Raw genomic sequence first — 57671 nt, forward strand, 5'->3', positions numbered from 1 at the left:
ACAAGATACCTGCGCATACTTTCAAAGATCGTGGGAGTCGGCCTCAGCGCCTGTCCCGTCTGCTGCGAAGTTTCCTTCGTAGCGAAGCCGCCCATTATAGCCGGCAAATCCGCTTCGTCAACACCTTTTTTCAAGGCCATCACACCGAAGTGGACGTTGTTGTCGATGCTGCTTCGAGGTCGGCCCCGAGAGGCTTTCGTCGCTGCGAGCCGCCTATTATGCCGGACTTTTCCAGTCCGTCAACACCTTCGTTCGATCATCTCGTCCGGCGGTGGAGGCGTCTGCGCAGCGCGGGATTCCGGGGAATCGTCGCGTTGCGGCAAGGGGGCGAATTGTAGAGATCTGGCGGGATTCGTCAACTTCTTTTTTTCAGGAGGATGACGATACGACTCAAGGACGATGACGGGTCCGGCCTCATGCACGTTGCAACGATCGCGGCAGGCCCCTGCAGGGCAGGCTGCGCGTTGCGCAGCCTGCCCTGCAGCAGGTATCAATGCCGCTTGTCTGCAAGGAGTGATGGCAATGGAGGTAGCAGCAAGACGGGCCTGGTGGCGGGATATCTCCGCGCCTGCAGTGGTGGCCGGCTTCATCACGGTGCTGGTGGGCTTTGCCAGCTCGGCGGTCATCGTCTTCCAGGCCGCACAGGCCGTAGGTGCCGATCAACAGGAGATCGCGTCCTGGGTGTGGGCGCTGGGCATCGGCATGGGCGTCACCTGCATCGGGCTGTCGCTGCGCTACCGGATGCCCGTGGTCACGGCCTGGTCCACCCCGGGTGCCGCCATGCTGGTCGTGGGTGCGGGCGGCGTCCCGCTGCCCGAGGCCATCGGCGCCTTCCTGCTTGCCGCGGTGCTGGGCATGCTGGTGGGGTTCTCTGGCGTGTTCGCCCGCCTGATGCAGCGGGTGCCCATGGCCTTGGCTGCCGGCATGCTGGCCGGCGTGCTGCTGCGTTTCGGTCTGGACGTGTTCGTTTCGATGGGCACCCGGCCGATCATGGCGCTGGCCATGTTCGCCACCTGGCTGGTCGGGCGCCGCCTGTTCCCCCGCTATGCAGTGGTCGCCACGCTGCTGGTCGGCATCGCCGTGGCAGCCGGTCATGGCCAGCTGCAATGGGAAGGCGTGCACCTGCAGATGGCGGTACCGGTGTGGACCACGCCTGCATTGTCCTGGCCGGCGGTGATCGGCGTGGCGCTGCCGCTGTTCGCGGTCACCATGGCCTCGCAGAACATCCCCGGGGTCGCGGTGATGCGCGCCTCCGGCTACACCGCGCCAATCTCACCGCTGATTGGCTGGATCGGGGTGGTCAACACGGCGCTGGCGCCTTTTGGTGCCTTTGCACTGAACCTGGCGGCGATCACGGCGGCCATCTGCATGGGCCGCGAGGCCCATGAGGATCCAGCCCGGCGCTACACCGCTGCGGTTGCCGCTGGAGGCTTCTACCTGCTGATGGGCCTGTTCGGTGCCACGGTGGCCGCGCTGTTTGCGGCCTTCCCCAAGGAACTGGTGGCCTGCGTGGCCGGTATTGCACTGTTCGGCACCATCGGCAACAGCCTGGCCAGTGCGCTGGCGGTAGAGCGGGACCGCGAGGCCGCCCTGGTGACCTTCCTGGTGACCGCCTCGGGGCTGTCGCTGGGCGGCATCGGCTCGGCGTTCTGGGGTCTGGTCGCCGGCGGCCTGTGCCTGCTGGTGCTGCGCCCGCGCGCGACACCGTGAGCTGCAGGCGGCGTCCTTGCCCTACAGCGGTGTGCTGGACAGGGTCTGGGCCAGCACGTGGCGGCCACCCGGCTTGATCGTCACCACGTCCGGCCCCGCATTGGCAGCCTCAAGGCAGACGTAGTTGCGCCACCCTGCCCCGACGTCGGCCATCTTCGCTGCAGCCTGCTCACCCGGGTTCCATGCCACCAGTGAGCGGCTGCCTTCGGTCTGCAGGGTGATGCGCCGCTTGAGCTGGGGGTCACGCAGCACATAGCGGCCGCCGGCCTGGGTGTAGATCCGGTCGCTGCGGCCGGGGTCGCGCGGGTCGCGCAGGGTCCACGGACCCTGCTGGCGGCGCGGCCGGGCGTAGTTCTCGTACTTGTCCAGGTAGTCCAGACCGTCCACCCCGTCAACCTCGACCGTGGTGGCATCGCCGACGCGGAAGTAATTGTGCAGCGCCTGGCTGATCGTGGCCGGTTCGCGTCCGGTGTTCTCGGTGATCAGTTCCTGGCGCAGCTGGGTACCGATGCGCACCAGCATGCGCAGGCGCAGGTCGAGGGAGTCCAGCGTGGGCGGCGCGAGGTCGAGCTCGATGCTGCCGTCGGCCAGCTGCCGCGCCCCCTGCAACTGCCACGGCACGGTGCGCACGAAACCATGTGAGGGCACGTCGTTGCTCTGCCCCTGCCGCCCGAAGTACGGCCAGCACACCGGGCTGCCGCCACGGATCGGGGTTGGCAGGGCGGCGCGCGTGGGCGAAAGCCACATCACGTCCGGCTGTCCCTTGGGAACAAAGGACAGCAGCTGGCCACCGAAGATGCTGATGGCGGCCGTGGCCTGTGGGGTTTCCACCAACCAGGCGTCCAACCCCTGGAACTGACCGCTGCTGACACCGGGAATCTGCTGCACGTTGGGACTGCTCCGAAGCGCCGGCGACTGCAGCGCGTTGTAGTTGCCGGGAAGGGTAAAGCGGGTAACGGCGCTGGCGGCGGGCGCCGACACCGGCGCACCCGACTCCTGCTGCAGCGCCTGCAGGATGCGCCGGCCGGCGCGGCCGTCCGGCCTGGCCCAACCCAGACGTTGCTGCTCGGCCTGGATGGCGCGGCGGCTGGCGGTGCCGATCATGCCGTCGATGGCACCGATATCGTGGCCACGTGCCGCCAGCAGGGTCTGGAGCGCGCGCCGCTCGGCGCGGCCCAGGCCAGGGTCATCGGTCGGCCACGCGGTGGCCAGGCCGCTGCCGCCGCGCAGACGATCGGCCAGCGTGGCGATTGCCAGCGCGTAGCTCTCGGCGGCGTTGTAGCTGTAGATCGCATCGTAGTTGCGGAACACCAGCAGGGCCGGGCCCTTGGCACCGGCCGGCAGCAGCAGCGCCGCGCTGCTGTCGTCGCTGATCGCCGGCGCCGCCAGGCGGCTGCCGTCCAGCGGGGTGATCCCCAGGGCACGCCAGGCCGACAGTGGCTTGCGCTTGGTGCGGCCCGCCTGACTCGCATCGAAACCGTAGGGGAGGCGGACTTCGATGCCCCACGGCTGGCCGGTGCGCCAGCCGGCGCGCTTGAGATAGTTGGCCGTGGACGCGAGCGCGTCGGGGATGCTGCCCACCAGGTCACGGCGGCCATCGCCATCGCCGTCCACCGCAATGCGGGCATAGGTGCTGGGCATGAACTGGGTATGCCCGAACGCGCCCGCCCACGAGCCGACCAGACCGTCCGCCTGCAGGTCACCGCCATCGATCAGCTTGAGCAGGGCCAGCAGTTCACCGCGGAAAAAGGCCTGCCGACGACCGGCACAGGACAGCGTGGCCAGTGACTGCAGCAGCGGACGCTTGCCGAACACACGGCCGTAGTCGCTCTCCACGCCCCAGACGGCGACGATGGTCGCAGCGTCTACGCCGTACTGCGCTGATACGCGCTCGAGCAGCGCACGGTGGGTGGCCAGCATGGCCTTGCCGTCGTCGACCCGCTCGGCGTCGACCAGCGCAGCGAGGTAATCCCAGATCGGTGTGCTGAACTCCGGCTGCGCGTCGAGCAGGCCGAGCACGCTGGGGTCCGGGACCAGGTCGGCGGTCAGCCGGGAAAAACCTGCGGCACTGATGCCCTGCTTCACCGCCTGCGGCTGCAGGGTGCTGATGCAGCTGCGGAAGGCCGCCTGCTCGGGCGCGACCGGTGCGTTCTGCGCGCTGGCGGCGGTACTGGTCATTGCCAGCAGGCCGGCCAGGGCCAGCGGATGGGTCAGGGACATGGGCGTCCTCCGTGCTGCCGAATGCACGGCATGGTAGGGCAAGCGCCGGACCGGCGGAAAGACCCGGCCAGGCGCGCGATCAACGCGCGCGCAGCAGACGCAGGCCGAAGGCCGGGTGCGGGGCGTTCCAGCTGGCCGCCACCTGCAGCCCGGAGCGCTGCAGCAGCGCGTCGAAGCTGTCATCAGTGTATTTGTGGCTGTACTCCACCCGGATCGGCTCGTTCGTCGCGAAGTGGAACGGCTTGCCGTCCACGTGGACTACCTGTTCGTGCTGGCTGACCAGGTCGGTTTCGATGCGCAGGCGCTCGCGGCTGTAGCGTGCCTGGTGGCGGAAGCCCTGCAGATCGAAGTCGGCACCGATCTCGCGGTTGAGCCGTTCCAGCAGGTTCAAGGTAAAGGCTGCGGTGATGCCGGCGGCGTCGTTGTAGGCGGCTTCGATCATGGCCGTGTCCTTGTGCAGGTCGATACCGACCAGCGCCAGGCCATCCTCGCCCATGGTGCTGCGCATGGCCTGCAGCAGGGCTACCGCCTCCTCCTCGGCGAAGTTGCCCAGCGTGGAACCCGGGAAGAACAGCAGACGTCGGGAGGCCGCCTGCTCGGGCTCGGGCACCTGCACCGGCCGGGTGAAGTCCGCGCAGACCGGCAGCATCTGCACCTGCGGCAACGCCGGGGCCAATCGTTCGATGCTCGACAACAGGGCGGCCCGCGATATTTCTATCGGTGTGTAGGCCACCGGCGACTGCAGCGCCGCCAACAGCAGCGCGGTCTTGCGGCCGCTGCCACTGCCCAGTTCGACCACGTGCGCATTGGGCCCCACCCGCCGCGCGACATCCGGAAGACAGTTCTGCAGCAGCGCCAGTTCGGTGCGCGTCGGGTAGTACTCGGGTGTGCGGGTGATCTGCTCGAACAGCTGCGACCCTCTGGCGTCGTAGAAATACTTGGACGGCAGGCGGCGTGGCGTGCTCTGCAGCCCTTCAAGGGCATCGGCAAGCACCTGCTCGCGGTTCGGGGTGAGGTCAGTCAGCGCCTGCAGCGCGTCGGCAACGGTACTCATGCGATATCCCTGGCCAGGCGCAGGCCGGCAAACTGCCATCGTGCTGATGGATCGAAGAAATTACGGTAGCTGGCCCGTACATGACCGTGCGGGGTCGCGCAGGAACCGCCGCGCAGCACCCATTGCCCACACATGAACTTGCCGTTGTACTCGCCGAGGTTGCCCTCGAAAGTGCGGAATCCGGGGTAAGCGCCATAGGCGCTGCTGGTCCATTCCCAGACATCGCCGAACAGCTGCAGCATGCCGCTGCCCTGTCCCGCACCGGGGTGCAGGCGCTCGTCATCGGCGAAGTTGCCCTCCACCGCGCGGCCGGCGGCAGCGGCTTCCCATTCAAACTCGGTCGGCAGCCGCGCGCCGGCCCAGCGTGCGTAGGCGTCTGCTTCGTAGTAGCTGAGATGGCACACGGCGGCGTGCGGATCGAGGTCGCGCCAGCCGGCCAAGGTGTACTCACGCTGCAGCGCATCGTCCCAGTACAGCGGATGCTGCCAGCCTTCGTCTTCGCAGCGTGCCCAGCCCTCGCTCATCCACCAGCGTGCCTCCCGGTAGCCACCCGCATCGATGAACTGCCAGTACTCGGCATTGGTGACCGGCCGGTTGGCCAAGGCGTGCGCGGCGACCAGCACCCGATGGCGCGGTGATTCGTTGTCGTAGGCGAACGTGCCGGCCGCTGGCCAGGCGGCGGCACCGATTTCGACGATCTGCTCAGCCCGCTCCTGCCACTGCAGCACGGCTGCCGCCGCAGTGCCGGCGGTGGAGCGCAGGTCCTCACGGTAGGCCGATTGCAGCGGGTTGCTCCACAGGGCGTGCTTGATGTCGGTGAGCAGCAGCTCCTGATGCTGCTGCTCGTGCTGCAGGCCAAGCAGCAGATGCAGACATCCCGCCTCGCTGAGGTCACCGTCGACCAGCCGCTGCTGCACCATGCGATCGACCTCTGCGCGGTAGTCGAGGATTTCCTGCAGGCTGGGCCGCGACAGCAGCCCACGCTGGTGGCGCGCATGCGCTGGACCAATGCCCTTGTAGTAACTGTTGAACAGGTAGTTCCACTGCGGCTGACGGCTCTGGTAATCCGCCATGTCGGCGAGCACGAAACGCTCAAAGAACCATGTGGTGTGGGCCAGGTGCCATTTGGTCGGACTGGCGTCGGGCATGCTCTGCACCATCGCGTCCTCGGCACTGAGCGGCGCAGCCAGGTGCAGGCTGCGCGCACGAACCGCCGCGAAGCGGTCGCGCTGCGCGTGCAGTACGGGGGCCGGTGCTACAACGGATTCACGTGACATGGACGCAGCATCGTCGAGCGGGGGTGAGCATTGCGTCATGGCCACGCGCTGAAGCATGCGCCGCCGCCTGTTCAAGTTGGCGACGGTCTCGCCGTTAAAGGCTGTGCTGCGGCCTCGTCGTTCCGCGCTGGAATCCCGATTGTTCTTGCACCCGCTTCGCCAGCCAGGCCATTACCTGTTCATCGTGCCTGCCGCGGCAGCCGCACTGGTGCTCTGGCAGGCAACGCCGGGCAGCGACGTCGGCCGCAGCAGCCAGGCGGTGCTGCCCTGGCTGCTGGCCAGCCTGGGTTGCGGCCTGGCCCTGGCCTATCACCGTGTGCGTGCGCTATGCCTGTTGCTGCTGGTGGTCACCGCGTTTTCGTTGCTTCACAGCGAGGTCGGCAGCTGGCTGCGCAGCGGTCGCATCGACCCGCTGACACCCCTGCGCTTCCATGCTCTCAGCGCCTGGCTGCCGCTCCTGTTCGCACTGCATGCGCTATGGCCCGAGCGCGGGCGGACACGCCGCGAACTGCTGCTGCGGGCGACGGTTACCAGCGCCGGGCCGGCGTTGTTCGTGCTGCTCGCTGCGCAGTCGCCACAGGCGATGCATGATCTGCTGTCCGACCGCCACTGGGGTTGGCTGCCCGCGCACTGGAGCCGGCTGGCCCAGCTGCCGACCCTGCTGTTCGTCATCGCCGCGTTGGCGCTGGGCTGGCAGGCCTGGACGCGGCCCCGCCCACTACACAGCGCCATGCTGCTGGGCCTGCTTGCGCTGTGGTGGATGCTGCCACGGGTATTTCTGCAGCCTGCCCTGCTGCCGGCGCTGAGCAGCGCAGCCCTGCTGCTGCTGATTGCTGCCGTGCTGCAGGAAGGCTTCCATATGGCCTTCCGCGATGAGCTGACCGGCTTGCCCGGACGGCGCGCCTTCAATGAATACGTACAGCGCGCCGGTGCGCAGTACAGCATCGCGATGGTCGATGTGGATCACTTCAAGATCTTCAACGATACGCACGGCCACGACACCGGCGACGATGTGCTGCGGCTGGTGGCCGCGCGTCTTGCCGCCGTGGCCGAGGACGGACGCGCATTCCGCTACGGCGGCGAGGAGTTCGCACTGGTGTTCCTCGACCGCAGCGCGGCCGAGTGCCTGGATGCCGTTGCGGCGGTACGCGAGGACATCGCAGGCAGCCGCATGCAGCTGCGTGATCGCAGCACCCGCAGCCGCGACGACGCGACAGGCCGACAACGGCGTGGCACCGGGGGCTGCGGCCCGATGGTGCAGGTGACGGTGAGCATCGGCCTGGCTGACAGCGACGTCGGCCCCGCGCGTCAGGTCGTCAAGGCCGCCGACCAGGCGCTGTACGCTGCCAAGGGCGACGGCCGCAACTGCGTGCGCTGCCATCGGGCGCCTGTCGCAGCGACCCAGGCGCGAGCCTAGACCGCGTCGAGGTAGTACCAGCGGCCATCGATACGCTCGAAGCGGCTGTGCTCGGTCATCTTGACCGCACTGCCGCCGCCGATCCGGTAGCGCGCGGTGAACCGTACCTCGGCCCGGTCGCCGTCAACGCGGTGCTCGTGCACGCTCAGCCCCAGCCATCGCGTCCGCTGACCGGGAGCATCCTGCAGCGACAGCTCGACCGGACGCGTGCGCGGGTGCCAGGTGGCCAGAAGATAGTCCGCCTGCTGGCGGACATAGGCGCTGTAGCGCGAGCGCATCAGCTGCTCGGCGTTGCCAGCCGGCGCGCCGGCGTGGCAGCGGCCACAGCAGTCGGCATACGAGGCAGGCAGGCCACAGGGGCAGGGATCGCTGGACGGATTGCTCATGCGCCCATTCTCCCCTGTCCGTATGCCTGCCGTCAGCCATAAGCACGCCACAGGCGTATGCTGGCGCCCCCTGCAACCACGTGACCGGCCGTGCTGGACCTGATTCCACCCGAACTCTTCTGGCTGGTAGCCATCGCCTTCATTGCCGGCCTGGTAGATGCCGCCGTCGGTGGCGGCGGGCTGGTGCAGCTGCCCGGCCTGTTCACCGTGCTGCCGCAGCACACGCCCGCGATGCTGTTTGGTACCAACAAGTTCAGCTCGGCCTTCGGCACAGCGGCAGCCGCGTGGCGCTACGCGCGCAATGTGCGCTTTCCCTGGCGCCCGGTGCTGTTCGCGGCGGCCACGGCTTTCGTGTTCTCCTTCGCCGGTGCCACAGCGGTGAGCCTGCTACCCAAAGATGCGGTGCGCCCCCTGGTGCTGGTGCTGCTGGTGGCCATGCTCGCCTACACCCTGTGGAAGAAGGACTTCGGCGCGCTGCATCGGCCTCGGGAGATCGGGCGTCGCGAGCTGGCCATCGCGCTGGCGATCGGCGCAGCGATCGGCTTTTACGATGGTTTCTTCGGCCCAGGTACCGGCAGCTTCCTGATCTTCCTGTTCGTGCGCTTCTTCGGGTTGGATTTCCTGCGTGCGTCGGCTGCCTCGAAGGTGGTCAACCTGGCGACCAACGTGGCCGCGCTCACCTTTTTTGCGCCCACCGGCAACATCCTGTGGCTGTTCGCGCTGCCGATGGCGGCGGCCAACATCACCGGCTCGGTGGTCGGCACCCGGTTGGCGCTGCGCGGCGGCACGCCATTCATCCGCAAGCTGTTCGTCGGACTGGTCGTGGTGCTGATCGCGCGGATGGGCTGGGATACCTTCGCCGGCGGGTAGAGCCGACCCCACGGTCGGCTGTTGTCCGGTCTGAGCGCGGCGCCCGCACCGCGCTGAGCGTGCCTTGCTCCGGTCGGTGACGACCGTTGATCGTCACGCGCGTGATCCGACGCACCGCGCTGCGCGCGGTGCGCAGACCGTGGGGTCGGCTACAGCTGCAACGTCGCCGCGCGGGCCTTGCTCCGGTAGGTGACGACCGTTGGTCGTCACGCGCTTGATCCGCCGTGCCGCGCTTCGCGCGGTGAGCCGACCATGGGTCGGCTCTACGGGTCGTCAGGCGCTGGCTTCTTCCGGTTCGGCGGCCTGCTGACGGCTGCGCTCGGGCAGCTTCAGGCGCTTTCCTTCTTCGTCGTACTCGATCAGCAGCACACCCGAATCGTGGCGCCCGCTGATCTCGACAAAGCAGGCACCGCCGATGAAGGGCTCCAGCGTCATCACCGACTTCAGTGGCGTGGCCACCACCATCTGGAAACCGAAGTTGTCGAAGATGTTCATCGCCAGCGCGGTGAACTCGTTGTCGGCCTTGTCAAAGGCCTCGTCGAGCACGACCGCGGCATAGCTGGGGAGCTGGCTGTCGGCACCGCCGAGCTGGTAACGCAGCGCGGCCGCCAGACAGGTCGTGGCAAGCTTCTGCCGCTGACCGCCGGATTTACCGGCACCGCTGCGGTAGATCTCCACCTGCTGGCGGGTGGCAGCGTCCAGCTCGACGCCGATGAACTCGACGTGCATGCGCACGTCCAGCACCAGCTCGCGCCAACGCTTGTCTTCGCCTTCCTGTGAGCCCAGGCGGTTGACCAGGGTACGCAGCACGGCGAACTGCGATTCGGCCACGTCGCGCTGTTCGGTCTGCTGCTGCGACAGCACCTCGCGCAGCTGCTGGTGGAACTCCAGCACCTCGGGCAGGCGGCGGTCGCTGAGCTCGATGGTCAACAGGGTGCCGCGGTTGAACGGCACCTGCTCCAGGCTGGCATTGACCTCGTCCAGACGCTGGCCGATCGACTTGCGCGCTTCGGCGCTGTGTCGCTGCAGGGCCAGCAGGTTGTTCTTGCTCTGGTTCTGCAGCAGGTCGAAGAAACGCTCTTCGTGCTGCGGCAGGCCATCACGCTCCAGGCGCTGCAGACGGGCCAGGAAATCGTCGGCCGATGCCACCGAGACGGTGAAGTCACCCGATTCTTCCGGCCAGGCCTGCACAAAGCGGCGGAAGCAGCCGACCAGCTGGTTCTCGATCCGGTTCAGTTCCTGCTGCGAGCTCGACAGCGCCTCGTTGATGGCATTGCCGACCTGGCGCATGTGCGCTTCCAGCGTCTCCAGGCTCAGCGTGCCCAGCGCGTCCAGCCGCTGCTGCAGCCCGGCTTCCTGATGCTCGCCCAGCGCCGGCAGCACCAGCGCACGGCTCTGCTGACGCGCGCGGTCGAGGCGGTCGCGCTCCTTGACCAGCTGGCCACGCTCTACCCGGGTGTCTTCGTAGGTGCGCCGTGCCTGTTCGATGTCGGCGCGCACCGCGTCGATCTGGCTGGCCAGGCGGGCCAGGTCGGCATTGCCTTCGCGCAGCTCGCGCAGGTTCTGCTCGATGTCCGCCAGGCGATGCAGCGGAGCGGCCACGTCGATCTCGTTCCAGCTGATGTTGACCAGCTGGCTGCAGGCCAGACGGCGCTGGTTGTCGCTCTCGCGCTGACTGCGCAGACGTGCCACGTCGCTGTCACAGCCGGCCAGGCGCTCGGCCAGCTCCTGCGCTTCCTTCTCGTACACCGCAAGCTTGTCGCGGTTGTTGAAGCCCAGCAGCCATCGCCGCCGGTCGGTGACCGCACTGCGGTCGTCCTTCTCGAACCGGTCGCCGGGATGCTTGACCTGGCCTTCGCGGGTGATGCCGCGGTCGACGTTGCGCAGCTGCCGGGCGTCGACGCACTCATAGTCGAAGCGCTTGCCGAGCTCGCGGCGCAGCCAGCCTTCAAAGACGTGCTCGCGCAGCTCCAGCTTGTGCAGCAGCGAACGTGCCGACGGTTCGCGGGCAAAGGCCTCGTCGTTGCGGCGCACGCGGTAGTAGGTGAACCGCATGCCGAGGTGGGTCCGGTTCACCCAGTCGGCTACTTCGTTGTAATGCTTGTCGTCGACCAGCAGGGACTGGGCGAAACCGAACAGCACGCGCTCGATCGCGCCCTGCCAGGGCAGGTCGTCCTGACGGACCTGGATCAGCTCGCCAACGAACGGCAGCGCGGCCTCCGGCAGGCCGGTTTCCTCGGCCAGCCGCGCGCGCAGCTTCTGCAGTGGCGCAGGGATGCTCGACGGCGTGCGCTGCATGGCCTCCAGCTCGGCGCGCACCTCGGCGAAGCGGCGTTCGTCATCGCGCTTGCCACCGAGCCGCTCGCTGATCGCATCGTCCAGCGCTGCCGAAGCCCGCTCGCGGTCGGTCAACTCGTTCTGCGCACGGTCGACCAGTTCGGCAAACCCATGCGCGTTGTCCGGCAACACCGCCTGCAGCTGCTGCGCCGCGTGCTGCGCCTGCTCACGCTTGGCCTGGCGGCGGTCCCGCTCGGCTTCGGCCCGGCCCTGCTCGCGCTCCAGTTCCTCGATGCGCTCGCCGCCCTGCTGGCGGCGCTGCAGCTCCAGCTCACCCAGACGCGCGGTGTGGTTGTCCAACGCGGAGCGGCGCTGGGCTTCTTCACCGAGGAGTCCGCGGTCGCGCACGTCCAGCTCGCGCAGGCGCGCTTCCAGCAGCTGCTGGCGCCGCGACTCGCGGAAGCTGTCGATACCCAGCTTGAGCGTTTCATCGCTGCTGCGGCGACGGTTCATCGCCTTCAGCTCGTCATGCAGCGCGCGTGCCGGTTGCAGGGTTTCGACCTGCCGGCGTGCGGTCACCACCGCCTGGTGGGCTGCATCAAGCTCGGCGAAGTCACTGACCAGCCGTTCGGAAGCGTCGAAAGTGCGCGGCGTATCCAGCATGAAGTCGCGCAGGAAGACGTTGAGGTCGCCGAGGTTCTTGGCCGACTGCGTTTTGTGCAGCAGGCGCAGCGCCATGTCGTTCTCGATCCCCAGCAGGTGGCGGAAGCGCTCGGCGTAGCCCGTGAAGCTGTCGAAATGGTGGACGTCGGCGAGCTTCTGCTTGAGCTTGCGCAGGTCCAGGTCGAATCCACCCAGATCCCTGGCGATGTCGAACGGCCGCTCGGCGATCAGGTAATGCTTGCGCACGTCGGCCGCCGCCGCGCCGTTGCCGGCGATCCAGAACAGGCGGACCAGACTGACCACACGGCCATCGCCGCTGCGGTACTCCAGCACCAGCGCCGTCCAGGTCGCCCCCTTGCGCAGGTACTGCGTGGCGATCTCGCCGGTGCCACGGTCCTGCTGGTCGGCCCAGGCGCCACGCACGTAGGAGACCAGATTGCGGTCGCGGCCGCTGCGTTCAGCTTCGCGCGCGGCGGCGTTGAAGTCGACGATGGCCGGCGGCACGAGCAGCGCGGACATGGCATCGAGCAGGGTCGACTTGCCCGAGCCGGAGCGGCCGACGAACAGGAAGCCGCGCTCGGCGATCGGCACCTCGGTCAGGCCGTTGAACGTGCCCCAGTTGTGCACCTGCAGCCGACGCATGCGGAACTGCTGCTGGCGCGGGTCCGGCAGACCTTCGGTGAACAGGGCGGGAGTGTGCTTGGAAATGGCCATGCGTTCTGTTTCGTTCCGGTCAGGCTTCGGCAGCCGGGGTTTCGCGCAGCTGGCGATAGACCGCCGACAGCGCCGAGACGTCTTCGGCGGAGAACAGCAGCTTCAACGCCGGCGACACCTCGTGACGGTCATCCTGACCGGCGAGGCGGGTCAGGATGTGGTTGTCCTTCATCTTCTGCACCGCCGAGGCGACACGGCGGTTGAAGCCGGCGCGGTCGGTGGAGAGGTTCTTCTCGTAGATCGCCAGCGCCTCGGCCATCTCGGTGTCAGCCACCACGGCGCGGTTGCCACGTGCATCGGCCTCGGCCAGCTGCTGGCGCAGGTACAGCAGCAGCACCGAGTCGATGAAGGTCAGCGGCGAGCTGCGCAGCAGCACCGGTGCCTCGACGTCTTCGGTGTCAGCCTGGCGGGTGAACGCCACGCCGCTGTCGCGGTCCAGCACCAGTTCGAGGAACAGGTCGGACAGTGCGGAGCGGATGTTGGCTTCGCTGCGCAGCAGCGCCGGCCACAGCCGGGCGTGGCGCAGCTGGTCGATGCTCGGGCCGATCAGCAGCTGGCACAGCGCGCGGCGCGCATCCAGCGGCAGGCGGCCGGTGTCGCCCATGTAGAAGACATCGTTGCCCCGCCGCGGCAGCGGCGTCACCACCACCGGTTCGGCTTCGCTGGCGTCGTCAGCCTCGTCCACACGTGCGGCTTCGATGGGATCTTCATGCCAGCTCATGGCGTTTCTCCTGGGTAAACCAAACCAGCGGGATGCGGGCACGTCGCCACTGCCCGTCACCGCCGCGCCAATGGGCAAGTTCCTGCTCGCCCTCCACCACGGTGCCAAAGCGCGTGCCCAGCGACAGGTAACCGATCACGCTGCCCAGCCCCTGCGGTGCCGCACGCTGCGACAGCGCCTGGGCGATGCTCAGACGGGGCTGCGTACCCAGCAGGTCGTGCAGGTCATGGCGCAGCGTACGGAAATCGATCTCGGACGAGGCAACCAGATCCCCCACACTCTCCAGACTGATCGCGGCCACGTCGTTGCGCGTCACGCTGCCGTCGACCTGCGCGCTGCGCGGATCGTGCAGCTTCCACTGCGACCACGAGCGCAGGCGGCTGGTGGTCAGCTGCAGGTCGCGGCCGATCGGGCGCTGGGCGGCGAAATCATCACGCAGGGCCAGCGCTTCGGACTGGGCCTGCTTGAGCAGCTGGTTGAGCCTGCGCTGTTCCAGATACCCGCGGCTCTGCACAAAGCCACGCAGACTGCGCGCGAAGTGCTGCAGCACGTCGTGCACCTGGCCGCCGCGCTCGAGCATGGTGCTGGTGAAGCCACGCAGGAAGTTGCGTTCGTTGCGGTCCAGGCGGCGGGCAAACCCCCGCGCCAGCACCGTTTCCAGCGCGGCATCGAGCTGCGCGCTCTGTTCGGCGTCGTTCAACAGCCGCCAGAACGCCTGGAAGCTGCGTCCTGCGTCACTCTCGCCGATCACATCCACGCCCTCGAACAGCTTGGACAGCACGTCGCCGCGCTCGCCCTCGTCGTCGATGATGCGTTCGCGGAAGTCGCGGTTGAGTTTCTCGAAGTCGTCGCGCACGCGGCGGAAATCCTCGGTCAGTTCATCGGCCAGGCCGATGATCTGACGGGCGCGCTCCAGCGCGCGCTTGCCGTCCAGTGCAGCAACCCGCCCCGCCCCGACACGCTCGATTTCGGCGTCGATGCGGTCGCGCTCGTCGCGCAGGGCCGACAGCCGTGCGTCGGGGTCGGCCTCGGTCTGCGCCGCCAGCTGCGCGAGCTGCTCGATCACCAGCGCCAGCCGGCTTTCGGTCGCCGCCACGCGTGCCTGCTCGAGGCTGTCGGCGAAGCGGATCGCCTGCAGTGCCTGGGTGGAAAGCTCGTACTGCTCCTGGTCTGCCCCCTCGGGCAGCCGGCGCTCCAGCCAGCCCTGTGCCAGCCAGTGGGCCATGTAGGCCTGCGCGGTACGCGGCAGCTCGCGCGAAAGCTCCTCGCCGTTGAGCTGGTCCAGGGCACGTTGCAGACGCTCGTGCAGCACAGCGGCCGGCAGGGTGCGCTCGCCGTCCATCAGCAGGCCCTGCAGCAGGCCGATGATTTCCGGGGCATGATCGGCCGCCAGCAGCTTCCACTGCGGCTGCTCGCGCAGATGGCGATAACGGGTAATGCGTTCGCGGTGCTTCATGCAGCGAAAGGTCTGTCCGGATGGGCGCGGCGCGGCCACCGGCCGCGCACGGGGTGCGGTACCGGCCTGTGCGGCCGGCAGCCACGGGAAGGCGCGTTCAGCGCTTGCCGCCTACTTCGATGAAGCGCAGGAATTCGGCGCGGGTCCGCGCGTCCTCGCGGAAGCTGCCCAGCATCTTGGAGGTGACCATGCTGACGCCACGCTTGTGGATGCCGCGGGTGGTCATGCACTCGTGCGCGCCTTCCACCACCACGCCCACGCCGATCGGCTGCAGCACGTCCTGGATGCACTGGGCGATCTGCGCGGTCATCTTTTCCTGCACCTGGAAACGGCGGGCATAGGCCTCGACCACGCGCGCCAGCTTGCTGATGCCTACCACCTTGCCGGCAGGCAGGTAACCCACGTGCACCCGGCCGATGATCGGTGCCATGTGATGCTCGCAGTGGCTTTCATACTCGATGTCGCGCAGCACGATCAGCTCGTCGTAGCCGGCCACTTCCTCGAAGGTGCGCTCCATGTAGGCGCGCGGGTCATCGCGGTAGCCGCTGAACCAGTCGCCATAGGCTTCGGCCACGCGGCGCGGGGTATCCAGCAGGCCTTCGCGCGCGGGGTCTTCACCGGCCCAGCGCAACAGGGTGCGCACGGCGTCTTCGGCCTGCGCCTGGGTCACATCGCCCGGCTGGGCGGAGGAATTCTTGTCGTTCTTGCTCATTGCCTACAGCGTCCCGGACGGGGGCGTGCATCGTACCCGACCGGGGGCATGGCCGTCGCGCGTCGGCCGGTGCAGAGGCCGTCACCCTCTGCACGCCCGGTTCAGCCAGGGATATTGATAGTTGCGTAATTAGTAGTATCCTATCTATCTGCCATGACCACACCGCCCGACCTCGACCCGCGTACCCGGCTGCAGATGCAGCTCAGCTCCGGCCTGCTTTCCGCAGGGCGGCAATGGCAGCGGCTGGCCGACACCACGCTGGGCAGCTATGGCATCTCCACCGCGTGCACGATGCCGCTGCTGATGATCGGCCGCGCAGGCGGTGGCATCCGCCAGGTCGCACTGGCCCAGCAGCTGAACATGGAAGGCCCTTCGCTGGTGCGCCTGCTCGACAAGCTTTCGGCCAGTGGGCTGGTGCGGCGCGAGAGCGATGCCAGCGACCGCCGCGCCAACCTGCTGTGGCTTACCGGCGAGGGCCAGCGTCTGGTCAGCGAACTGGAAGCGCGGCTGATCGACCTGCGTCAGGACGTCTTCGGCGCGCTTTCGCTGGACGAGCTGCAGGCCGTGGTGAAGGTGTGGCGACTGCTGTCCGAGGCCGCCGACCGGGTCACGTGACCCTGCTCATCTGATCCGCCGTCGGCGCCGCAAGGCGCCAGCGGCGTTTTTCGTTTTTCGTTTTTCGTCCCGCATTTCCCTCTCCCATCCGCTGCCCCACGGTCCCCTGCCGATGCCCGGTGAATTCAGTATCCATGGCGTGTTCTTCCCGACCCTGCTCGGGTTGATGCTGCTGGCCTACGTGCTCAACAGCGGGCTGCATGCCCTGCTGCAACGCGCCGGTGCCTATCGCCACGTGTGGCACCCCGCCCTGTTCAACCTGGCCCTGTACGGCATCGTGCTTGGGTTGCTGTTCCATCTCCTGCGCTGGATCCAATCGTGAACAAGATCGTCAACAAAGCCCTGCCCCCGGTGCTGACCGTGCTGGCGGTGATCGTTGCCCTGCTGGTGCTGCGCCAGCTTTGGGTGCATTACATGGATGAGCCCTGGACCCGCGATGCGCACGTCGGGGCGGATGTGGTGCAGGTCGCCCCGGATGTCTCCGGTCTCGTCGAGGCGGTCAAGGTGCAGGACAACCAGATGGTGAAGCAGGGCGACCTGCTGTTCGTGGTCGACCGTGCGCGCTACCGCATCGCACTGGCGCAGGCCCGTGCCGCGCTGGCCGAACGTCAGGCCAGTGTCAGCCAGCTGCGTCGTGAGATCGGCCGCGACCGCAGCCTGCAGGATCTGGTGGCGGCCGAAGATGCCGAGGTGCGCCGCGCCAAGCTGCAGGCGGCGCAGGCCGGCCTGGCCACCGCGCAGGCGGCGGTGGACCTGGCCGAATTGAACCTGGCCCGCACCGAAGTGCGCGCGCCCAGCGATGGCCGGGTCAACGACCGTACCGTGCGCGTGGGCGACTACGTCGTCGCCGGCAAGCCGGTGTTGGCCGTACTCGATACCCGCTCGTTCCGCATCGACGGCTACTTCGAGGAAACCCGACTGCAGGGCGTGGTGCCCGGGCAGGCGGTGGACATCCGGCTGATGGGTGACGCCCGTCCCCTGCACGGGCATGTGGACAGCATCGCCGCCGGTATCGAGGACCGCTACCGCAGCCAGGGCAGCAGCCTGCTGCCCAACGTCAACCCGGCCTTTGACTGGGTGCGGCTGGCCCAGCGCATTCCGGTGCGCATCGCCATTGATGATGTGCCAGGCGACATGCAGTTGATCGCCGGGCGCACTGCCACCGTGACCGTACAGGCCCGCGCAGCAGCGCCGGGCACCAGCGCGAAGGCCGCCCCGTGAGCGGCCGTCTGCCGCGTCTGCCGCGCCTGGTGCTGCTGGCCGCACTGGCCAGCCTGGCCGCCTGCCGTACCGTAGGCCCGGACTACGCCGTGCCGGACGCTTCGGCCTTCAAGCGTCCGCAGGCCAATGCGGCCTTCCTCGACACCGGCAACCCACAGGTCACCGCCGATGCACCGCTGCCCGCCCGCTGGTGGTCGCTCTACCGCGATGCCGTACTGGACGGTCTGGTCGAACAGGCACTGGCCGGCAATGTGGAGCTGAAGGCCGCCGATGCACACCTGCGCCGTGCCGCTGCGATGTACGAACAGGCGCTGGATGCCGGGGGGTTCGAGTATGAGGCCGACGCCGGCGCCAGCCGCGCCCAGCTCTCGGCCGAGTCATTCCTGCTGGAGCACACGCTGCCGCCGATCAACCTGGCCGACGGCAGGTTCGCGGTGAGCTACCAGCTGGACCTGTTCGGCAAGCTCAAGCGCGGCGCCGAGGCCGCGCGCGCCGACGAACAGGCCGTGGCGGCAGCGCGCGACCTGGCCCGGATCACCGTGGTGGCCGAGGTCGCCGACAACTATCTGGCCATCTGCCATGCCAACCACGAGCTGCACGTGGCCAACCAGTCGCTGCAGCTGCAGCAGCGCAGTCGTGAAATCACCCAGCGGCTGATCGCCGCCGGCCGCGGCACCGCCCCGGACCTGGCCCGCGCCAATGCGCAGGTGGCCCAGCTGCAGGCCGCGCTGCCGCCGTTGCAGGCGCAGCGCCAGGCAGCCGCCCACGCGCTGGCTGCACTGCTGGGGCAGACCCCCGGCCAGCTGCCGGCCGGGGTGGTCGACTGTGCGCAGGCGCCCGCACTGGCGCAGGCGCTGCCGGTGGGCGATGGGCGTGCCCTGCTGCAGCGTCGCCCGGACGTGCGCCAGGCCGAGCGCCGGCTGGCCGCGGCCACCGCGCGGATCGGCGTGGCCACCGCCGAGCTGTACCCGGACATCCGCTTTGGCGCCTCGGTCGGCGCGGCCGGCCTGCTGGCCGACTTCGGCGAACCGCTGACCCAGCAATGGTCGTTCGGTCCGCTGGTGTCCTGGACCCTGCCCTCCTCCGGCAGCCGGGCGCGCATCCGCGCGACCGAAGCCGGTGCCGACGCCGCGCTGGCCGAGTTCGACCACACCGTGCTGCAGGCCCTGCGCGAAACCCAGACCGCGCTGGACCGCTATGCGCAGGACCTGCGCCGGCTGCAGGCGCTGCAGGTGGCGCAGCAGCAGGCAGCCCTGGCCGCCGAGCAGAACCGTCGGCTGTACCAGGGCGGGCGTACCCCGTTTCTGGCCAGCCTGGATGCCGACCGCAGCCTGGCCGGCAGTGAGGCCACGCTGGCCGCCGCGCAGGCGCAGGTCTCCCGCGACCAGATCCACCTGTTCCTGGTGCTGGGCGGCGGCTGGGAAGACGCCGGTGCCGCCAACGCACCGGCCACGGCAGGCAGGTGAACCATGCACCCCCTGCTTGACCGCCAAGGCTGGCTGTTTTCGATCAAGACCTACCTGGCGTCGATCACCGCGCTGTACATCGGCCTGGCCGGCAACCTGCCGCGCCCGTACTGGGCGATGGCCACGGTCTACATCGTCAGCCAACCGCTGCTTGGCCCGACCCGGGCCAAGGGCCTCTACCGCATTGTCGGCACGCTGCTGGCCGGTGCGGCCACCCTGCTGATGCTGCCGCATCTGGTGGAAACCCCGCTGCTGCTCAGCGCGGTGATGTCGCTGTGGCTGGCCGGCTGCCTGTTCCTGGCCCTGCTCAACCGTGGCCCACGCGGCTATGCGTTTCTGCTGGCCGGCTATACCGCCGCGTTCATCGGCTTCCCGGCGGTCACCTCACCGGAGACGATTTTCGACACCGTGGTCGCGCGCAGCGAGGAGATCATCCTCGGCACGGTGGTGGCGGTGCTGTTTGCCGCACTGCTGCTGCCGGCCTCGGTGCGGCCGATGCTCAACACCCGCATCGGCAACTGGATGCGCGATGCCGCGCAGTGGTGCCGCGGGATTCTTGAACATGGCCAGGCCCATGCACCGCGCAACCGGCTGGCCGCAGACCTGGTGCAGTTCGAAGCATTGATCGAATTCCTGCGCCGCGACGACCCGCGTCATGCTGGCGCAGCCGTGTCGATGCAGCGCCTGCGCGAGCGCATGTTGCTGCTGCTGCCGGTGCTGTCCTCCATCGCCGACCGCCTGGCGGCGTTGCGCGCCAGCGGCCAGGCCCTGCCGGAAGGTCTGCCGACGCTGATCGATGACATCGGCCAGTGGCTGGGTGGCGAACAGGCCGACGATCGACACCGGCACGCGGCGCTGCATGCCCGGCTGAGTGCGCTCAAACCCCAGCTGGACAGCACGCTGGCCCACCTGCAACTGGCCAGCCTGCTGCTGCGCCTGGAAGAGCTGCTGGACCTGTGGCAGGACTGTCTGACCCTGCACCATGCCATCGAGCAGGGCACGGCGCCGCTGCAGCCAACGCATTATCGGATCCGTGCCGGCCGCAGCAACCGCGAGCACCGGCACGTCGACTACGGCATGGCACTGTTCTCGGCGCTCAGCGCTGGTGTGGCGCTGATGAGCTACTGCGTGCTGTGGATCGGGCTCGGCTGGGAGGGCGGCGGCAACGGCGCGATGATGGCCGCGGTCGCAGCCGCGTTCTTCGCCGCGCAGGATGATCCTGCGCCCAGCATGATGTCGTTCCTGCTGTGGGCGGTGGTGGCCAGCCTGGTCGCGGCGGTCTACCAGTTCGGCATCTTCCCCGCCGTGCATGAGTTCAGCCTGCTGGTGCTGGTGCTGGCGGTGGTGTTCCTGCCGCTGGGTGTGCTGCTCCACCATCCACGGAGCATGCTGTTCGCGCTGCCACTGACAGTGAACCTGGTGGCCCTGCTGAGTGTCCAGAACACCTACAGCGGCAACATCCAGGGGTTCGTCAATTCGGCCATTGCGATGTTCATCGGTATCGGGTTTGCGGTGGTGATGACCCGGCTGTTCCGCTCGGTAGGCGCCGAATGGACGGCGCGGCGGCTGGTGCGGCAAGGCTGGAGCACGCTGGCCGAAGCCGCCGAGGGGCGCGGCCAGCAGGACCGTCAGCGCTTCGCGGCGCGCATGCTCGACCTGCTGGGGCTGCTCGCACCACGGCTGGCGGCGACACCGGAAGGCAGCGACATCGCCTCGGTGGACATGCTCACCGAGGCCCGCGTAGGGCTCAACATCCTGCAGTTGCGGCGTGCACGGCTGGAGCTGCCGGCGCGCAGCCGCGAAGCCGTTGAGCAGATCCTGCAGGCGGTGGCCGACCACTACCGCCGCCAGGTAGCGGCGCGGCGCCCCTTGGCCGGTGAGGACACCCTGCGCGAGCGGCTGGATCTGTCGCTGGGACGCGTGGGTCAGGTGACCGCCAGCAAGGCGCGCGACGAAGCGCTGATGGGCCTGGTCGGCCTGCGCTCGGCGTTGTTTCCCACCGTCCCGGGCGCGTGACGCGACGCTCGGGCAGGTGACCACCGCTGGTCGTCACACCGGCGCAGACGCGCCCAGCCGCCAGGCCAGTCCCCCCAGGCGGCTGGCATGGCGGGCCAGCGCTTTTTCCAGCACCGGGGCACTGGCGGCCAGATGCAGCCGCTGCCGCGCGCGGGTCAGGCCGGTATAGACCAGCTCGCGCGACAGCACCCGGCTGTCCTGCCGCGGCAGCTGCAGCCACACCTCATCGAACTCCGAGCCCTGCGCCTTGTGCACCGTCATCGCGAACGCACTCTCATGCGCGGGCAACGCCGCGGGATGGAAAGCACGCGGCTGGCCGGCATCCTCGCCGGCAAACCAGGCCAGCATCGCGCCCTGTCCGTCGCGCAGACAGATGCCGATATCGCCATTGAACAGCCGGTGCCGGTAACTGTTCTCGGTCACCAGCAGCAGGCGGCCCTGGAAGTAACCGGCGGTGGCACCTGCCAGCAGGCCTTCGATGCGGCTGTTCAGGCCACGCGCGCCCTGCGGCCCCTCGCGCAGGGCAGTGAGCACACGCAGGCGTCCGGCCTGCTGCAGCGCCTGGGCCGGATCGTCGGCCTCGGCCAGCGCGCGCCAGTGGGCGAGCAGGTACTCACGATGGCTGCCGAGCGGGTCGGCCTGGTTTTCGTGGAAGCTGACACCGGCCAGCGTACCGTCCCGCAGCAGATGCAGCGCGCACGCCTGGTCGCCTGCGCGCACTGCCTCGGCCAGCGGGGCCAGCGCCAGTGCATCGCTTTGCCGGTAGCCCTTCTGCAGCTGCACGCGGCGGCCGGCAAAAGCGGTGGGCGGCGCCGCAGGCTGCAGGGCCGCTGCAGCCAGCACGCCCTGCAGCGCGTGTGCATCATCGCTGCGGGTGCCCTCGCCGTCGCCACTCGCGCGCAGGATCGCCGAGAGCACGTCGCCGGCCTCCACCGAGGGCAGCTGGTCCGGGTCGCCCAGCAGGATGAGCCGGGTACCTGCAGCGATCGCATCGACCAGCTTGGCCATCAGCGGCAGGTCGATCATCGATGCCTCGTCCACTACCACCGCGTCATACGGCAGCGGGTTGTCAGCATGGTGGCGGAACCGGGGCGAATCGGGAATCACGCCGAGCAGGCGATGCAGCGTGGTGCCACTGGTGGGCAGCGCATGGGTCAGCGCCGGTTCGATGCCCTCCTGCTGCAGCCGTTGCACGGCAAGGCGCAGGCTTTCGGCCATGCGTTCGGCGGCGCGTCCGGTGGGCGCGGCCAGTGCGATACGCGGCGCCGGCCCGCCGTTCTGCGCTGCCTGCGCGACCAGCAGCAACAACAGCCGCGCGATGGTCGTCGTCTTGCCGGTGCCGGGGCCCCCGGTGACCAGCGCCAACGGGTGGCGCAGGGCGACCGCCGCAGCACGGGCCTGATGATCCACGCTGCTGGCCGCCTGCGGAAACAGCTGCGCGAACAGGGCTGCAAGCCCGGCCAGGTCGATGCCCTGCAGCGGGTGGCGACCGATGCGCTGCAGTCCTTCGGCCAGGCCGCGCTCGTATTCGCGGTAGCGACGCAGGTAGAGCAGGCCGTTTTCCAGCACCAGCGGCGCGTCCACCGCCACAGTGGCAGGGTCTTCGGGGCAGTCCACCCACGGCGAGCTGGCCAGCTGCTGCAACCATGTGCCCGGCTCTGGCCAGGCGATATCGCTTTCGATCAGGCGGCCGGGCTGCGCCGGATCAAAACCCGCATGGCCCTGTGATACCGCCAGCGATGCCAGCGCCGCACCGAGTTTCACCGCATCCGGCGTGTCCGGTCGCAGCCGACCGAGGCTGTGCGCCAGTGCGTGGTCCAGGGTGCGGACCTGGCCACCGTGCAACAGCGCGTCGAGCACGTTCATGCAGCACCTCCAAGGGCACGCTCGGCCAGCTCGGCCTGCGCCTGGCGTCCGCCGGCGAACAGCGCATCCAGTGCGTCCACCAGCGCTGCTTCGAAACGCTGCGCGTGCACGCCGTTGCCATGGCTGTCCAGTCCACGGCAGAACAGATAACGGATGCCCCCCATGTCACGCTCATAGTCGTAGGCAGCGCCGAGGCGGAAGCGCAGCCAGCGGTGCAGCGCCACGGTGTAGATCAGCGCCTGCAGGTCGTATTCGCTGTGGCGCATGGCGGCGTCCAGCAGCTCATCGCTGTACCCGGGCAAGCGGTTGGACTTGTAGTCGAGCACGTACCAGCGCCCGCCGCGCACGTAGGTCAGGTCGATCTTGCCGGTCATCAGGCCCTCCAGCTGGCGACGCAGGCCGAAGCCGCGCCGGCTGAGCGCGATGCCATGCGCATGCAGCACATCAAGCAGCGCCGGCACCGAGGTGGCGGCGATGGCGAAGTGGAACTCGATCTCCGCCCGCCGCTGCTCGGCCGGCACGCTGCACAGCGCGCCGCCCTCGGGCAATGACACGGTCAGTGTGTTGCCGACCAGCGGCACCAGCGTCGCCACCCCGTCTTCAAGGTCGACGTCGGCATAGCCTTCAGCGCGCAGCGCATCGCGCAGCACCTGCGCCTGTCCCTCCGGCGCGGGATCGCCCGGCTGCCACCCGCTCCACAGCGCAAAATCAGTGTTTTCCAGTGCCTCGTGCAGCACATTGCCGAAGCGGCTGCCCATGAAGCGCGGGTCAATGAGGCTGCGGTCTTCGGCGCCCGGCGCTGGTGCGGCCGGTTCCAGCGGCAGCTCGGCACCGGCGGGCTCATCGGCGGCCGGCGCCGGCAGCTCGGTGGCGGCAGCCTCAACGTCGTTTCCAGCATCGGCCTGGGCCAGCTGAGTGAAGCTGTAAACCCACCAGTCGTGCGCCACCCGTCGGCTCACCTGGCGCGCCGGCGGCAGCGGGCCTTCCGCTTCGGCAGGCAGAAGCGGCGGGATCGCAGCCAATGGGCCCTCCTCCACCACCACATCCGCGTTGTCGGCCCACTCATCCAATGCGCCGAGCAAGGGTGCCAGGCGCGAGCGGGTCAGTCCGGCCAGATCGCCCACGGCGATCCACAACGCGTGTTCCGCGCGGGTCAGGCCGACATAAAGCAGACGCGCATCCTCGGCGCGCTGCTCGGCCTCGCTGCAGCCGAGCACGTCTTTCCACCCGCTGTCTTCCTTGTCCAGCTTCCAGAACAGCTGGCGCTGCCCCTCGCGATGCACCGTGCAGTGCCGCGCGGTGCTCGGCGCATTGCCGTCGATGCCCACAAATGGCAGGTAGACCAGCGGGTACTCCAGGCCCTTGCTCTTGTGCAGGGTGATGATCTGCACCCGTCGCGCGTCCGATTCCAACCGCAGCAGCTGCTGTTCGTCGTTCTGATCGGCGTTGGCCATCTGCCCCTGCAGCCAGTCCAGCAGCCCATGCATGCCCAGTGCCTGGGTCGAGGCTTCCTGCAGCAGCTCGCCCAGCTGCAGGTAGTTGGTCAGGCGGCGCTCGCCGTCGAGCAGCGCCAACAGGCGTTCGGCGTGCGCCGCGCAGACTTCGGCGACCACCGCGAACGGGCCGCCGCGCTGCCAGCGTTCGCGCCAGTGCAGCAGCTGTGCCTGCAGCTGGCGCTGCAGGTCGCCCTCGCGTTCCATGCCGGCAATGCGGCTGGCCGGCTGGCCAAGCAGCACGGTGGCCATCGCCGCGCGCAGGCGGCTTTCGTCGGCAGGCTGCAGCAGCGCCAGCAGCAGGGTGCGCAGGTCGCGGGCTTCGGCGGTGGCATACAGGCTCTGCTTGCCGGCGGCCACGGCCGGGATGCCCACCGCGGCCAACGCGGCCTGCATCATCGTAGCCTCACGGTGCGAGCGCACCAGTACCGCAATGTCACCGGGTACCACCGCGCGTCCGCGCAGCACGGCCTGGCCACGGCGCGCGTCGCTGAGCACCGCGTGGATGGCCGCCACGCAGGCGCGGGTGGCCTCCAGGCGCGAACGATCGGCATTGAATGCCTTGTCGCCGTCGCTGCGCAGCACGCGCAGCGTCAGCGCCGGAGCCGGCGACCCATCACGCAGGTAGTCCTCGTCGGTACGCACGCCGCCCGGCTGCACCGGTTCAAAGCGGATGTCGCCTTCCAGGAACGCAGCGTCGCCCGCATTGGCGTACAGCGCCTCGACCGCGCGCAGCACCGCAGGGCGCGAGCGGAAGTTGGCGCCCAGCATCGGTGCCTTGTCGGCCTGCTGCTTGGCGTTGAGGTAGGTATGGATATCGCCACCACGGAATCCGTAGATGGCCTGCTTCGGATCGCCGATCAGGAACAGCGCCGGTTCCAGCCCCAGTGCACGCACGTCGTCGGAGTCGCCGAACACGGTCTGGAAGATGCCCCACTGACGATCATCGGTGTCCTGGAACTCGTCCACCAGCGCGATGCGGTACTGGGCGCGCAGCTGCTTGACCAGGGTCTGCCGGTGCTCGCCTTCCAGCGCCTGGGCCACCCCATCGATGAGGTCATCGTAGGTCTGCACGCGGCGCACCCGCTTGAGCTGCTGCAGGCGCTGCAGGGCCTGGCCCCGCAATGCGTGGAGAAATACCAGCGCACTGCCGCGCAGCCACGCCGCATGCTGCTCCAGCCGCTGCAGGTAGTCGTGCAGTGGCGCCTGCAGCGGCGAGGAGGGCGTGCGATCAACAAACTTCTTGTTGGTCCTGGCGGCCAGCGCGTCAGGCAGCAGCGCAGGCAGGTAAGCGCTCTGCAGCAGCACGTCGGCTTCGTCACGCTCTGCCCAGTCCTGCAGCTGCTGGCACAGCGGCTGCAGCCAGCCCAGCTTGTAGGACACGCCATTGAGCCAGCGTTGTTCGACGGCCTCACACAGCGCACCGAAGAACGCCTCACCGTCGCGGCGGATCGCCTGCGCCAGCGCGGTGGCGGCCTGGCGCAGTGCCGGGCGCGGGTCCTCGGGCGCGGTCGCCGGCAGCGGCGGCAGCAACGGCAACGGCTTGAGCAGCGCGCGCAGGTCGCCAGCCAGCGCGGCCGGGTCTTTCCACAGCCAGGTGAGCGGTTCCAGCGTGGCCGGGTCGTTGGCGTGCACGCGCCACAGGTCAGCGGCCAGTTCCTCCAGCAGCTCGCGGTCGCTGGCCAACAGCTCGGGGGGATCGAAGGTGTGGCCGCTCTCCAGTGCATGCTCGCGCAGCACGCGCGTGCAGAAACCGTGGATGGTGAAGATCGAAGCGAGGTCGATTTCATCGGCGGCCACCTGCAGGCGGCGCTGCAGTGCCGCGCTGCTCTCGGTGCCGGCCTGCAGATGCCGCTGCAGGATCTGCCGGGTCAGCTGCGCGTCGGCGCCTTCGTCCTCGACGGCCGTCTGGTCGAGCAGCCGCGCCGCCAGCGCCAGACGTTCGCGGATGCGCTTGCGCAGCTCCTGGGTAGCGGCATCGGTAAACGTCACCGCCAGCACCTGGCCGATGCGCAGGCCCTGCTCCACCACCAGCCGGGTGAACAAGGTGGCCAGCGTGAAGGTCTTGCCGGTACCGGCGCTGGCCTCGATCAGCCGGGTCCCGCCCAGCGGCAGATCCAGATAGGGGTTGCCAGTGCTGTTCATTGCCGTGCTCCCGAAGCGGCCGCAGGGTCCAGCGCGCGACCTTCGCGCACTGCGGTGAAGACGGCCAGGCTGGTCTGCAGCAGCTCGGCGTAGTGCCCTTCATCGGCGAAGGGGTCGGCGCCGCGCAGCACCAGCTGCCATGCCTCGCTCTGCCCTTCGCCCCAGCTGCGCTCGCTGCCATGCCAGCGCTTCCAGCCTTCGCTGCGCTGTTTTTCGCCGCTGTGGGTATACAGCGTCCAGCCGGTATACGGGGCAAAGCGCAGCGGTTGCCGCAGCCCCTGCGCGCGCAGCTGCAGCAGCAGGCGCAGCGCGGCACGCGCATCGGCCTGCGACGGCGGTGCCAGCACATGCGGCCCCACGCCATCGCCGCTCTGGTGGAACTGCACCAGCGGCAGCGCATCGCCGGCCGCGTTGGCCAGCAACCAGTCCAGGCCGTGGGTGATGGCCGCATTGCCGTTGAGTTCGCCAATGCGCAGGCGCACCAGCCCCTGCGGATGACGGTCGTGCACGCGCCCCTGCAGGCGCAGACCGTCGATGTCCACCTCGTAGCGGCGGCTCTCCAGCGCGGTGTCCCCCAGCCACTGCTGCAGCGCCTCGGCATAGGGCCTGGCCAGAGCGCGCTGGTGCTCGAACTGGCGTTCACCCAAGGCGCCGGACGGTACCAGCGCGCGTGCGCGCAGGCGCGGGTACAAGGCCTGCGTGTCGCCCTGCAGGGTGGCCTGCACCACAGCCTGCTGCACGCGACGCTGCTCGGGCCCACGCTCGCCCAGCACCAGCGGCTCAAGATCCTGGCCGGTCTCGACCGCATCGGCCAGCCGCAGGCCCAGCGCCTGGGTGAGGAACTGCCCGGCCGGATCAAGCAGGAAGCGGCGCAGCGCCTCCAGCGCCAGATCCGATGCCGGGGACGATGCGGGCTCCGGCAACACGCCGTCGAACCACGGCTGCAGCTGCGCACGCTGGCCACCGAGGCTGCCGGCCGCCGGATGCCATTGCCTGCGGTAGCTGAAGCGGCGCGCATCGCCGTCGCCAAAGGCGGCCGGCGAGAACGGCTGCAGCGCATGGCGCACGGTGAACGCCTGGCGGGCGGCCGCAGCGTCGTGGTGATAGGCGGCGGCCGCTTCAATCAGCTCGCTGACCAGCACCGACGGCTCGCGGTCGCTGCCGTCGCGCGGGTCGGCGCCCAGATAACTGAGGTAGAACACATCCTGCGCGGCGGCGAACAGCTGCAGGAACAGGAAACGGTCGTCTTCGCGCGTGGAGCGGTCACCCCGGCGGCGGCGCGGCGTATCCAGTTCGGCGGTGAGCTGGTTCAGGCCGGCAGCCGGGTCGCGACGCGGGAAATCGCCGTCATTCAGACCGAGAACGCAGATGACCCGGAACGGCAGCAGACGCATCGGCACCATGCGGCCGAAGCTGATGCCGCCGGTCAGCAGCGGCGCACGGGTATCGGCCTCGGCCAGCGCGCCGCTGAAATGCGCGCGTACCACCTCGGCCGGTACACCGTCGACAAACCCGGCGTTGGCGGCATCCTTGGCGAACTGATTGATCAGCTTTCGCAAGCGCTCAAGGGCACGCTGGCTGTTGGGCGCGCTGGGCGGTGTGGGCAGCAGGGCCTGCAGCAGACCCAGCAGGCGGCTGCGCCATTGATCCGGCGGCAGGGTCTGGCCAAGCCGCTGCTGGTACACCGCCAGTACCCGCAGCAGACGCAGCAGGCGGTCCAGCGCGTCCACCGCCCCGCCCTCCAGCCCGGTCCACGGCGCCACCCCGGCGATGTCGCCGTCGCTGCCACTGGCGTGGCCGAGCAGCAGCCGGTCCAGCGCGAACTGCCAGGTGAAGGCATCGTCGGCCGGTGCCTGATGCTGGTCGCGGTGGCTGGCATTGAGCCCCCAGCGCGCGCCGGCCTGCTGCAGCCAGGCGTGCAGGCGGTCGAAGTCGGCGGCCTCCAGGCCCGCGGCCTCGGCCAGCGGGGCGCTGGCCAGCAGGTCGAGGATCTCGTTGAGGCCAAAGCGCGACACCGGCAGGCCCAGCAGATGCACGAACACATCGGCCAGCGGCTCGCCGGCCAACGGGCTGGTATCGGCCAACGCGTAGGGAATATGGTCGGGGTCGCCGCCGCGGCCACCGAACACCGCTTCGAGGTAGGGCACGTAGGGGTCGATGTCCGGCGCCAGCACCGCGATGTCGCGCGCCTGCAGCGGCGGGTCGAAGCGCGGGTCCTGCAGCAGGCCACGCAGCTGGTCATGCAGCACCTGCAGTTCGCGCAGCCGGGTATGGCAGGCGTGCACCTGCAGACTGGGGTCGTCCGCGCGCACGGCAGCGCGCAGCGCACCGGAAGGTTGGCCACGGCGGTGGAACAGGTCGCGCTGCAGACGGTGCAGCAGGCTGTCGGAGAGCCCGCCCTGGTCCAGCGTCGGCCGCTCATCCTGCTCGGGATCGGCATAGGCTGCGATCTCACCGGCCGGGTGCACGACCTCGTAGCTGCCCAGCACCGCCATGAAGTCGCGGCCTGCCGCGCCCCAGGCTTCCAGCAGGCGGTTCTCGCCGGCCGCCGCGCCGAACGGGTCCGGTGCGCCGCTGCGCAGGCGCTCGCCCAGCGTCTGCAGGTCGCCCCAGTACGACTGCACCGGCGTGGGCAGGTAGAAATGCAGTTCGCCCACGCGCGCCTGCGTGGCCAGCACGCGCAGTACGTCCGGAGAGATGTTCAGCGTGGCAAAGGCTGACAGACGCGGCGGCAGGCCCTGCGGCAGTGGCCTGCCCGCGCCCTCGAAGCGGTCCAGGTAGTCCTGGATGCGGCGCGCACGGTAGGGCTGGTCGCGCGCCACGTAGCGCCACAGAATCGCCTGCGGATCGTTCGGGTCGGCGCCGGCGTCCCAGCGCAGCAGCCAGTCGCGGCGCCAGGCCTGGTATTTCTCGAACACCGACGCCAGCTCCGCCGCCAGCGCCCAGGGTTTGAGCGGATCGCCGCTGGACAGATAGGTGGCCAGCGCGCGCAGCGGCGGCTGGGCCATCAGCTCCGGGTCGCGCAGCGCCGCATACAGCCGCCAGCGCAGGCCTTCGGCGTCCAGATCGCGGTCCTGCCCGTCCACATTGGCGTTCAATGCGCGGGCGACGAACTCGCCGGGAGTGAGAAACTCCAGGTTGGCCGCCACGCCGTACTCGGCCGCCAGCGTCGACTGCAGCCAGCGCCGCATCGCCACCTGCGGAATCAGGATGGTCTCCGGCGCCAGCAGCGGCTGGCCGGGCATCGGGTGACGCAGGTGGCGCGCCAGCAGGGCCGCCAGCACGTCCAGCGAATTGGAATGGTAGAGGCGGAAGTCGCTGTGGGGATCGCTCATCCCGCACAGTGTGCCGCAGACACCTCCCGAATGAATGGCCGGGCACGCCGGATTGTTCCGGCGCGTATCTGCATTGTCCCGCACGCGTGTGTCAGCCGCATGCGACAATACTGCACGGTCCAGTTCGCTTTTGTTCAGCGGACAGTCCTGATCCTGCAACGTTGGAAAATCGTTAATGGTGCCCATGCCGGCTTCCGCGACCAATCTGGTGCAGTTGTCCAACGTCCGCATCGAGCGTGGCGGTCGGGCGATCCTGCGCGACGTTTCGCTGCAGGTTCCGCAGGGCAGCATCACCGCGGTACTGGGCCCCTCCGGCAGTGGCAAGTCGACCCTGCTGGCGGCGCTGACCGGGGAGCTGCGTCCGGTGGCCGGCGCGATCACCCTGTTCGGCAAACCCATTCCCACCGGCTCGGCCGAACTGCGCCAGATGCGTCGCAGTGTGGGCGTGCTGCTGCAGGGCAATGGCCTGCTGACCGACCTCACCGTTGCCGAGAACGTGGGCCTGCCGCTGCGCACCCACACGCGGCTGCCGATACCGGTGCGCGAGCGTCTGGTGCAGATGAAGCTGCACGCGGTCGGTCTGCTTGCCGCTGCCGATGCCTGGCCGCGCGAACTCTCCGGTGGCATGGCGCGGCGCGTGGCGCTGGCCCGTGCACTGGCGCTGGACCCGCCGCTGATGATCTACGACGAGCCGTTGACCGGGCTCGACCCGATCGCCTCGGGGGTGATCATGAGCCTGATCCAGCGCTTGAACCACAGCCTGGGCCTGACCAGCATCATCGTCAGCCACCACGTCCACGAGACCCTGCCGATCTGCGACCAGGTGATCGCCATCGCCAATGGCGGCATCGTCTTCCAGGGCAGCCCGCAGGCACTGCAGGACAGCACCGATCCGCTGCTGCAGCAGTTCCTGCAGGGTCAGCCTGACGGTCCGATCCCCTTCGATGCCGCGCCCCGGGCGGGGAGTGTCTGATGCCCTTCATCCAAGCCACCCGCTCGCTCGGCCGCGCCGGTCTGTTCTCGCTGACCGTGCTGCGCGGTTCGCTGCCCACCGCGGATTTTCTTGCCGAGCTGACCCGCGAGATCTACAAGATCGGCGCCCGGTCACTGCCGATCATCGCCGTCGGCGGCGCATTCGTCGGCCTGGTGCTGACGCTGCAGGGCTACCGCACGCTGACCACGTTCGGCGCCGCCGACGCGCTGTCCACGCTGCTGGGGCTGTCGCTGTACCGTGAGCTGGCCCCGGTACTGACCGCGCTGCTGTTCATCGGCCGGGCCGGCAGCTCGATCGCCGCCGAACTGGGACTGATGCGTGCCACCGACCAGATCAAGGCGCTGGAGCTGATGGCCATCGACCCGGTGGCCAAGGCGGTGGCGCCGCGCTTCTGGGCAGCGGTGCTGACCGTGCCGCTGCTGACCGGCGTGTTCTGCTCGCTGGCCATCACCGCCAGCTACTTCGAGGCCGTGCACGTGCTGGGCCTGGACAACGGCGTGTTCTGGTCGGCCTTGCGCAACAGCGTCGACTTCTGGGACGACTTCGGCGTTTCGCTGCTGAAATCGGCGATTTTCGGTGGTACCGCTGCCCTGGTGGCCTCGTACGTCGGCTTCCATGCCGAGCCGACCATCGAAGGGACCTCGGTGGCCACCACGCGTGCGGTCGTCAATGCTTCGCTGCTGGTGCTGATGTTCAATTTCGTGCTGTCGGCCCTGATGTTCCAGTAAGCACCCGCCCGCAGCGGGTGTGCATGACCGCTACGACACGTTCGTCCTGGCCTGGCCGGGACACCTGACAGAAAAAGTGAGACATCCCATGGCCATCCGCGGTCCAAGACTAGAGTTTTCCGTCGGCGCATTCCTGCTGCTGGCACTGGCGTCCCTGATGGTGCTGGCAGTGGCCTCCACCAACCAGCGCTGGGGCCTGGGCGGCGACGGCTATGAGCTGAAGGCACGTTTCAGCCAGATCGGGCAGCTGCGCAAGCAGGCGCCGGTGAAGGTCGGTGGCGTGACCATCGGCCAGGTTGCCAGCATCGATCTGGACCCGGTCAAGTTCGACTCGATCATCACCCTGCGCATCGACGGCAAGTTCAAGGACCTGCCGGCTGACACCTCCGCCGGCATATTCACCAGCGGTTTGCTTGGCGAGAGCTATATCGGGCTGCAACCGGGCGGAGATCCGGACGTGCTCAAGGCCGGTGACGAAATCGTCTTCACCCAACCGGCGGTGGACCTGATCCAGCTGGTTGGCAAATACATGTTCAGTGGCGGCGGTGCCGGCGGTGCTGCAGCCCAGCCTGAGCAATCCCACGATGGCGCCGCCGCGCCCGCAATGGAACCGCAACCATGAAAATGAAACTGCTTCCGGCCGTCCTGGCCTCGCTGATGATCGCCACCACGCCGCTGCTGGCCAACGCCCAGAGCGCACCGGCGCCCGCCGCTGCGGCGCAGGGCCAGGCCGGCAAGAGCGTGCTCGACGCCAGCACCCGCATCCTGACCACCCTGCAGCAGCGCAAGAGCGAGTTCAGCAGCAACCCGCAGGCCCTGCGCAGCTACATCGATGGCGAACTCAACCGCACCTTCGACCGTGACTACGCCGCCCGCCTGGTGCTGGGTACCCATGCCCGTGGCGCCGCCGATGCGGACATCAAGCTGTTCGCCGATGCCATGGCCGACAACCTGATGCAGCGCTACGGTTCGGCCCTGCTCACCATCCAGGGTCGCCCCAGCTTCCGCCTGAAGGGTGAAACCCCGCTGCCGGGCAACCGCGGCGTGCGCGTGAGCACCGAACTGGTCCGCTCGGGCAGCGAGTCCACGCCGGTGGATTACCTGATGCGCAACGTCGGTGGCCAGTGGAAGATCTTCGACGTCACCATCGAAGGCATTTCCTACGTGCAGACCTTCCGCAACCAGTTCGATGCGCCGCTGCGTCAGAAGGGCATCAAGCAGGTGGCCACCGAACTGCGCAGTGGCTCCATGCAGGCCGCACCGACCGGCAATGGCAAGTAACAGCTTCCGCCTGGAGCACGGCATCCTGCTGCTGCAGGGTGCCCTGGACCGCGATGCGGTCACCGCACTGTGGCCCCGGCTGCAGCCGGTGCTCGGCCAGCTGCACGGCGTGGACCTGACTGCGGTCAGCCAGGTCGACAGCGCCGGGGTGGCCCTGCTGGCCGAACTGGCGGCCCGCGCCCGATCGCAGGGACAGGCGCTGGTGGTGACCGGCGCACCGTCTGGACTGGATGAGTTGTCTGCTGCCTACCGTCTGGGTACCGACCTGGATTTCACCGCCTCAACTGCCGCGAGCTGACATGAACGTCCTACGCACCCTCCCCTTGATCGCCCTGGCGGCCATGCTCAGCGCCTGCGCGGGAAAACCCGTGCGCGATGCGGCGCCCGTCGCCAGCGCGACCGTCGTTGATACCAGCCCGGTGGTCGACATCGATCATGTGCCGCCAGCCGACGCCGCGCAGCCCGCAGCAGCTGCACCTGCACCGGCAGGCGCGGTGCCTGTGGAAGCGGCCGATGCCGCGCAGGATCCGGTGGCGGACAGCACCGAAGACGACTTCGACGCCCTCTACGGCAGCAGCACGAACACCGCTGCGGACGCAGCGATCTACGATCCGTGGGAAGGCTTCAACCGCCGCGTGCACCGCTTCAACATGGCGGTGGACACCGCCGTGGCGCGTCCGCTGGCCACCGCGTACACCAACGTCGTGCCGCGTTTCGCGCGCACCGGCGTGAGCAATTTCTTCAGCAACCTGCGTTCACCGGTGACCATCGCCAACCAGCTGCTGCAGGGCCGCCCGGACGACGCCTGGAACACCCTGGGCCGCTTCCTGATGAACAGCACGCTGGGCATCGGCGGGCTGTTCGACCCGGCCAGCAAGGCCCGGGTGGACAATCGTCGCGAAGACTTCGGGCAGACGCTCGGTGCCTGGGGCTGGCGGCAGTCGCGGTATGTGGAGCTGCCGTTCTTCGGCCCGCGCACCGTGCGCGATGTGTTCGGCCTGGCCGGCGACATCCCGCTCTCGCCGATCCGCACGATCGAGGAAGACAAGGTCCGCATCGGCCTGCAGGGCCTGCAGCTGGTGGACACGCGCGCACAGCTGATGGCGCTTGATGACATCCGCGACAGCGCGGTGGACGAGTACGCCCTGACCCGCGATGCCTGGCTGCAGCGGCGCAACTATCAGATCCAGAACGACCTGCGCGGCAAGCACGAGCGCGGTGGCGACGAGCACGACGCTCCGATCCCGGTCGACGCGATGCCGATGCCGAACTTCGGCAACTGATCGCTGTGGTTCCTGGCTGAAAAGAAACCCCGCCTTGGCGGGGTTTCTCGTTTTCCGCGAAGAGGTGGCTGGCGCAGCCTACAGCTGCTTGTCCACGCTGATCTGCACGCCATGGTCGCGGTCATCGCTGCCGACCAGGCCACGGTAGTCCACGCGCAGTCCCCACTGCCTGCGCAGCTCGAATTGCAGGCCTGCCCCGAGCAGCCAGCGGCTGCGCTCGAAGCCCTCCAGCGTCGTCCGATAGAACGGCACATCCAGCGCGTCGGCGTACTGCATGGCGGCCACGCCGGCGCCCTTGAAGTCATGCTGGTACTCCACCCGCAGCTGCGGCGTCCACCGACCCCAGTCGGCGGTCTGCCGCGTCTCCAGACGCAGGCCGGCGTTGCCGGTGGTGGTCTGCACACGCTGGTCGGCATAGCCAAGTGCGAACAGCGCGCTGCCCTGTTCGACGAAAGCGTCCAGCGTGCCGTGCGAGGCATCCAGCCGCGCATACGGGGTGAACTGCCAGCTGCCGCGGGCGAAGTCAGCGCCCAGTGCAAGTGATCCGAACCACTGCCGTCCATCGCGGCGGCCCTGTGCATAGGTGCCGTCGGCGGTGACGTAACGGCGCAGCGTGTAGTCCAGCAGCTGATGACCCAGCAGCATATCCACGAATACGCGCTGCCCCGGGCTGTAGCTGCCATACACCGCCAGCGTATAGGCCTGGCCATCACTGCGGCTGCCGAGCTGGCCGACATCGCTGCGGTCGCGGCCGTAGCCGATGCCCGCACCCACCGCGAATGCATCGCTGAGACGGTAGTCCGCACCCAGGGTAAGACCATCGGTCTGGAAATCAGCCCCGGCGGCACCTCCGCTGCGGGTGCGCCCCGAACGCAGGCTGCCGCCGGTCCACAGGCCGAGGGTGCTGCCACTGTCCTGGCTGCTGCCGGCCAGCGCCGTGTCCGCCGTGTCCTCATCGTCGAACGGCTGGCGCCGCTGCGGGTCGCAGCCCGGCCCGTTCTTCTGCCCGATACGGCTGTCGCAGCTGCGGCGGGAAGCGGCCAGTGAAAGGGTGTTGCTGAAGCCGCCGTTGCGGCTGGCCCCATGCAGGCGCTGCATGCGCTGCTGGAAGTTCTCGATCTGCGAGCTGGCAAAGCGGCGGGCCGCATCGGTCTGGGCATCGAGCAGACCCCGCACCTCGGCATCACGGGTCGGGTCCGCACGCAGCGCGATCTGCAGCTGGTAGACACGCTGACCGGTGAAGCCCAGCGCGTCGGTGGCGGTGATGGTCAGACTGAACGCACCGCCGGCTGCGGGTGTGCCGCTGAGCTGGCCACCATCGTCGAGCACCAGTCCGGTCGGCAGACTGCCAGCCGTCACCGCGTAGCGGTAAGGCGCGGTGCCCCCACGCGTGCTCAGCACCAGCTGGTAGTCCGCCCCGTACACACCGGCAGGCAATGTCGCCGGGGTGAGGACCAGTTCCGGTGCCTGCACGCTGAGCGAATAGGCCTGCGTGGCCACGCCAGGCGCACCGGTCGTGCTGTCGGTCACCGTGATGCTGAAGCTGCTGCTGCCCGCCGCCGTGGCGGTCCCGGACAGCCGGCCACTGGCCGCGTCCAGCACCAGCCCGGCAGGCAGGGCCCCGGCTGAAACCGCGTAGGTGTAGGGCGCGATGCCCCCGCTGGCGCTGAACACCTGCGTGTACGCCGTGCCTGCCGCAACCGCTGGCAGGCCACCGGCTGCGGGCGTCAGCAGCACCGCCGGTGCCGCGATCTGCAGCGTGTAGGACTGGGTAACCGTCGCGGCCGTGCCGCCGGTGCTGTCGGTGGCGGTCACGGCCAGCGTGAAACTGCCGGCCTGGGTGGGCGTACCGGACAGCACACCCGTGGTGCTTTCAAACGACAGGCCGGTCGGCAGGGTGCCCGCCGTGATCGTGTAGCGGTACGGCGCGATGCCGCCGCTGGCGGCGAACGCCTGTTCGAAAGCCACTCCCGCCGTGCCGCTGGCCAGCGTGGCCGGTGCCAGAACAATCACCGGCGCCTGCACGCTGAGCGAGTAGGCCTGGGTGGCCACGCCCGGCGTACCGGTCGTGCCGTCGGTCACCGTGATGCTGAAGCTGCTGGTGCCGGCCACCATCGACGTGCCGCTCAACTGGCCGCTGGCCGCATCCAGCACCAGGCCGGCAGGCAGCGCGCCGGCGGAAACCGCGTAGCTGTAGGGGGCAATGCCGCCGCTGGCGCTGAACACCTGCGCGTACGCCGCGCCCGCCACAACCGCTGGCAGGTCACCGGCTGCGGGCGTCAGCAGCACCGCCGGTGCCACAATCTGCAGCGTGTAGGACTGGGTAACGGTCGCGGCCGTGCCGCCGGTGCTGTCGGTGGCGGTTACCGCCAGCACGAAACTGCCGGCCTGGGTGGGCGTACCGGACAGCACGCCCGTGGTGTTTTCAAGCGACACACCCGCCGGCAAGCTGCCCGCGGTGATCGTGTAGCGGTACGGCGCGATGCCACCGCTGGCGGTGAACGCCTGTTCGAAGGCCGCGCCCGCCGTACCGCTGGCCAGCGTACCCGGTGCCAGCGCAATCGCCGGCGCGCGTACGCTGAGTGTGTAGGCCTGCGTTGCCACACCCGGTATGCCGGTGTCACTGTCGGTCACCGTGATGCTGAAACTGCTGTCGCCAGCCACCATCGACGTGCCACTCAGCTGGCCGCTGTTGGCATCCAGCACCATGCCCGCTGGCAGGCTGCCGGCCGAAACGGTGTAGCGGTACGGCGCCACGCCGCCGGCGCTGGCAAAGCCCTGCTGGTAGGCCGTACCCGCTACGGCTTCCGGCAGCGCGCCGGCCGCCGGGGTCAGCACCACGGGCTGGCTGCCTACCTGCAGCGTATAGCTCTGGTTGTGCGTTGCTGGGGAACCGGTGGTGCTGTCGGTCACCAGCAGGCCCAGCGTGAAACTGCCCGACTGGGTCGGGGTTCCCGACAGCGTACCGGCAGCCGCATCGAACACCATGCCGGTCGGCAGCGTGCCACTCAGCGCATAGCTGTAGGGCGCCACGCCGCCAGCGGTGCTGATTGCCTGCTGGTAGCTCACTCCCGCCGTGGCGTCCGGCAGCGTGGCCGGGGTCACCACCAGGGTGGGGCTGGCCACCGTAAGGGCGAAGGCCTGTGCGGTGGTGAACGGACCGGTACCCGCGCTGCTGTCGGTAGCCGAGGCGAGCAGGTTGAAGCTGCCGGCCTGGGTCGGCGTGCCACTGACGGTCACGCTGTCGGCGGTGCTGTCGGTGATTGACAGACCGGCCGGCAGGTTGCTCACCTGGAAGCCTGTGTACGGCGCGGCACCTCCGGTCCAGCGGAAGGTCTGGCTGTAGGGCGCGCCGGCCACGGCCGAGAACACCCCCGTGGCCGTCACGGTGATGGACGGGTCGCCCACCGTGATGGTGACCGTGGCCGGGGCCGAGGTGCCGGTGCTGTTGCTCGCCGTGTAGGTGAAGCTGTCGGTACCGGCAAAGCCGGTTGCCGGCTGGTAGCTGATCGCGGTCGCTCCGGTCACGGTGGCTGTGCCGTGCTGCGGGGCGGTATCGATCGCCACCGATGCGGCTGCGCCGCCGGACAGCGCCAGCGCGACCGGTGTGGCCGGCGCAGCGTATGCCACGACCAGGCTTGCATCGCCCGCGACCGGCAGGCCCACGGCCACGTTGATCGACATGGTGCGGGTCACCGAGTAGGGCGCACCGACTCCCGTGGTGCTGTCAGTGGCGGTCACGTCGAAAGTGAAGTCACCCAAGGTCGTGGGCGTGCCGCTGAGCGTGCCGTTGGTGGCCAGCAGCAGGCCCGGTGGCACGCTGCCTGAGCTGACCACATAGGTGTAGGGCGCGGTGCCGCCGCCAGCGGTGCCGACCGAGGCGCTGTAGGCCTGTGCCAGCGTGGCCCCGGGCAACGGCGGGCCGGCCAGGACCAGCGCGGGCGCTGACACGGTCAGGATGTAGTTCTGGATGCCGCTGTAGGGGCCGGGCGCGACGCTGGTGTCGGTCGCGGTCAGCGTGAACGGGTAGCTGCCGGTGGCCGTGGGCGTGCCGCTCAGCACGCCGCCGCTGGCCAGGGTCAGGCCCGCTGGCAGTGCGCCGCTGGTGATGGCATAGGTGTAACTGCCACTGCCGCCGCTGGCGCTGAGTGTCTGGCTGTAGGCAGCACCCACCACCGGATTGGGCAGGGTCGTCGGACTGACGACGACGGGCTGGTCGTCGTTGAGAATGGTCACCACACCCTGTGCAGTACCCAGCAGGGCATTGACCGGCGCACTCAGGTTGACGGTGAAGGTTTCATCCGCCTCCGGCGTGGTATCGCCGTTGACCAGCACGGCGATGGTCTGTGTGGTGACACCCCGCGGGAAGGTCAGCGTGCCGCTGCTGCTGACGTAGTCGGTCGGCGCGGTGGCGGTGCCATCGGCGGTGGCGTAGTTCACTGTCACCGTCTGCCCGCTGGCGGCCGACAAGGCCACCGTCAGCGTGGCCGCCACCGTGCCTGCGTTGCCCTCGGTCACCGCGATGTTGTTGATCGACAGCGTCGGCAGCGGATCGTCGTTGACGATCGTGCCGGTGCCCCGCCCATCGACCACCGTGGCGCCGGTGACGTTGCTGACATTGACGAAGAACGTCTTGTCGGGCTCGTTCAGCAGGTTACCCAGCACCAGCACGGTGAAGCTCAGGCTGCTGCTGCCAGCGGCGATGACCTGTCCGGTCAGCGCCTGGGCCACGTAATCACGGCCGGCAAGGGCGGTGCCGTCGGCAGTGGCGATGTCAAAGCTCACCCCGGCCGCGCCGGCCGGCGCGCTCAGCGACACCGTGAAAGTGAACGAGGTGGTGCCGCTGTTGCCTTCGTTGAGGCTGACATCGTTGATGCTCAACGTCGGCTGATCGTCATCGACGATGGTGCCGGTTGCCGCAGCAGGCGCGCCCACCGCGTAGCCGGTGCCAGCCGCCAGGCTCAGCACGACTGTCTTGTCTGCTTCGATCGTGGTGTCGGCAAGGGGGGTGACGGTGATCGTGCCGGTGGTGGCACCGGCTGGAATCGACAGCGGTGAGGTGATGGTGGCGTAGTCGGTACCGTTGACCGCCGTACCACCGACGGTGAAGTTGATGGGCAGCGCAGACGGATTCGGCCGGTCCAGGGTGAAGGTGTAGACCAGCGCATTGCCGCTGTCTTCGACCACCGAGGTCGGCGATACCGCGATCGAGACGCTGGGCACGTCATCGTTGAGGATGGTGCCGGTGGCGCTGGACGGCGAGCCGACCGTGTAACCGCTGCCGGCAGCGACGGTGATGATCACGGTCTCATCCGCCTCCACCGTGGTGTCGGCGATCGGGTCGATCACCACCGTCGCGGTGGCGGCACCGGCCGGAATCGTCACCGAGGACACGGCACCGGTGTAATCCACACCGTTGGTGGCCGTGCCACCGGTGCCCAGGTTGACCACGGTCGGTGAGGACAGGACCAGGCTGCGGGTGACGGTGTAGACCAGAGGGGTGGCACCGTCTTCGCTGACGCTTGCGGGCGAGACCGCAATGCTCACGCTGGGCGGCGGACTGACCGTGAGGGTGAAGGACTCGACCTCGAAGTAGCTGCCGGGGCCGGTGCTGCTGTCGGTGACACGGATGTTGACCGGGTAGCTGCCCGGGCTCACGCTCGTCGTGCCGCTGATCACCCCGCCGCTGCCGAGGGTCAGGCCGGTCGGAAGCGTGCTGCCTTCCAGCACGTAGGTGTACGGCGCCACGCCACCGGCTGTCGCCAGCGTATGGCTGAGGGCCACGCCCTGGATGGCCGTGGCACTGGACGGGCTCAGGCTCAGGCTGGGGTTGGCGACGGTGCCGCTGTAGGCCTTGTCGACAGTGGCACCGGCGTTGTCGGTGGCGCGCACCGTGAAGCTGTAGGCACCGCGCTGGGTGGGCGCACCGCTGATGACCCCGGCATTGAGCGCCAGGCCGGGCGGAAGCGCGCCGGCGACCACCGCGTAGCTGTACGGGTCGGTCCCACCGCTGGCGCTGAGCGGCTGCGAGATCGGGGTGCCGGCGGTCAGTGACAGTGCCGCCGGCGCGATGACGATGGCCGAGTTTGCCGGCGTGACGGTGATGGTCACGCGCACCGTGCCGCCGTTGCCGTTCATCTCGCCATCGGTGAACTCGAAGACATCGCTGTCGGTGCTGAGCCCATCGTGCCCATAGTCGAGCAGCCAGCGACCGCCCGCCTCACGCGTGCTGGCGGTGCCATGCTGCGGCAGGGCCGGCCCGTCCACCGCTCCGAGGCCGTAGAACGCCGGCGAAGACGCGCAGTCGCTCACGTCCAGGGTGACCGAGGCTCCCTGGACGACGGTGGCACTCTTGGGCGGGCACAGCGGCGAGGTGTGCTGGGCCCAGGCGGCAGCCGGCCACAGCAGTACGGCGCACAGAAAAACGAACACGGTCGGGAACACACGCGCCAGATGCGCGGAGCGGGTACGGAACGCCATGACCTTTCCCCCTTGGAAAGAATCCACCTGATGCCGGACAACATCGAGGTGCGCGTCCTTGAGCCGGCTGCCCCGGGAGCATGGTGCCCCCGTCGTTCCCTGACGTCGCCGGCGGCAGGCCTTCCACGCCTCCCCCCTTGAGCGGCATTGAAACAGAGTCCCCGGGCCGAAGGAAGGGGGTGCGGCGGGGGGACTTGTGAACAGGCTGAATGACGTCCAGAGTAGGCCGGCGCCAGTCCGGCGCCCTGCGCTCAGCATCCAAGGGGGATCACGATGAGCGATTACTTCGTCGGCCAGATCATGATGGCCGGGTTCAACTTTGCGCCCCGTGGGTTCGCGCAATGCAACGGGCAGCTGCTGCCCGTCAACCAGAACGCGGCGTTGTTTTCCCTGCTGGGGGCGCAGTTCGGCGGCGATGGACGGACCATCTTCGGCCTGCCCGACATGCGCGGTCGCGTGCCCGTGGCCCATGGACCCTCGGCCGACGCCAGCTGGCAACCCGCACCGGCGGCAATGGGGCAGACCGGCGGTTCGGAAACGGTCGCCCTGCAGGGCACGAACCTGCCCGGGCACGGGCACCAGCTGCTGGGCGTCACCGCGGCCGGCGACAACCGCAATCCGAGCGGACGCGCATTCGCCGGCAGCACGGCGACCAAGGTCTATGCCGCACAGGGCGGGCCGCTGGTTGCCCAGTCCATGCAATCGGTCGCGTCGGCCGGCAGCGGTCAGGCGCACCCGAACATGCAGCCCTACACCACCCTCAACTTCTGCATCGCCCTGACGGGCATCTACCCCCCGCGTCCCTGACCCCTGCGCCGGTTGCCACCGGCGCTGCCGACACACAAGGAGCACGACCAGATGAGTGAAGCTTTTGTCGGTGAAATCCGCATGTTCGGCTTCAGACGCGTCCCCGAGGGCTGGCAGGCGTGCGATGGCTCGCTGCTGCCCATTGCCGGGTACGAGACGCTGTACACGCTGCTGGGCACCACCTATGGCGGCGATGGCGTGAACACGTTCGGCGTGCCCGACCTGCGCGGTCGCGTGCCCCTGCACCAGGGCACCGGCCCGGGCCTGAGCAATCGGGTCATGGGCCAGATGGCGGGAACCGAAACGGTCACCCTCACCATTCCCCAGATGCCCGCCCATACCCACGTCCTGTCGGTCACCACTGCGGCGGCCGGGCTCGATGCACCCTCGCTCACCGCCCTGCCCGGGGCACTGAGCGGAGAAAGCCTGTACCTGAGCGACATCACCGGGGCCACGGCGTTGGCGATGGAAGAAACGGCAGTGTCCATCAGCGGTGGCAACCAGCCACACGGCAACTGCATGCCCACGCTGACGCTGCAGTTCTGCATCTGCTGCATCGGCATCTACCCCTCGCAGAACTGACCCTTTCTCGCACGACCCGGAGAACCGATATGACCGAACCGTTCACTGGCGAGATCCAGATGCTGGGCTTCAGCTTTGCCCCGGCGGGCTGGGCCTACTGCAATGGCGCTACGTTGACCCTCCAGCAGAACGCCGCGCTGTATTCCCTGCTCGGCACCCAGTACGGCGGCAATGGCACCACCACGTTCAAGCTGCCCAACCTGACGATGCGCGCGGCCGCCGCGCAGGGCCTCGGGCCGGGTCTGACCCCGCGCCAGATCGGTGAGAGCTTCGGCGAGGCGCAGATCACCCTGGATGCTACCCAGATGCCAGCACATCGCCATACCGTCAACGCCTACAGTCCCGCCGATGCCAGCAAGCGCACCGGTACCCCGGTGGTCGGCGGCGGCGTGGCTTTGTCCGCCTCCAACGCGTTCAAGCCCTACAGCAACGCTCCGCCCGATACGGCCATGTCGCCGGCCATGCTCGCGCCCGTCAACGGCGGCAACGCACCGCACGCCAATCAGCAGCCCTACCTGGCGGTGAATTTCTGCATCGCGCTGTATGGGGTGTACCCCCAGTTCTCATGAGTGGCTTCGACGCGCTTGCGTCGTTCCCGGTGCAGTGCGTGCCGGTCCTGGTGGAGCACGCGTCGGCGCTCGACTGGGGCTGGCGCGCCTTGCATCACCACGACCTGCCCTGGCTGGCAGCGCTGTACGCCAGCACCCGCGAAGAAGAGCTGGCAGCCGTGCCCTGGCCGGCTGCCAGCAGACAGCAGTTCCTGCGCCAGCAGTTCGACGCGCAGCATCGGCATTACCTGGCCGCCTACCCCGGCGCACATTATCTGGCCATCGAGCAGGCCGGGCAGCCGGTCGGACGCCTCTATCTGGACCGCTGCGGTGTTGATGATCTGATCGTGGACATCAGTCTGCTGCCGCGCTCCCGCGGCGCTGGCCTGGGCAGCGCGGTGATCGGGCAGCTGCAGGCCGCGGCGGCCGCACGCCAGCGTGGCCTGGCCCTGCATGTGGCACGCTGCAATCCCGCCGCCCGGCGGCTCTACCAGCGTCTGGGTTTCATTGCAGCGCCAGCCGACCTGGCGCAGACCCATGTGCCGATGCGCTGGTGTGCAGCCGTCACCGCAGAAGGCAGCGCGCTCAGTTGAACACCGCCTGGTAGAGAAACCCCGCGCGCTCCTGCGCGATGGGCACCAGGAAGATGCCCACCTCGCCCACCCGTGCATGGTGCATCGGATAGATCTTCTGCGGGAACAGAATGGGTGCGGTATTGCGGAACAGCAGCGAGAACGGCGCACGCGCCGCGCCGCGCGGTGGCGGCGCCAGCGGCCGTGCTTCGACCAGCACGAATTCCAGCGACATGCCCTCCACCTGCGCGGCAAACGGTTCGTTCACGCAGCCGGCAAAGTGCTCCAGCGTCAACAAGTCCATGGTCCTTCCCCTGTTGCCGCGTCCTCGCGGCCGGGGTCCATCGTCGCCGTTGCGCAGGGCCGGCACAAGCACCCCACGCGCGCATGGCGGTTCAGGCCGCCAGTGCGCTGTCGATCGCCTGGCGCAGACGTGCGTCGTCGGCGGCCACATCGGGTGCGAACCGAGCCACCACCGCGCCGTCGCGGCCGATCAGAAACTTCTCGAAGTTCCACAGGATGCCGGGCGCCGGCTGCACCGCGATCTCCTTGCTGGCCAGACGCTCGCGCAACGGACCATCGCCCACCGCCTGCGGCTGCGCGGTGATCAGCTGCTGGTACAGCGGATGCACGTCGTCACCGGCCACGCTGATCTTCGAAAACATCGGGAAGCTCACGTCGTAGGTCAGCTGGCAGAACTGCTGGATGTCCTCCTCGCTGCCCGGTTCCTGGCCGAGGAAGTTGTTGGCCGGAAACCCCAGCACTTCCAGCCCGGCCGGCTGCTTTTCCAGATACAGCTGCTGCAGGCCTTCGTACTGCGGGGTCAGGCCGCATCTGGACGCCACGTTGACCACCAGCAGCACCTTGCCCCGGTAATCGGAAAGCTGCGACGGGCGACCGTCGATGGTAGTGAGGGGAACATCCTGGATCGACTGGCTCATCAACGGCTTCCTTTGTGAAATGGCAGGCGGTCAGCATAACGTCGTGTGCCGGCACACCAACGCACCGGCGATGCATCCGCGTCTGCCAGCCACACCCACGGTTCAGTCCACGCAGAGCGCAGGCTGGGTCACACCGCCCTCGATCCGCTGGCGGCAACCGAAGGTCTCGCTGATGTCACGCTGGCATACGCCGGTGGCGGTCACGCCTGCGGCACTCTGTCCTTCGGCCAGACACTGCCCGCTGCAGTCCTGTTTGCTGCTGCAGGCCTTGCCCGCATCGGCGTACGGCACCACGCACTGCACGCGCTGCAGCCGGCCCAAGGGACGCAGTTCACCGCCCTGCGCGGCGCAGGCCGCCGCATCACTGCCCGCACCGCCGCTGCTCTGCGTCGGCTGCGGTGCAGTGGAGGAGCAGGCCGCCAGCGCCAGTGCCAGCAACGTGCCGCCAATGATCGAACAACGCATGCGCAACATCCCCACCTGTTTTCAGAAGCGGCGAGGATAACCGCACGCGGTGTTCATTCCTCGTCAGTGCTGCCCAGCTGCTGCAGCGGGTCGGGCTGCAGTTCGGCCGGCAGCGTGCGCTTGGCCTTGCTGCCAAGCTCGGCCAGGCGGCGCGCACGCACGATCACCGATTGGTTCGACTCCTGCAGCCGCTTGCGCGCATCGCTGAAGGAACGGCTTGCATCGTCCAGCTTGCGCCCCACGGTATCGAAGTCGGCGAGGAAGGAAACCAGTGCATCCAGCACCAGGCCGCCGGTCTCGCTGATCTTCAGCGCCTGCTTCTGCACCTTGTCGCGGGTCCACAGGCGCTCGGCCACGCGCAGCAGCGCCATCAGGGTATTGGGCGAAGCAAACACCACCTTGTTGTCGAAAGCGTACGACTGCAGCGCAGGGTCGGTGCTCAATGCAGCCGACAGCGCTCCTTCGATCGGCACGAAGGCGATGGTCACATCCAGGGTCTGTTCCTCGCCCATCGCCTTGGGATAGTTGCGCTCGCCCAGGTCTTTGACGTGGCGCCGCAGGCCCGCGGCATGGCGCAGCAGAGCCTCGCTGGACAGCTCGGGCGTGGCGGCGTTCATTGCTTCCTGCCAGGCCACGAGATTGACCTTGCTGTCCACCACGATGCTGCGCTGGTCGGGGAAGTTGACCACCACGTCCGGCCGCAGGCGTTCGCCCTCATCGCCCACTACATGCTGCTGACGGGTGTAGTGCACCCCTTCTTCGAGGCCGGAGCCACGCAGCACGCTGTCGAGCATCAGTTCGCCCCAGTCGCCGCGCACGCGCGCATTGCCCTTCAACGCGCTGGTCAGCGCTGCCGCCTGTGCGGCCATGTCCTGGTTGAGCGTCTTCAGCTCGCCCACCGCACCGAGCAGGCTGGCACGTTCGCGCGCCTCGTCGGTGTACAGCACGTCCACACGGCTGCGGAACTCCTGCAGGCGTTCAGCGAAGGGCTTGAGCAGGTTCTCGATGTCCAGCCGCGACTGACCGGTGGCCTGGCGCACGTTCTGCGCGAACTGCTGGCCGCGCTCGTCGAAGACCTTGCCGGCCAGCTCGGCGAAGGCACCGGTGAGCTTCTCCTTGGCGGTGTCCAGGTAGGCGCGCAGTTCCGCGCTGGCCTGCTGCGAATGCTGCAGGTTGGCCTGCACCCGGGTGTGTTCGCCGTGCAGCTGCTGATAGCGTTCGCGCTGCTCGTGCAGCGCCTGCTGCACTTCCTGCAGCTGCTGCCGGGCCTGCTCCAGGGCGAGCTCGCGCTCGGCCAGCCGGGTATCGCGCTCACCGGCCAGCGCCGCTTCGCGTTCGCTGCGTGCCTGGGCCACGGCCAGCTGCTGCTGGCGCTGCTCGCTGCGGCTGCGCTCACCGTCGAGGTCGTCCTGCAGCGCCTGCAGGCGGCCGGCAAGCTGGCCGGCCTCGACCTGCGCGGCGGTGCTGCGCTGACGTTCGTCGGCGAGCGCCTGCTGCAGCTGCTCCAGTGCAGCGGTATCGGGACGCTGGCCGGCACGGCCCAGCCGCACCACCAGCAGGATGAGAATGACGGCCAGCACCAGCACGGCCAGCAGGATCAAGGTATGGGTTTGCATGACGGTAGTTTAGGCTGCGCCGGTCTCACCCGCTGCGCCTGCGGTGTCATCGCAGAGCGGCGATACTGTGCGGCACACCACCGGATGCCTGCGATGAAGACCTGCCTTGTCCTCTGCCTTTGCCTGCTCGCCAGCCCGCTGCTGGCCGCACCGTCGGTGACGATCACCTCACCGGCGGCGCTGCCCACACAGGACGCGCGACCCAAGGTGTTTCTTGCCGGCAGCATTGAAATGGGCAAGGCCGGTGACTGGCAGAGCCAGGTGCAGCGCGCGCTCGCCGACGAAGGCGTGGTGATGCTCAACCCACGGCGTGCCGACTGGAACCCGGCCTGGAAGGCCGATGCCAGCGAGCCCGAGTTCGCCCGCCAGGTCCAGTGGGAGCTGGCCGCGCTGGAACAGGCCGACGTCATCCTGATGTACTTCACCCCCGGCACGCAGAGCCCGATCACCCTGCTCGAGTTCGGCCTCTACGCCCGCTCGGGGCGGCTGCTGGTTGCTGCGCCGGAAGGTTTCTGGCGCAAGGGCAACCTGGACATCACCGGCGACCGCTACGGCGTGCCGCGCTTTGATGACCTGGACAGCCTGGTGCAGGCAGTAAAGGCCCGCCTGCACACAATGCCGCCCCGGTAGAAACGGGCCAGGCCCGTCTGCCTCACCAGCCTTCAAGCACGATCTTGCCCTTCGCCCGCTGGCTTTCCAGCAGCTCGTGCGCACGCCGCAGGTTGGCTGCGTTGATCCGGCCGTAGTGCTCGCCCAGCGTGCTGCGCAGTTCACCGGCATCGATGAGCCCGGCAACCCGGTTGAGCAGCACGTGCTGCTGCTGCATGTCGGCGGTGTGGTGCAGCGGGCGGGCGAACATGAACTCCCAGTGCAGCGAAGCGCTCTTGCGCTTGAGCGCCATCACATCGAGCTGGCCGGGGTCGTCGATCAGGCCCAGCTGGCCCTGCGGCGCCAGCACCTCGATGATCTGCGGGTAGTGCTGATCGGTATGGGTCAGGCTGGCCACGTGCTCCACCTGCGCGATGCCCAGTCGGTTCAGGCCCTCGGTCAACGGCAGGCTGTGGTCGATGACATGGTGGGCGCCCATCTCGTACACCCAGTCCTGCGTGTCCGGGCGCGAGGCGGTGCCGACCACGGTCAGCCGGGTCAGCCTGCGCGCCAGCTGCACCAGGATCGAGCCGACGCCACCGGCGGCACCGATGACCAGCAGGGTCTGGCCCTCCCCGCCGCCCTCGGCGATGCGCAGGCGGTCAAACAGCAGTTCCCATGCGGTGATCGCGGTCAGCGGCAGGGCCGCGGCGGCGGCATCGTCCAGGCTGGCCGGCTTGCGGCCGACAATGCGCTCATCCACCAGCTGGTACTCGGCGTTGCTGCCCGGTCGGTCGATCGCACCGGCGTAGTACACCTCGTCGCCGGGCTGGAACAGGGTCACCTCGCTGCCGATCTCGTCGACCACGCCTACCGCGTCCCAGCCAAGCACGCGCGGTGCCTCGGTCGCGGTGTTGCGGCGCACCTTGGTGTCCACCGGATTGACCGCCACCGCACGCACCTTGACCCGCAGATCGCGCGGGCCCGGACTGGGCGTCTCCAGCTCGAGGTCCTGCAGCGCGGCCGGGTCGGTGATCGGCAGACCCGCCTGGGAATAGGCAACAGCACGCATGGCAATGCTCCGTAGGGAAGACGACCAGCATGGCCGCTGCAGCGCGCGCCGGAAAGCGGCAGAATCGGTCATCACTTTCACTGCAGGAATGAAAATGGTCAGGCTCGACGACCTGCAGCTGTTCAGCCGGACCGCCGCACTGGGCAGTTTTTCCAGTGCCGCGCGCGAGGCCGGGCTGCTGCCCGGCCAGGTGGCCGCAGCGGTGGCGCGGCTTGAACGCGAACTGCAGCTGCGGCTGTTCGTGCGCACCACCCGCAGCCTGCGGCTGACCGCCGAAGGCGCACGCTACCTCCCGTACGCGCAGCAGGTGCTGGCGGCGCTGCGCGAAGGCCAGGCACGCGCGCAGGGCGAGGACAGCGACCTGCGCGGCACCCTGCAGGTGGCGGCCCCGTCCGACCTCGGGCGCAATGTGCTGCTGCCATGGCTGACCGCGTTCCGGGCCGCGCACCCCGGTCTGCAGCTGCACCTGCAGCTCTCCGACCAGGTGGCCGATGTGTTCCGCGAGCCGGTGGATGTGGCCTTTCGCCTCGGCCGCTTCGACAACGCAAGCTATGTCGCCCTGCCCCTGCTGGCACACAACCGGCGCGTGCTGGTGGCAGCACCGGACTACCTGCAGCGTCACGGCACGCCCAGCTGCGTGGAGGCGTTGCAGGACCATGCCTGCCTGCTCTACCAGCTGGGCGGGCGTACCCACGACCGTTGGCAGATCGACCACGATGGCCAGCGCCGGGTGGCTGCCGTGCGCGCCGCCCTGCACTGCGATGATGCCGATGTGGTGCGGCGCTGGGCCGTGGCTGGCCAGGGCATCGCCTACAAATCGTGGCTGGATGTGGCCGACGACGTGCGTGGCGGTCGCCTGCAGGTGCTGCTCGGCGGCGCCGGCGAAGCCTTGCCGTTGAATCTGGTCTGTCCGCATCGTGCGCAGTTCTCAGCGGCCATACGCCAGCTGCATGCGTTCGTGCAGCCGCGGCTGCAGGCGCGGCTGCGCGGGCTGCCGGGGCTGGCCGAAGGCGCGCAGGGTGTTGCTGTCCGCTCACGTGGCGGACAATAGCCGCCCCCCGACGTCGAACGAGTAGACCGCCATGCCGTGGATGGGCATCCAGGACCTGTGGACTTTTCTGGTTGCCGTGCTGGTCTTCCTCGCACTGCCGGGCCCAGGCACCTTCACCCTGCTCACCGCCACCGGCCGCGGCGGCGTGCGCGGCGGTTACACCGCACTGGCCGGGCTGCTGCTGGGCGACCAGATCCTGATATGGCTGGCGCTGGCCGGTGTCGCCGCCCTGCTCAAGGCCAACCCGCTGGTCTTCCATGCCGTGCAGTATCTGGGCGCAGCCTACCTGGTGTGGGTCGGCATCAGCCTGCTGCGCACGCCTCGACCAGGCAGCGACGGCACGCCCGGTGGCGTCCGCCTGCAGCCCGGGCACTACTTCCGCCAGGCCATCCTGGTCAGCCTGCTCAACCCGAAGGCCATCCTGTTCTACATGGCCTTCCTGCCGTTGTTCATCGACCCCCGCGCGCATCAGGGCGCGGCTACGTTCGCCGCGCTGGCCGGCATCATCTTCGTGGTCAGCATCGCCTACTGCTCGCTGCTGATCGGCGCAGGCAACCTGGCACGACGCCGGTTGATCCAGCATCCGAAGGTCAGCGATGCGCTGCGGCGGGTGGCGGGTGTATTCCTGCTCGGCTTCGGCATCCGGCTGGGGCTTAATGGTTGACCCGGCCAGCGGCGCCTGCCAACTGCACCACCAGCGCGGCGGCACCTCAGCGCGACCGCTTCGCATACAGCCATCGTGTTTATGCCGAATCCGGCAGCAGCGGCCGCTGTTGACCTCTCTTCAACACTCCATGCCCTACGACAGTGGTATTGCTGCGCCGCGTTGGGTAACACTCGGCCACTTGTCGTTCTTTGCTTCCCTTCCGTTTTCCCGAGGCCTGCATGTCACTGCTACGCCGTAAGTCGCTTGAGTCCGTCACTGTCCATGAAGAAGGCCGGCGGCTGGTCCGCTCCCTCAGCTGGCCGCATCTGATCGCGCTCGGCATCGGTGCCATTGTCGGCACCGGCATCTATACCCTGATCGGCGTTGGTGCCAATCTCGCCGGACCGGCCGTGCTGATTTCCTTCGCCATCGCCGGTGCGGTGTGCGCCTGCGCTGCACTCTCCTACGCCGAGCTGTCCACACTGATGCCGGCTGCCGGCAGCGCCTATACCTACAGCTACACGGCCTTGGGCGAGATGTTCGCCTGGATCGTCGGCTGGAGCCTGATCCTGGAGTACTCGCTGGTGGTGAGTACGGTGGCGGTCGGCTGGTCAGGCTATTTCGTCGGATTCCTGGAGTGGGTGCACAGCACGCTGGGCTGGGACATCCGCCTGCCGGCTGCGCTGTCGGCCGGGCCGCATGTCGAGAACGGCATGTTCAACCTGCCGGCGGTCATCATCACCTGGGTGGTGGCCGGCGGCCTGATGCTGGGCACCAAGGAAAGCGCTACCCTCAACGCCATCCTGGTGGTGCTGAAGATCGTCGCGCTGGCGGTGTTCGTGGCGGTGGCCCTGCCGGCCTTCGATGCCGCCAACCTGCAGCCGTTCATGCCGTACGGCTTTGCCAAGTCGCCGGATGCCGAGGGCGTGGAACGCGGCGTGATGGCCGCTGCGGCGATCATCTTCTTCGCCTTCTACGGCTTCGATGCGATCTCCACCGCCGCCGAGGAAACCAGGAACCCGGGCCGTGATCTGTCCATCGGCATCATCGGCTCGATGGTCGGCTGCACCATCATCTACATGCTGGTGGCGCTCGCCGCGATCGGCGCGATGAGCTACGCGGTGTTCGGCAGCAGTGCCGAGCCGCTGGCGCTGATCATGCGCCAGCTGGGCCATCCCACCGCCGCACTGGTGATCGGCGTGGTGGCCATCATCGCGTTGCCCACCGTGCTGCTGGCCTTCCTGTTCGGCCAGAGCCGCGTGTTCTTTGTGATGGGACGCGATGGTCTGCTGCCGCGGCGCCTGTCGGCGGTCAACCCGCGTACCGGCACGCCGGTGGCGACCACATTGTTCAGTGCGCTGCTGGTGTCGGTGCTGGCCGGCGTGGCCCGCCTGGACGAGATCGCCGCACTGGCCAATGCCGGTACGCTGGCCGCGTTCACCGCCGTGGGCATCTGCCTGGTGGTGATGCGCCGCCGCGCGCCGGACCACAAGCGCAGTTTCCGCACGCCGCTGGCATGGATCGTGGGGCCGGCCGCTGCACTGGGCTGCATCTACCTGTTCATCAGCCTGCCCAGCAGCACGCAGAAGTATTTCCTGCTGTGGAATGCGATCGGTCTGGCCGTGTACTTCCTGTACAGCCGCCGCAATGCGGTGATCGGGCGCTGAGGCACCGGCATGGCGTCGGGTACCGACCGGAGTCGGTGCCCGACACCCGAACGCGTCATCGCGCGGCGTGGTCCTGCGCCTGCTGCATCACCCGCAGCAGGTTGCCGCCCCATATCGCAGCGATCTGCTGCTCGCTGTAACCGCGGCGCAGCAGCCAGGCGGTGATCTTGGGCAGTTCGCTGACATCGCGCAGGTCGGTCAGGCCGCCACCGCCATCCCAGTCCAGGCCGATGCCCACATGCTCAGGCCCGACCACATCGAGGATGTGCGCCAGGTGGGCGAAGAAGTCCTCCAGCGAGGCGCGGCGCACCGGATACTGCTGGTCCAGCGCGTCCTCACCGGCCTGCAGTTCGCGCCCCTGCGCGATGCTCATGTTTTCCCAACCACCCAGGCGCTCGCTCAGCGCATCTTCGGCCGCCTTGCGCTCGGGGCTCCTGCCCGGGTCAACCAGGTAGCCGCCATATGCGTTGACCTGGATGACACCCCCGGCCTTGGCAAGCTGGCGCAGACGCGCATCGTCGAGGTTGCGCGGGTGATCGTGCACCGCCTTGGCCGAGCTGTGCGAGAGCACGAACGGCACCGGCATCATCTTCAACAGATCGTCAAACACCGCATCGGAAGCATGTGACTGGTCGATCACGATGCCCTGTTTCACCGCCGCTTCGACCAGCGCGCGCCCGGCCGGACTCAGCCCGTTCCACTGCGGTCCCTTGGGGTCGGTGGCCGAGTCGGCCAGTTCGTTGTTGGCAAAGTGCACCAGGCTCATCATGCGCAGGCCGGCCTGGTGGTAGAACGAGAGCAGGCTGGGATCGGCCACCAGCGGGCTGGCGTTTTCCATGCTGATGAATACCACGCGCTTGCCCGCCGCCTTGGCCTTGGCCGCATCGGCCGGCTGCAGCGCCAGTGCCAGGGTCTGCGGGTGGGCAGCGACCGTCAGGCGGATGTCCAGCAGGCGCTGCAGGCCGGCATCGCGGTCGCGGAGATGGGCCGCCGCGCTGCGGTCGCCCTGGCCGGTGTAGATGGCCCAGAACCCGCCATCGAGCGCACCGTCGACCATGCGCGGAAGGTCGACCTGCGACAGCGCGTTATGCGGATGCGCCTGGGTGATGTCGAAGCCCTCGCGGCCGAAGTTGGCCGGCGTATCGAGGTGGCTGTCCAGGGTGAGCAGGCGCTGCTGCAGCGCCTTGGCGGTGGCCAGTTCCTGGGCGGAGAACGTGATGGCCTGGGCCGACAGGGGCGCGCACAGCAGCAGCGTGGCCAGCAGGGGAAGACGTCGCAGCATGGAGGTGATCCGCAGGAGAGAGACAGATGACCTTAGCTGGCAGGCGGCAGCCTGGGTAGAGCGGGGCTCTGCCCCGCTGCTGTCGACGTTGCAGCCGGGCAGAGCCCGGCCCTAACTCAGAACACGCGGCAGAACACCGCTTTGAGGTAGCGCGATTCCTGCACGTGGGCCATGAACGGATGGTCCGGGCCCGCGCCCGCCACCTTGATGATCTGGATCGTGCGGCCCGAGTAGAACGCCGCCCGACGCAGCATGTCCAGGAACTGGTCCTCGGCCACCAGGCCGGTGCACGAGAACGTGGCGAACAGGCCGCCCGGCTTGACGACGCCCAGCGCCAGCTTGTTCATGTCCAGATACTTCTTCAGCGCGCTGATCACCTGGTCGCGATCACGGGTCATCTTGGCCGGGTCCAGGATCACCACGTCGTACTGGTCACCGCGGTTGGACGCATCGCGCAGCCACGGAAAGATGTCGGCCTGGACGAACTTCGGCCGCGCATTGTTGAGCTTGGCATTGCCCTTGGCGATCTGGATGACATCCTGGTCGATGTCCACACCGATCACTTCGCTGGCGCCGCGGGCAGCGGCATACACCGCAAAACCACCGGTGTTGCAGCACAGGTCGAGCACCGTCTTGCCTTCCACCTGCTGGCTCAGCCACTGGCGGTTCTCGCGCTGGTCGGCGAAGAAACCGGTCTTGTGCGCGCCGGCCGGGTCGGCGCGGAAACGGACGCCGTACTCGGTGATCACCGCCGCTTCGGTGGTGGTGTTGCCGTGGAAATCAAAGCTTTCCTGCTTCTGCACGTGTTCGTCGGCAAAGCTGTGGAACCGGCAGCCGGGGAACTGCGCGCGCAGCGCTTCATAGACCCACTCGCGGTGACGGAACATGCCGGCGGCGAAAAACTCCACCACCACCAGATCACCGTAGCGGTCAACGACCAGGCCCGACAGGCCGTCGCCTTCGCTGTGGACCACACGCCAGGCATCGGAAACCTGGTCAAGCTTGAGCACGTCGCGACGCAGGCTCACCGCCTGGGCGATCTTTTCTGCAAACCAGCCGGCATCCACCTCCACGTCCGGATGGGTTTCCAGAATGCGTACGGCGATGCGCGAGTGGCCGTTGTAGAACCCACGGCCGATGAACTCACCATCGACGCCGACAACGTCGACCAGCGAACCGGGCTTGGGGCGGACGGTCGGCTTCTCGACCAGCTTCTGGAAAATCCACGGATGGCTGGAGCGCCATGCGTTCTTCAGGCGGACTACGGGCAGTGGGGTATTCATCTGCCTATTGTAGGGCACCGGCCGCGGTTTCCATGAGCGGCCGGCGAGGGGGGAATTGACGACGGACCGGCACTGGGCCCAGAATCGGCCCAGAAGGGGAGTAGCTCCCAGACGTTGTCGCCGTCAATTCGAGCCAGCAGGCTCCGGTGCAACGGCAGTTCCGGCCGACCGGGACTGCGAGCGAGACCTTCGCCGTACGGCGAAGCTCTGTCCCTGGATCCCCTTTCGATCCTCCGTTGCAGATCCTCGCCGTCCGGCTTGGCATTCATCTCTCAACGGAAAACTCCCAATGCACTCGATCGGTAATGTCTGGTTGTGGGGCGGCTTCGCAGCGGTGGTGGTCATCGCGCTGCTGGTCGACCTCGTGCTCATGCGCCATGGCGGCCCGCACAAGGTCACCTTCAAGGAAGCCCTGTGGTGGTCCATCGGCTGGGTCGTGCTGGCCCTGCTGTTCAACGCCGGCCTCTGGTTCTATCTCAGTGAAACCGCCGGGCAGGCCGTGGCCAACAAGGTCGGTCTCGAGTTTCTGACCGGCTACCTGGTCGAAAAAGCCCTGGCCGTCGACAACATCTTCGTGTTCCTGATGATCATGGGCTATTTCGCCGTGCCCGAGGAACAGCGGCAGAAGGTGCTCATCATCGGCATCCTCGGCGCGATCGTGCTGCGGACCATCATGATCTTCGCCGGCAGCGTGCTGATCACCCAGTTCCACTGGCTGCTCTATGTGTTCGGCGCGTTCCTGCTGTTCACCGGCTGGAAGATGTGGTTCTCCGCCGGGCAGGAGCCCGACCTGGAGACCAACCCTGCCCTGCGCTGGATGCGCAGGCACCTGCGCCTGCTGCCCAACTACGAGGGCAACGCGATGAGCGTCAAGCGCGACGGGCAGCGCTGGTTCACCCCGCTGTTCGCGGTGCTGATCCTGATCGCGGTGACCGACGTGATCTTTGCCGTGGACAGCATCCCGGCGATCTTCGCGATCACCACCGACCCGTTCATCGTGCTGACCTCGAACGTGTTCGCAGTGCTGGGCCTGCGCGCGATGTTCTTCCTGCTGGCCGGCATGGCCGACCGCTTCCACCTGCTGCCCTACGGTCTGGCATTGGTCTTGGGCTTCATCGGCATCAAGATGATGATCATCGACCTGTTCAAGATCCCCACCCCGGTCTCGCTGGGTGTGGTCGCAGCGATCATCGCCACCACCGTGGTGCTGAGCCTGAAGTACCCGCCGAAGGACGCGACCAAGGCCGGATGATCACCGCCGCCGGGTCCGCGCGATCGGGCGGCGGGCAGGTCTGCTGTGGATTGTCCCGTTGGCGCCGGCCTTTCTCCCAGGGCCGGCGCCTTGCAATCGCCGTACGCACCGCCATAGCTGGGTAATGGACGCCAACGCACGCTTGCCGGTCGGAGACGCACCGACCCCACCACCGCTCACCGACCGCCGCCGGATCCTGCGCGCCTTCAACTGGAGCCTGGCCTCGGTGGTGCTGCTGGTGGGCATCTTCGCCCTGCAGGGCAGCTTCGACTGGCGCCCTTGGGCGGTGGCCCCGCTGGAGGCCGCCGGCCTGCTCGGGCTGATCGGTGCACCCTTGCTGCACGGCTCGGTGGAGCATGTGGCCGCCAACGGCGTGGCCCTGCTGATCCTGGGAACGCTGGCCGGCAGCGTCTACCCGAAAGCCACGGTACGCGCCCTGCCCCTGCTGTGGATCGGCTCCGGCATTGGCGCCTGGATGCTGGGTGACCCCGGCAGCCGTCACCTCGGCGCCAGCGGCGTCACCCACGGTCTGATGTTCATGCTGGCCAGCCTCGGCCTGCTGCGTCGCGACCGCGCGGCGATCGCCACCGGCCTGATCGGCATGCTGTTCTACGGCGGCATGCTGATGACCGTGCTGCCGCACACGCCCGGCGTGTCGTGGCAGTCGCACATGGGCGGCGCTTTCGCCGGCATCATCGCTGCGCTGTTGTTCCGCAACACCGACCCACGCGCACCACGGCCGCGTTACAGCTGGGAAGACGAGGACGAGCTGGCCGAACCGCTGCCCGACGACGAGCTCGAACCGCCCTCACCGGCGCGCGTACCGGTGCTATGGCAGCCGCGCGAGGGCAAGGATTACGTGGTGCTGCCATTCCGTCGCCCCGACGACCGCTGAGCCGCCACGCCGCAGCGCTCCGGTAGGTGACGACCGTTGGTCGTCACGGCTTCTGCGTACCGCGCCGCGCGCGATGCCCCTGCGGTAGGTGACGACCGTTGGTCGTCACGGCTTCTACGTGCCGCGCTGCGCGCGATGCCCCTCCGGTAGGTGACAACCGTTGGTCGTCACGGCTTCTGCCTGCCGCGCTGCGCGCGACGCCCTTCCGGTAGGTGACGACCGTTGGTCGTCACGGCTTCTGCGTGCCGCGCTGCGCGCGCGAGCCGACCATAGGGTCGGCTCTACCTGACAGATCCACGTTGGTCCGCGGGGTGCGTGGGTGATCAATCCACGGCGTGGCCGCTGCCGCCCTGCCCGTCCACGGCGCGCCGCCCCAAGGCAGGATCATCGGTAAAGAATGCGTCGATCCCCGTAGCCAGATACGCGCGGATCTCAGCCACCGAGCCCTCGGCATGGCGCACGTTGTCCGCCCCCTGCCTGAGGTTGGCGGCGATGAAACGGTTTTCCGGGCGGAACGTGTACGGAACCACCATCAGCCCTGCCGCATGCGCATCACGTACCAGCGCAGTCGGTGTACCCAGCGCACCGTGCGCATCCAGTGGAATGATCGAGCGCAGCTCCGGACCAATGCCATCGGCATACGTGGCGATCTGCTGCAGCCCGGCCGGGGTCATCATCTGCGCATAGGTCAGCGTGCCCCCCGCCTTGGCCACATCGGCCGGCCGTGCATCGCCCTTCCCCAGCAGCTGCAGCAGGCGGATGTTGCTGCCCGTGCCGATCCTGCCGCGCAGCGCGCGCAGGTTGGCGGTCTCGAACGACTGGATCGTCACCGGGCCGACATTGGTATACGGATTACCGCGGATCGCGGCCAACAGCTTGTCCTCCATCGGCAGGCCGATGGACTGGAAGTAGCTGGGATGCTTGATCTCCGGCACCAGGCCGATGCCACGGTTGGCACGGCCAGCCTGCTGCACCAGAAACCCGAGGATTTCGTCGAAGGTGGCGATGCGGAACTGGCCGTCATAGGCGGTGCCGCGCAATTCCGGCAGCCGCTCGCGCGCGTACAGCGTCTTCAGCTCGGCCACGGTGAAGTCTTCGGTGAACCAGCCTTCCACCTGCTGGCCATCGATCAACCTGCTGCGCCTGCGGTCGGCAAACTCGGCGCGGCTGGCCACATCGGTGGTGCCGCTGATCTCATTCTCGTGCCGCGCCACCAGCACACCGTCCTTGCTCATCACCAGGTCCGGCTCGATGTAGTCGGCGCCGTCGGCGATGGCCTGCGCGTAGGCGGCCAGGGTGTGTTCGGGCAGCAGCGCGCTGGCGCCGCGGTGCGCGTAGACCGCCGCCTTGGGCGGCATCGCGGTGGATGATTCAGCACTCATGGCCACCGATGGTGCCACGGCCAGCGACAACAGCAACGCACAACCCCACGACTTCACAGCAACCCCCGGCGATGTTGGATGCGGCAAGTATGCGACGGCACTATGACAGTGCAACGGCGGCGCATGCGCGTCCTTCGCTGGCGTCATTACTTCCCGATACAGAAGCTCGAAAAAATCCGTCCCAGCAGATCGTCCGCACTCATCTGCCCGGTGATCTCGCCCAGTGCATCATGCGCCAGCCGCAGCTCTTCGGCGGCCAGTTCCAGGTGCTCATGCACCAGCTCGGCATCGGCCCGCTGCGCATGCGCCTGCGCGCGTTCGATCGCATCCACGTGCCGGGTGCGCGCGGAGAACTCGCCTTCCACCTGCTCACCCGCACCGGCCGAGGCAATCGATCGCAGCCGCGCATGCAGCGCGTCCAACCCGGCACCGGTGGCCGCGGAGACAAACACGCGATCAGGGTCCTCGCCCACAGGTGCAACGTCGAGCAGGTCGCTCTTGTTGTGGATGTACAGCGTGTGCGGCACCGCATGCACGGAGGCACCAATGGCGGCTTCGCCGGCGGCAGGATCACGCGCGTCGAGCACGATCAAGGCGAGGTCGGTGCGCTCGATCTCCACAC

Annotated in this window: 45 protein-coding genes (1 of these 45 running past the window's edge); 24 read left to right on the forward strand and 21 right to left on the reverse strand. The window is 68.5% G+C overall.

Translation table 11 applies throughout. The features are described 5' to 3' along the window. Window positions 1–522: 522 nt before the first annotated feature. Entirely contained in the window at window positions 523–1710 is a 1188-nt protein-coding gene (locus tag RZA67_RS00005; RefSeq protein WP_317210472.1) for a benzoate/H(+) symporter BenE family transporter, read from the forward strand. A gap of 21 nt (window positions 1711–1731) precedes the next feature. Here RZA67_RS00005 and RZA67_RS00010 read toward each other — a convergent pair whose 3' ends face one another. The 3 genes from RZA67_RS00010 to egtB all read right to left on the reverse strand — a co-directional run bounded on the left by RZA67_RS00010 (window position 1732) and on the right by egtB (window position 6261). Beyond that, complete coding sequence (locus tag RZA67_RS00010; RefSeq protein ID WP_317213760.1) at window positions 1732–3888, reverse strand: lytic murein transglycosylase; 2157 nt, start codon at window positions 3886–3888, stop codon at window positions 1732–1734. Window positions 3889–4009: 121 nt separating this feature from the next. Continuing rightward, window positions 4010–4984 (reverse strand): L-histidine N(alpha)-methyltransferase, encoded by a 975-nt coding sequence (egtD, locus tag RZA67_RS00015; protein ID WP_317210473.1) that lies wholly within the window; start codon window positions 4982–4984, stop codon window positions 4010–4012. Continuing rightward, window positions 4981–6261: an ergothioneine biosynthesis protein EgtB gene (gene egtB / locus RZA67_RS00020; RefSeq protein WP_317210474.1), complete on the reverse strand. Its 1281-nt coding sequence runs from the start codon at window positions 6259–6261 to the stop codon at window positions 4981–4983. Before egtB ends, egtD begins: the two co-directional genes overlap by 4 nt. Window positions 6262–6400: 139 nt before the next feature. Between egtB and RZA67_RS00025 the strand changes: the two genes are divergently transcribed. After that, window positions 6401–7678: a GGDEF domain-containing protein gene (locus RZA67_RS00025; RefSeq protein WP_317210475.1), complete on the forward strand. Its 1278-nt coding sequence runs from the start codon at window positions 6401–6403 to the stop codon at window positions 7676–7678. Here RZA67_RS00025 and RZA67_RS00030 read toward each other — a convergent pair. Then, the gene (locus tag RZA67_RS00030) at window positions 7675–8064 is read right to left on the reverse strand and encodes a YchJ family metal-binding protein (protein WP_317210476.1); all 390 of its coding nucleotides are present in this window, start codon (window positions 8062–8064) and stop codon (window positions 7675–7677) included. The two genes, RZA67_RS00025 and RZA67_RS00030, sit on opposite strands and share 4 nt — an antisense overlap. Before the next feature lie 90 nt (window positions 8065–8154). Here RZA67_RS00030 and RZA67_RS00035 point away from each other — a divergent pair, with 90 nt between their 5' ends. Further along, window positions 8155–8934, forward strand: coding sequence for a sulfite exporter TauE/SafE family protein (locus RZA67_RS00035; RefSeq protein ID WP_317210477.1), 780 nt, complete (start codon window positions 8155–8157; stop codon window positions 8932–8934). Between the two features lie 273 nt (window positions 8935–9207). Here the strand turns inward: RZA67_RS00035 and RZA67_RS00040 are convergent, their stop codons facing one another. The 4 genes from RZA67_RS00040 to folE form a co-directional block, all read right to left on the reverse strand. Beyond that, window positions 9208–12588, reverse strand: a complete 3381-nt coding sequence (locus RZA67_RS00040; protein ID WP_317210478.1) for an SbcC/MukB-like Walker B domain-containing protein — start codon at window positions 12586–12588, stop codon at window positions 9208–9210. Between the two features lie 19 nt (window positions 12589–12607). Then, window positions 12608–13309, reverse strand: a complete 702-nt coding sequence (locus tag RZA67_RS00045) for a DUF4194 domain-containing protein (RefSeq protein ID WP_317210479.1) — start codon at window positions 13307–13309, stop codon at window positions 12608–12610. Beyond that, entirely contained in the window at window positions 13296–14765 is a 1470-nt protein-coding gene (locus RZA67_RS00050) for a DUF3375 domain-containing protein (RefSeq protein WP_317210480.1), read from the reverse strand. The genes RZA67_RS00045 and RZA67_RS00050 overlap by 14 nt, the downstream gene beginning before the upstream one ends. A 97-nt stretch (window positions 14766–14862) precedes the next feature. After that, window positions 14863–15477, reverse strand: a complete 615-nt coding sequence (gene folE, locus RZA67_RS00055; RefSeq protein ID WP_317210481.1) for a GTP cyclohydrolase I FolE — start codon at window positions 15475–15477, stop codon at window positions 14863–14865. Window positions 15478–15630: 153 nt separating this feature from the next. On the opposite strand from folE, the gene RZA67_RS00060 reads away from it, so the two are divergent. From RZA67_RS00060 to RZA67_RS00080, 5 genes are all read left to right on the forward strand, one after another. Then, complete coding sequence (locus RZA67_RS00060; protein WP_317210482.1) at window positions 15631–16092, forward strand: MarR family transcriptional regulator; 462 nt, start codon at window positions 15631–15633, stop codon at window positions 16090–16092. Between the two features lie 112 nt (window positions 16093–16204). Further along, the gene (locus RZA67_RS00065) at window positions 16205–16414 is read left to right on the forward strand and encodes a DUF1656 domain-containing protein (RefSeq protein WP_317210483.1); all 210 of its coding nucleotides are present in this window, start codon (window positions 16205–16207) and stop codon (window positions 16412–16414) included. Then, window positions 16411–17313 carry an efflux RND transporter periplasmic adaptor subunit gene (locus RZA67_RS00070; protein ID WP_317210484.1) on the forward strand — a complete coding sequence of 301 codons (903 nt, stop codon included), beginning with the start codon at window positions 16411–16413 and terminating at the stop codon, window positions 17311–17313. The genes RZA67_RS00065 and RZA67_RS00070 overlap by 4 nt, the downstream gene beginning before the upstream one ends. 8 nt (window positions 17314–17321) lie before the next feature. Beyond that, entirely contained in the window at window positions 17322–18779 is a 1458-nt protein-coding gene (locus RZA67_RS00075; protein WP_317213761.1) for an efflux transporter outer membrane subunit, read from the forward strand. Window positions 18780–18782: 3 nt separating this feature from the next. After that, window positions 18783–20795, forward strand: coding sequence for an FUSC family protein (locus tag RZA67_RS00080; RefSeq protein ID WP_317210485.1), 2013 nt, complete (start codon window positions 18783–18785; stop codon window positions 20793–20795). A gap of 33 nt (window positions 20796–20828) precedes the next feature. On the opposite strand, the gene recD is transcribed toward RZA67_RS00080, so the two are convergent. Genes recD through recC form a run of 3 tightly spaced genes read right to left on the reverse strand, consistent with a single transcriptional unit; the run spans window position 20829 to window position 29634 of the window. After that, on the reverse strand, window positions 20829–22661 hold the full coding sequence (gene recD / locus RZA67_RS00085; RefSeq protein ID WP_317210486.1) for an exodeoxyribonuclease V subunit alpha: 1833 nt from the start codon (window positions 22659–22661) through the stop codon (window positions 20829–20831). Next, on the reverse strand, window positions 22658–26299 hold the full coding sequence (gene recB, locus RZA67_RS00090; protein WP_317210487.1) for an exodeoxyribonuclease V subunit beta: 3642 nt from the start codon (window positions 26297–26299) through the stop codon (window positions 22658–22660). The genes recD and recB overlap by 4 nt, the downstream gene beginning before the upstream one ends. Continuing rightward, window positions 26296–29634 carry an exodeoxyribonuclease V subunit gamma gene (gene recC / locus RZA67_RS00095; protein WP_317210488.1) on the reverse strand — a complete coding sequence of 1113 codons (3339 nt, stop codon included), beginning with the start codon at window positions 29632–29634 and terminating at the stop codon, window positions 26296–26298. Before recC ends, recB begins: the two co-directional genes overlap by 4 nt. A gap of 184 nt (window positions 29635–29818) precedes the next feature. On the opposite strand from recC, the gene RZA67_RS00100 reads away from it, so the two are divergent. The 6 genes from RZA67_RS00100 (at window position 29819) to RZA67_RS00125 (ending at window position 33920) form a co-directional block, all read left to right on the forward strand. Further along, a complete protein-coding gene (locus RZA67_RS00100; RefSeq protein ID WP_317210489.1) occupies window positions 29819–30607 on the forward strand; it encodes an ATP-binding cassette domain-containing protein in 789 nt (262 codons plus the stop codon). Next, window positions 30607–31356 (forward strand): MlaE family lipid ABC transporter permease subunit, encoded by a 750-nt coding sequence (locus RZA67_RS00105; protein WP_317210490.1) that lies wholly within the window; start codon window positions 30607–30609, stop codon window positions 31354–31356. The genes RZA67_RS00100 and RZA67_RS00105 overlap by 1 nt, the downstream gene beginning before the upstream one ends. Window positions 31357–31444: 88 nt before the next feature. Then, complete coding sequence (gene mlaD, locus RZA67_RS00110; protein WP_317210491.1) at window positions 31445–31978, forward strand: outer membrane lipid asymmetry maintenance protein MlaD; 534 nt, start codon at window positions 31445–31447, stop codon at window positions 31976–31978. Then, a complete protein-coding gene (locus tag RZA67_RS00115) occupies window positions 31975–32637 on the forward strand; it encodes an ABC transporter substrate-binding protein (protein ID WP_317210492.1) in 663 nt (220 codons plus the stop codon). The genes mlaD and RZA67_RS00115 overlap by 4 nt, the downstream gene beginning before the upstream one ends. Beyond that, entirely contained in the window at window positions 32627–32935 is a 309-nt protein-coding gene (locus RZA67_RS00120) for an STAS domain-containing protein (RefSeq protein WP_317210493.1), read from the forward strand. The genes RZA67_RS00115 and RZA67_RS00120 overlap by 11 nt, the downstream gene beginning before the upstream one ends. Window position 32936: 1 nt before the next feature. Then, window positions 32937–33920, forward strand: a complete 984-nt coding sequence (locus RZA67_RS00125) for a VacJ family lipoprotein (RefSeq protein ID WP_317210494.1) — start codon at window positions 32937–32939, stop codon at window positions 33918–33920. A 78-nt stretch (window positions 33921–33998) separates the two neighbouring features. Here RZA67_RS00125 and RZA67_RS00130 read toward each other — a convergent pair whose 3' ends face one another. Next, entirely contained in the window at window positions 33999–40400 is a 6402-nt protein-coding gene (locus RZA67_RS00130) for a putative Ig domain-containing protein (RefSeq protein WP_317210495.1), read from the reverse strand. A gap of 273 nt (window positions 40401–40673) precedes the next feature. Here RZA67_RS00130 and RZA67_RS00135 point away from each other — a divergent pair, with 273 nt between their 5' ends. From RZA67_RS00135 to RZA67_RS00150, 4 genes are read left to right on the forward strand one after another with little or no spacing between them, the layout of a single operon-like run. After that, window positions 40674–41207, forward strand: a complete 534-nt coding sequence (locus tag RZA67_RS00135) for a tail fiber protein (RefSeq protein ID WP_317210496.1) — start codon at window positions 40674–40676, stop codon at window positions 41205–41207. Window positions 41208–41258: 51 nt separating this feature from the next. Beyond that, a complete protein-coding gene (locus RZA67_RS00140) occupies window positions 41259–41789 on the forward strand; it encodes a tail fiber protein (protein ID WP_317210497.1) in 531 nt (176 codons plus the stop codon). 29 nt (window positions 41790–41818) lie between these two features. Next, window positions 41819–42358, forward strand: a complete 540-nt coding sequence (locus RZA67_RS00145; RefSeq protein ID WP_317210498.1) for a tail fiber protein — start codon at window positions 41819–41821, stop codon at window positions 42356–42358. After that, window positions 42355–42930, forward strand: coding sequence for a GNAT family N-acetyltransferase (locus RZA67_RS00150; protein WP_317210499.1), 576 nt, complete (start codon window positions 42355–42357; stop codon window positions 42928–42930). Before RZA67_RS00145 ends, RZA67_RS00150 begins: the two co-directional genes overlap by 4 nt. Here RZA67_RS00150 and RZA67_RS00155 read toward each other — a convergent pair. The 4 genes from RZA67_RS00155 to rmuC all read right to left on the reverse strand — a co-directional run bounded on the left by RZA67_RS00155 (window position 42923) and on the right by rmuC (window position 45931). Further along, window positions 42923–43213: a hypothetical protein gene (locus RZA67_RS00155; RefSeq protein ID WP_317210500.1), complete on the reverse strand. Its 291-nt coding sequence runs from the start codon at window positions 43211–43213 to the stop codon at window positions 42923–42925. The two genes, RZA67_RS00150 and RZA67_RS00155, sit on opposite strands and share 8 nt — an antisense overlap. Before the next feature lie 91 nt (window positions 43214–43304). Next, window positions 43305–43850, reverse strand: coding sequence for a glutathione peroxidase (locus RZA67_RS00160; protein WP_317210501.1), 546 nt, complete (start codon window positions 43848–43850; stop codon window positions 43305–43307). Window positions 43851–43952: 102 nt separating this feature from the next. Then, window positions 43953–44315: a hypothetical protein gene (locus tag RZA67_RS00165; RefSeq protein WP_317210502.1), complete on the reverse strand. Its 363-nt coding sequence runs from the start codon at window positions 44313–44315 to the stop codon at window positions 43953–43955. 53 nt (window positions 44316–44368) lie between these two features. Beyond that, a complete protein-coding gene (rmuC, locus tag RZA67_RS00170; protein ID WP_317210503.1) occupies window positions 44369–45931 on the reverse strand; it encodes a DNA recombination protein RmuC in 1563 nt (520 codons plus the stop codon). A gap of 93 nt (window positions 45932–46024) precedes the next feature. On the opposite strand from rmuC, the gene RZA67_RS00175 reads away from it, so the two are divergent. Next, window positions 46025–46561 (forward strand): nucleoside 2-deoxyribosyltransferase domain-containing protein, encoded by a 537-nt coding sequence (locus RZA67_RS00175; RefSeq protein ID WP_317210504.1) that lies wholly within the window; start codon window positions 46025–46027, stop codon window positions 46559–46561. A 22-nt stretch (window positions 46562–46583) separates the two neighbouring features. Here the strand turns inward: RZA67_RS00175 and RZA67_RS00180 are convergent, their stop codons facing one another. Beyond that, window positions 46584–47591, reverse strand: a complete 1008-nt coding sequence (locus RZA67_RS00180; RefSeq protein ID WP_317210505.1) for a zinc-binding alcohol dehydrogenase family protein — start codon at window positions 47589–47591, stop codon at window positions 46584–46586. An 88-nt stretch (window positions 47592–47679) separates the two neighbouring features. Here RZA67_RS00180 and RZA67_RS00185 point away from each other — a divergent pair, with 88 nt between their 5' ends. The 3 genes from RZA67_RS00185 to RZA67_RS00195 all read left to right on the forward strand — a co-directional run bounded on the left by RZA67_RS00185 (window position 47680) and on the right by RZA67_RS00195 (window position 50955). Continuing rightward, complete coding sequence (locus tag RZA67_RS00185; protein ID WP_317210506.1) at window positions 47680–48642, forward strand: LysR family transcriptional regulator; 963 nt, start codon at window positions 47680–47682, stop codon at window positions 48640–48642. Between the two features lie 31 nt (window positions 48643–48673). Then, the gene (gene leuE, locus RZA67_RS00190; protein ID WP_317210507.1) at window positions 48674–49306 is read left to right on the forward strand and encodes a leucine efflux protein LeuE; all 633 of its coding nucleotides are present in this window, start codon (window positions 48674–48676) and stop codon (window positions 49304–49306) included. Window positions 49307–49527: 221 nt separating this feature from the next. Then, the gene (locus tag RZA67_RS00195) at window positions 49528–50955 is read left to right on the forward strand and encodes an amino acid permease (protein ID WP_317210508.1); all 1428 of its coding nucleotides are present in this window, start codon (window positions 49528–49530) and stop codon (window positions 50953–50955) included. A 55-nt stretch (window positions 50956–51010) separates the two neighbouring features. Here RZA67_RS00195 and RZA67_RS00200 read toward each other — a convergent pair whose 3' ends face one another. Continuing rightward, complete coding sequence (locus RZA67_RS00200; RefSeq protein ID WP_317210509.1) at window positions 51011–52237, reverse strand: dipeptidase; 1227 nt, start codon at window positions 52235–52237, stop codon at window positions 51011–51013. A gap of 116 nt (window positions 52238–52353) precedes the next feature. Beyond that, window positions 52354–53520: a class I SAM-dependent rRNA methyltransferase gene (locus tag RZA67_RS00205; protein ID WP_317210510.1), complete on the reverse strand. Its 1167-nt coding sequence runs from the start codon at window positions 53518–53520 to the stop codon at window positions 52354–52356. A 289-nt stretch (window positions 53521–53809) separates the two neighbouring features. On the opposite strand from RZA67_RS00205, the gene RZA67_RS00210 reads away from it, so the two are divergent. Both RZA67_RS00210 and RZA67_RS00215 read left to right on the forward strand, forming a co-directional pair. After that, window positions 53810–54772 (forward strand): TerC family protein, encoded by a 963-nt coding sequence (locus tag RZA67_RS00210; protein WP_317210511.1) that lies wholly within the window; start codon window positions 53810–53812, stop codon window positions 54770–54772. Between the two features lie 124 nt (window positions 54773–54896). Then, window positions 54897–55667 carry a rhomboid family intramembrane serine protease gene (locus RZA67_RS00215; RefSeq protein ID WP_317210512.1) on the forward strand — a complete coding sequence of 257 codons (771 nt, stop codon included), beginning with the start codon at window positions 54897–54899 and terminating at the stop codon, window positions 55665–55667. 323 nt (window positions 55668–55990) lie between these two features. On the opposite strand, the gene RZA67_RS00220 is transcribed toward RZA67_RS00215, so the two are convergent. Both RZA67_RS00220 and mnmE read right to left on the reverse strand, forming a co-directional pair. Then, window positions 55991–57106 carry a glycerophosphodiester phosphodiesterase gene (locus tag RZA67_RS00220; protein WP_317210513.1) on the reverse strand — a complete coding sequence of 372 codons (1116 nt, stop codon included), beginning with the start codon at window positions 57104–57106 and terminating at the stop codon, window positions 55991–55993. 89 nt (window positions 57107–57195) lie between these two features. Then, window positions 57196–57671: the end of a tRNA uridine-5-carboxymethylaminomethyl(34) synthesis GTPase MnmE gene (gene mnmE, locus RZA67_RS00225; RefSeq protein WP_317210514.1), read on the reverse strand. Its footprint extends 871 nt past the window's final position; 476 of the gene's 1347 nt are visible here — the last part of the coding sequence; the start codon falls outside the window, past its right edge — the gene reads right to left on this strand; its stop codon occupies window positions 57196–57198.

The sequence above is a fragment of the Stenotrophomonas sp. C3(2023) genome (genome assembly GCF_032911385.1).
Classification (GTDB): domain Bacteria; phylum Pseudomonadota; class Gammaproteobacteria; order Xanthomonadales; family Xanthomonadaceae; genus Stenotrophomonas.

Excerpts from the sequence above, each read along its gene's own strand:
- recD (WP_317210486.1), bottom strand. The coding sequence starts at position 22,661 with ATGAACGTGCTCGACGCGCTGTTGCACGGTGGCCAGGTCCGCACCCTG.
- leuE (WP_317210507.1), top strand. The coding sequence starts at position 48,674 with ATGCCGTGGATGGGCATCCAGGACCTGTGGACTTTTCTGGTTGCCGTG.
- RZA67_RS00080 (WP_317210485.1), top strand. The coding sequence starts at position 18,783 with ATGCACCCCCTGCTTGACCGCCAAGGCTGGCTGTTTTCGATCAAGACC.
- RZA67_RS00145 (WP_317210498.1), top strand. The coding sequence starts at position 41,819 with ATGACCGAACCGTTCACTGGCGAGATCCAGATGCTGGGCTTCAGCTTT.
- rmuC (WP_317210503.1), bottom strand. The coding sequence starts at position 45,931 with ATGCAAACCCATACCTTGATCCTGCTGGCCGTGCTGGTGCTGGCCGTC.
- RZA67_RS00100 (WP_317210489.1), top strand. The coding sequence starts at position 29,819 with ATGCCGGCTTCCGCGACCAATCTGGTGCAGTTGTCCAACGTCCGCATC.
- recB (WP_317210487.1), bottom strand. The coding sequence starts at position 26,299 with ATGAACAGCACTGGCAACCCCTATCTGGATCTGCCGCTGGGCGGGACC.
- RZA67_RS00175 (WP_317210504.1), top strand. The coding sequence starts at position 46,025 with ATGAAGACCTGCCTTGTCCTCTGCCTTTGCCTGCTCGCCAGCCCGCTG.
- RZA67_RS00005 (WP_317210472.1), top strand. The coding sequence starts at position 523 with ATGGAGGTAGCAGCAAGACGGGCCTGGTGGCGGGATATCTCCGCGCCT.
- RZA67_RS00185 (WP_317210506.1), top strand. The coding sequence starts at position 47,680 with ATGAAAATGGTCAGGCTCGACGACCTGCAGCTGTTCAGCCGGACCGCC.
- RZA67_RS00010 (WP_317213760.1), bottom strand. The coding sequence starts at position 3,888 with ATGACCAGTACCGCCGCCAGCGCGCAGAACGCACCGGTCGCGCCCGAG.
- RZA67_RS00130 (WP_317210495.1), bottom strand. The coding sequence starts at position 40,400 with ATGGCGTTCCGTACCCGCTCCGCGCATCTGGCGCGTGTGTTCCCGACC.
- RZA67_RS00140 (WP_317210497.1), top strand. The coding sequence starts at position 41,259 with ATGAGTGAAGCTTTTGTCGGTGAAATCCGCATGTTCGGCTTCAGACGC.
- RZA67_RS00200 (WP_317210509.1), bottom strand. The coding sequence starts at position 52,237 with ATGCTGCGACGTCTTCCCCTGCTGGCCACGCTGCTGCTGTGCGCGCCC.
- RZA67_RS00215 (WP_317210512.1), top strand. The coding sequence starts at position 54,897 with ATGGACGCCAACGCACGCTTGCCGGTCGGAGACGCACCGACCCCACCA.
- RZA67_RS00030 (WP_317210476.1), bottom strand. The coding sequence starts at position 8,064 with ATGAGCAATCCGTCCAGCGATCCCTGCCCCTGTGGCCTGCCTGCCTCG.
- RZA67_RS00135 (WP_317210496.1), top strand. The coding sequence starts at position 40,674 with ATGAGCGATTACTTCGTCGGCCAGATCATGATGGCCGGGTTCAACTTT.
- mlaD (WP_317210491.1), top strand. The coding sequence starts at position 31,445 with ATGGCCATCCGCGGTCCAAGACTAGAGTTTTCCGTCGGCGCATTCCTG.
- RZA67_RS00210 (WP_317210511.1), top strand. The coding sequence starts at position 53,810 with ATGCACTCGATCGGTAATGTCTGGTTGTGGGGCGGCTTCGCAGCGGTG.
- egtD (WP_317210473.1), bottom strand. The coding sequence starts at position 4,984 with ATGAGTACCGTTGCCGACGCGCTGCAGGCGCTGACTGACCTCACCCCG.
- RZA67_RS00120 (WP_317210493.1), top strand. The coding sequence starts at position 32,627 with ATGGCAAGTAACAGCTTCCGCCTGGAGCACGGCATCCTGCTGCTGCAG.
- RZA67_RS00205 (WP_317210510.1), bottom strand. The coding sequence starts at position 53,520 with ATGAATACCCCACTGCCCGTAGTCCGCCTGAAGAACGCATGGCGCTCC.
- RZA67_RS00050 (WP_317210480.1), bottom strand. The coding sequence starts at position 14,765 with ATGAAGCACCGCGAACGCATTACCCGTTATCGCCATCTGCGCGAGCAG.
- folE (WP_317210481.1), bottom strand. The coding sequence starts at position 15,477 with ATGAGCAAGAACGACAAGAATTCCTCCGCCCAGCCGGGCGATGTGACC.
- RZA67_RS00125 (WP_317210494.1), top strand. The coding sequence starts at position 32,937 with ATGAACGTCCTACGCACCCTCCCCTTGATCGCCCTGGCGGCCATGCTC.
- RZA67_RS00040 (WP_317210478.1), bottom strand. The coding sequence starts at position 12,588 with ATGGCCATTTCCAAGCACACTCCCGCCCTGTTCACCGAAGGTCTGCCG.
- RZA67_RS00155 (WP_317210500.1), bottom strand. The coding sequence starts at position 43,213 with ATGGACTTGTTGACGCTGGAGCACTTTGCCGGCTGCGTGAACGAACCG.
- RZA67_RS00160 (WP_317210501.1), bottom strand. The coding sequence starts at position 43,850 with ATGAGCCAGTCGATCCAGGATGTTCCCCTCACTACCATCGACGGTCGC.
- RZA67_RS00180 (WP_317210505.1), bottom strand. The coding sequence starts at position 47,591 with ATGCGTGCTGTTGCCTATTCCCAGGCGGGTCTGCCGATCACCGACCCG.
- RZA67_RS00115 (WP_317210492.1), top strand. The coding sequence starts at position 31,975 with ATGAAAATGAAACTGCTTCCGGCCGTCCTGGCCTCGCTGATGATCGCC.
- recC (WP_317210488.1), bottom strand. The coding sequence starts at position 29,634 with ATGAGCGATCCCCACAGCGACTTCCGCCTCTACCATTCCAATTCGCTG.
- RZA67_RS00045 (WP_317210479.1), bottom strand. The coding sequence starts at position 13,309 with ATGAGCTGGCATGAAGATCCCATCGAAGCCGCACGTGTGGACGAGGCT.
- RZA67_RS00060 (WP_317210482.1), top strand. The coding sequence starts at position 15,631 with ATGACCACACCGCCCGACCTCGACCCGCGTACCCGGCTGCAGATGCAG.
- RZA67_RS00065 (WP_317210483.1), top strand. The coding sequence starts at position 16,205 with ATGCCCGGTGAATTCAGTATCCATGGCGTGTTCTTCCCGACCCTGCTC.
- RZA67_RS00165 (WP_317210502.1), bottom strand. The coding sequence starts at position 44,315 with ATGCGTTGTTCGATCATTGGCGGCACGTTGCTGGCACTGGCGCTGGCG.
- RZA67_RS00195 (WP_317210508.1), top strand. The coding sequence starts at position 49,528 with ATGTCACTGCTACGCCGTAAGTCGCTTGAGTCCGTCACTGTCCATGAA.
- RZA67_RS00105 (WP_317210490.1), top strand. The coding sequence starts at position 30,607 with ATGCCCTTCATCCAAGCCACCCGCTCGCTCGGCCGCGCCGGTCTGTTC.
- egtB (WP_317210474.1), bottom strand. The coding sequence starts at position 6,261 with ATGTCACGTGAATCCGTTGTAGCACCGGCCCCCGTACTGCACGCGCAG.
- RZA67_RS00150 (WP_317210499.1), top strand. The coding sequence starts at position 42,355 with ATGAGTGGCTTCGACGCGCTTGCGTCGTTCCCGGTGCAGTGCGTGCCG.